Below are 57,671 nucleotides of genomic sequence, written 5' to 3'. Positions count from 1 at the left end.
TTTCTTATAAGCACCAAACTTCATACTTGATATATAGTGTTCTGTCTTTCGGAACATTCTAGCATGATATACACAAAAGAAACCAGATAAAATACCTAGTAAAATATAGTAAGCTGTGTTACCTGCATCAAATACCAACTGATTTTTAAAAGAAAGTAAAATGTCTTCTTTGATAATTAAATTCGTTACAATAGTACCTGTAGCAGCAGAAATCATAATAGGTATAAAAGCAGATACAGAAACATCAACTAAGATAATTTCTATAGCAAAAAGAACACCAGCTATCGGCGCATTAAAAGCAGCTGATACTCCAGCAGCTACACCACAACCTAATAATAGTATTCGATCTTTGTAATTAAGCTTATAGTTCTGAGCATAATTAGAACCAAAAGCAGCCCCTGTAATAGCAATTGGAGATTCAAGACCTAACGAACCTCCCATACCTACAGTCAAAGAACTTGTGATAATCTGTGAGTACATCTGCTTACGTGGCATAATACCAGACTTCTTAGCAACAGCAATCATGATCTGATATGTACCTTTCTCAATAGATCCATTTAGAAATTTTCTAACAACGAATACGGTAAGTAAAATACCTATAATAGGTAGAATACTGTTCATATAAGGCAGATGAGAGATGTTGTCTATATAGGTAGCAAGTTTAAATACATTGTGAGCAAAGTACTTCAAAACTGTAACAGCGATAGCAGACGATGCCCCTACTAAGACACAAGAGAAATATAAAAATTGCCTATTGCTTAAGATAGACTTCAGGAAGAATAGTATTCCTTCAGCATACTTAAACACTTGACCAGCGTAGTATTTTATTTTCTTTGGATTTATAATTTTCATATTGCAAAAATAATGTAAAAGAAAACCCTTTTGGTAATAATTATCTAGTTTTGTTATTCGTAATAATAGAAAGTTATAAGATAAGATATTATTTTAATAAGTAACGCTCTGTTTTTCTAAAATCAATTAAATGTTCTTGTAATTGTTTAAAAAAGGCAGAGAAGTGCTCTTCGAATGTATCATAATGTTCTACTAGTTCTGTTGTAGCAAAAGACATCTTAGAGACTCCTTTCGTTCTACGATCCATTTGTGTCAGTATATATCTTAACCCTTCTATAGAACGATATTTTACAAGCCAATTTTCTTCAAGCATAATATGTAAGAAGTTTTGAACCTTAATAGGTAGGGCAGTAAAGTTCTCTTGTAATTCGGTATAGAAACGTTGAGCATATTCTTCTAATGGGATAGAACTGTATTGATTCCAATTTTTCGCTAGAAAGTGATCATAATACATATCTATTAATACTGCTGCGTAATGGTTGTATTGAGGTACAATAAGCTTTTTACTTTTTCTCCATATTTCATGAGTATCTGTATAAGTATCTATTTCTCGATGTAAGATTACACCTTGTTGAATTTTAGTAGGATAATTGATGTAGTCTTTTCCTCGAATACTATCCGCTACAAAGTTTCCTATTTTAAGTAAAGTGTCATCCCCAGAGAGGTATATATGGGCTAAGAAGTTCATAATCTCATTTTGACTATAAAAATACGGTATTTTACAAAATTGTTCAGGCTGTCCCACCTATAATTCTATATCTTTGTGTTAATAAAAAATATGTAATTATGACATTGATTAAATCTATATCTGGTATACGTGGTACTATAGGAGGAAAAGTAGGGGATAATCTTACTCCAATTGATGCAGTGAAATTTGCATCAGCTTATGGAACATTCCTTAAAAACAACTCAAATAAAGAAAGCTTAAAAGTAGTGATTGGTAGAGATGCTCGTATCTCAGGACCTATGATTCATAATTTGGTAGTAAATACTTTAGTTGGGTTAGGTATTCATGTAATAGACTTAGGTTTATCTACTACGCCTACTGTAGAGATAGCTGTTCCATTAGAGCAAGCAGATGGAGGTATTATCTTAACTGCTTCTCATAACCCAAAACAATGGAATGCTCTAAAATTATTGAACAGTAAAGGAGAGTTTCTAAGTGGTGCTGAAGGGCAAATCATTTTAGAAATTGCTGAGAAAGATGCATTTGATTTTGCAGATGTAGATAGTTTAGGGACTATAGAACATAAAGATAACTATATGGACATCCATATAGAGGAGATATTAAAACTAAAGTTAGTAGATGTTGAAGCTATTAAGAAACGTAAGTTTAAGGTAGTAGTAGATGCTGTTAACTCATCTGGAGGAATTATTATTCCTGCTTTATTGAGAAAGTTAGGGGTAGAGGTAGTAGAGCTTTATTGTGATCCAACAGGACACTTCCCTCATAATCCAGAACCTCTAAAAGAGCACTTAGGTGATATCTGTGCCTTAGTGAAAAAAGAGAATGCAGACTTCGGTGTAGTAGTTGATCCAGATGTTGATCGTTTAGCTTTTATTTCTAATGATGGCGAAATGTTTGGAGAAGAGTACACTTTAGTAGCAGTAGCAGATTATGTATTAAGTAAAACACCTGGTAATACAGTGTCTAACTTATCATCATCACGTGCGTTAAGAGATATTACTCAGAAACATGGAGGTACTTATAATGCATCAGCTGTAGGAGAAGTAAATGTAGTAGAAATGATGAAGGCTACTAATGCAATAATCGGAGGAGAAGGTAATGGAGGTATCATTTATCCAGAGACACATTATGGACGTGATTCTATCGTAGGTGTAGCTTTATTCTTAACACATTTGTCTAACTTAGATATGACTGTGGCAGAGTTAAGAGCTTCTTATCCTCAGTATTATATGAGTAAGAATAAGATAGAACTTACGCCTAAGTTAAATGTAGATATGATCTTAGAACAGATCGCTGAAAATTATAAAAATCAAGAAGTATCTACAGTTGATGGTGTGAAGATAGACTTCCCTTCGTCATGGGTACATCTAAGAAAGTCTAATACAGAGCCTATTATTCGTATATATACGGAAGCAGGAACACAAGAAGATGCAGACAGTTTAGCTTTGCGTATGATAGACGAGTTAAAAGTGATTGCTGGAATATAACTATAGAATTATAGCAAATAACAAAGGGAACCAAATCGGTTCCCTTTATTTGTATAATAAGTATTTATTGAATTCTGTATAGTAGTATACTTAGTACAGAATCACTTACCTAGCGCATGAACAAAGGTACTACACCTTTATAATAAAACTATACGGAAATCCTCATTCCGATATAAAAGATGTTTACAAATTATATTTTCTAAAGATACCTTCTTGGAAGGGAGTCCATAAGCAAGCTTTCATCTTAGCTTTTTTTAGACCAGAATTAGCCCAAGTATTGCATGTATATAAGAAGCTATACTTTCCTTCTCCTTCATAAAAAGAATCGTTTAATCCGTATGCTTTATCAGTTTTGATATTAATTATATTGTTATCTGTATCTCGTTTAAATGAAGATAAGATGTAATCGATGAGTATCTGGTACTGTTGTTTGGATAATTTTACTTCTCTTGTGTTTTCGTCTATTTGTATATTAGATAAGTAAGTTGAGTGTATAGCAGTAGTTCCTAATCCAAAGGCAGCATTTAGAGCTATACCAGGTTTTACACTATCCCAATCCTCTACGTCTAAAAAGAATCCTTTATCTCCCCAACCTAATGCGATATAAGCGAAGTTTCTACGTTGTCCTTTTGTATGTTCGAATTTTAGCTCTTTACTCCAATCAATTAAATCTGATTTAACAGGAAACACGAAGTCTGTATGCATACCATTAGTGGTAAGGTACATGGTGAATTCTTGAGGTTCTTCTTGTACTTCATTTACAGTAATATTAGAAAGCCCTCTTGCCGCTAAAAAGTAAATAATAACACATATCCCTAAAGTAGAGATTGAAATTAAGATTATCTTAATTAATAATTTGATGTATTTCATAAAAAATTAGAATACTTATAATGTGCTAATGTAATAATTTACAATGATATTAGCGATGTGGACTTACTTTTATTGTAAATAAAAAATCCTTTCTGATTAGAAAGGATTTAATGATATTACTATTTGATATTAGCAGGTTTTTTGCCTTGGTGTTTCCATCGCTTATGTGTCCAGAAGTAGTATGAAGGCGCTTCTATAATTTGCTTCTCTAATTCACCTAAGAATCGATGAGTCAATTCATAATTAGGAACATCCTCTAGTGCTTCTCCTTCTTTTAATAAAGGAACAAAAGTTGTCTTATAATGCCCGCGTTTAACATATTCTACTTTAAGATACATAGGTACCATATCGAATTTCTTACACAGTGCTTCTCCTCCTGTAAATACGGGAACTTCTATCCCCATAAAGTCTTGCCAACAATTGGCTTTACTCACCATAGGAGATTGATCACTAATAAAAGCATAGACACCATGGTTTTTATTCACTTCATTTTGTCTGATTACCTTGATGGTTTCCTTCATTTCGACAAGTACGGTGTTAAAGCGAGAACGAATCTTCTTAATTAACTTATCGAAGTAAGGATTTGCAATTCTCTTATAGACAGCATAACCTTGGAATTGAATAAAGCGATCTAAGATGATGATCCACTCCCAGTTAGCATAATGTGCACAGAATAGCATGACACTCTTTCCTTGTTTCTCTACTTCTAAGACAGTATCTAAATTCGTAAAGGTAAATCTCTTTTTAAGTTCTTCTTCAGAGATAGTAAATGTTTTGATCATTTCTAAGAAGATATCACATAAATGTCTAAAGGATTCTTTCTCTACTTTTTGAACCTCCTTTTCAGAGAGGTGAGGCATAGTCATTCTAATATTCTCTCTCACTGTTTTCTTTCTGTATCCGACAACTTTATATAACAATACATAGAAGATATCCGAGATAAAGTAAAATATAGGGAAAGGCATCTTAGAGATTAGCCATATTATAGGGTAAACAATTATATATATAAGGAAATTCATTCTGTTTGATTTTGTGCAAAGATAGTTTAATACCATAATCTAACACAAATTTAATAGGCGAGTAGCGAACAATTCTTTATTTTTAACCAAATATTTTTATATGGATATATCTACGGTTACCCTAATTCTTTTGGGGTTAAATGGACTTGTTACTTACAAAGGGCTAAATGATTTTAGCTTTTTTAATAAGTATTGCTTTGATATTAATCAAATTAATAGAGGAGAGCGCTATCGTTTCATAACATCAGGTTTCTTACACGTTGACTGGATGCACTTCGCATTTAATATGTTGACCCTGTATTTTTTTGCAGATATTATTATCCATGTTTCAGGAGTATTATACTTCTTGATAGTTTATGTTGCAAGTTTATTGGTAGGAAATATATTGACCTATCAGTTTTATAAGAACCAACCTCATTACAGAGCAGTAGGGGCATCAGGAGCTATTATGGGAGTATTATATGCGTCTATTATGCTTAATCCTTCTATGAGTCTGTATATGTTCTTTATACCGATTCCTATTCCTGCTTATATATTTGCAGTAGGGTATTTACTGTATTCACTTTATGGAATGAAGAAGAATAATGATGGTATAGGACATACAGCACATATTGGAGGAGCATTAGCAGGTTTAATATTGATTGTATTAAAATATCCTATCTTGATCCAAACAGAATTTAAATTAATAGCAATACTATTAATCCCCGTACTGATTTTAGTGGGAATGTATAGAAGTAAAAGGATTCAATAGACTTTTTTTGGCAATTATTTATGACCTTGGTACTATTTACAGTATGTTTTTTAGATACATTTGTAATATAACAAAGCAAAAAGAAAGTCACAAATGAAAAAAATGTCAATTATGTTCGCGTCATTATTAATGACAACAACAGCTATCGTAGCTCAAAATAACAACGGTGTAGTTGTTCCACAGATTCAAGTAAATGGAGTAGGGAAGGTAAATGTTACACCAGATAAAGTAGTCATTAGAGTAGGAGTAGAGAATAAAGCTGATTTAGCAGCAGATGCTAAAAAAGCAAATGATAAAGCTATCGCAACTATTATCAAATATATAAAGTCGATGAAAATAGAGGATAAAGACATGCAAACAGAACGCGTGAGCCTTTATAAATCTAGAGACTATGAAGAGAAGAAAGATTACTTCTCAGCATCTCAGACTTTATCTATTACATTGACAGATATCTCTAAGTATGAGAAGTTAATGGTAGGACTTACAGAGTCTGGAGTGAATAGAATCGATGGAGTAGACTTCCAGTCTTCTAAGACAGCAATGTATGAAGCAGAAGCTCGTACACTAGCAGTAAAAGAAGCAAAACAAAAAGCTACTGATTATGCAAATGCATTAGGGCAAAAAGTAGGTAAAGCTATTTTAGTATCTGACAGTAGTGCATCTACACCTATTATCGTTAGACCGATGGCAATGATGAAAGCATCAGCAGACTTCGGAGAACAAACTATCGCTTTAGGAGAATTAGAAGTAGTGTCTAATGTGTCTATTAGTTTTACGTTAGAATAGTAAGTTTTTTATTTATAATTAGAGAGGGCTGTCAGATATCTGGCAGCCCTTTTCTCTTTTCTTATTTTACGTAGTCAAACTCTAGTTCAACTTCTTGTTTTTTGGCAATTCTTTCAGCTTGTAATGCTCTTAGTTCTACACGTTTTATTTTACCACTAATAGTCTTTGGTAGCTCTGTCACAAACTCTATCTTACGTGGCATCTTATAAGGTGCTAGATGTTCACGAGAGTATTTAAATAACTCTTGTGCTAAAGTTGCAGATGCTTTAGTATGGTCATTTAAGATAATAAACGCTTTTACTTCAAACCCTTTTACTGGATGAGGACTCGCTACTACAGCAGATTCTACTACATCATGATGTTCTAGTAATACACTTTCTACTTCGAATGGGCCGATGCGGTAATCAGAAGCCTTGATCACATCGTCATCTCTACCGATAAACCAGATATAACCATCTTCATCTTTATATGCCTTATCACCAGTGTAGTATAATCCGTGTTTAAATACCTCACTCTGTTTTACTTTGTCGTATAAGTATTCTTTGAATATCCCGTTTAGCTGTCCTGTACCTGTTCTTACACAGATATTTCCTTCCTCATTGATCGCTACTTCTTTTCCATCATCATCCGCAATGACAATGTCGTATAAGAAAGTAGGTTTACCCATAGAACCATATTTTAGCTTAGCATTAGGATAGTTAGCGATCATACATGTACTTTCTGTTTGACCAAAACCATCTCTAACAACTAATCCAGTTCCTTCTTTCCATTCCTCAATGATCTCAGGGTTTAGAGGTTCACCAGCTGCTACACATTTCTTTAGGCTAAAGTTGTATTTCTTTAGATCCTCTTGTATGAAGAAACGAAGTACAGTAGGAGGAGCACATAGAGATGTTACCTCGTGTTTCTCTATCATCTCTAGAGTTTTTGCCGCATTGAAGCGTTCTTTCGTAGCAAAAGCAAATATAGTAGCTCCCACATTCCAAGGTGCGAACAGACTACTCCAAGCAAATTTAGCCCACCCAGGTTGTGAGATATTATAGTGAATATCATTGCGCGTAAGTCCTATCCAAGAGGTAGTAGTAAGGTGTCCTAGAGGTTGACTTAACTGAGTATGACAGACTATCTTAGGCATTCCTGTAGTACCAGAGGTAAAGAACATAAATAGGGTATCATCAGGTTTAGTCATTTCACCTTTTGCCTCTTTGCTCTGTTCATCTAGTACAGTCAGTGGGTACCAACCTTCTCTTTGTCCATCTACGATAATCTTTACAGGGATCATTATACCAGATTCTTTCTCTGCTTGATCTATCTTTTCTACATTGTCACTATCAGCTAATATTACTTTAGGAGCTATCTTTTGGAATCTGTATACTAGATCTTTTACACCTAATATACTTGCAGCAGGAGATAATCTATACCCCGCTTTTATTGTAGCTAAATGCGTTACCCAGTTAATGCGTTGTAGCATCATTTGTGTTAGAATCACATCATCTTTTTGAATCCCTTTAGAACGCAAGAAGTTAATCAATTGGTTATACCTGTCATGTAAGGTCTGAAAGGTGTAGTGATGAGTCACTTCTCCATCTGTCCATAATAGGGCAGTCTTCTCAGGTGTCTCTTTTACGTGTATATCTTCATACACTTCTTGTACCCAGTTAAAGTACTCTGGCTTTTCGATTTTTAGATCATGTAAGGCATCGTAATTCTGATCGATGAGTAATTCACCGATTTGTTTATACAAATCTTTCATTCTTTATTAAATTAGTTTTTGGTAGGGGTAATTTACAGAATTAAGATGTATATAAAAATAAAATAATCAATTATGAATAGATAAAGTGCTTGTTTTTAGTGATTTTAATTAACTAAAATGCAATAAAAAGTAGTGCAATATGATAATTGAATAATTTAAATTCGCTCAGTAGAGTTGTTTTTTAACTATTATTAATAAGAGTTGTTTATCACTTTAAAAATGATAAAAATGAATTTATACTAGTTGATTTGTATTTTAATTGAAATTAATCAACTAGGTATGTATATTTTTTGAAGTAACTCTTCGTATTCTTTTTCTACTTCACTAGACGAGGTTATTCCTCCACCACTTTTATACACCAGTTGATTAGATTGTTGTTCTATAAAGCGAATCATCACAGCACTATCAACGCTTTCACCATCATAGATACCACATACTCCAGTATAGTAATTGCGGTCGTATTGTTCTGCTTTGGCTATTATATTTACCGTACTTTCTTTAGGAGATCCAGTGATAGAGCCAGCAGGTAGTAGTTTGCTAAATATAGTTCCTATCTCCTTGTGCCAATTAGGAGATAGCTCTCCTGCTATCTCAGAACTCATTTGTAAGATAGGTCCTTTAGAAGTCTCTAATCGATCTAGATATCTAAATCGGTTCACTCTTACTTTTTTAGAAACAATGTTTAAATCATTTCGGATCAAATCAACAATCGTATAATGCTCTGCCGTCTCTTTTTTATCCTTTAAGAGCAATTCACTAGCATTAGGAATATCTGCTTTAATAGTTCCTTTCATAGGATAGGAGTATATCGCATTATCCTTGATCTGAACGAATATCTCAGGAGAAAAACAAGTGAACTGATTTTTTACCAGTAGTTTATACTTTGCCTTAGTAGTATGATAGATATCTTCTAGGGTATACGCAGAAGTTAGAGGAGTAGCCACAGTGAGGTTAATAAGGTATGTGTTTCCTAGCTGTAACTCTTGTTTGACGATATCAAACTTCTCTTGATATTGTTCAAAGCTAAGGGGAGTAGCTTCTATTTTTAGATCAGAGATACGCTCTTTTGGTTGTGTATTGCTTATTCCGTTGAAGTTATATTTTATTTCTTCTTGATCAATATCTTTTAACGGTTGGATGATACAATCATTTCCATCATAGCTAATGATAAAAAGGAAAGGAATTCTCTGTGATCCCAATGAGTTCATTAGAGAGATAGTTGTATCTTTGAGCACCATATTTAATCAAGTTTAAAGGTTCAAAAGTACAAAATAGTTTATGAGTGAAATCAAACAAATTGTTATAATAGATAATCATGACTCGTTTACTTATAATTTGGTTCAACTCTTTGATGAGAACGAACATTGTAATATTACAGTAATTCCTCATGATGAGGTTGTTTTAGAATCTTTGGATAAGTTTGATATGCTTGTTTTATCTCCAGGACCAGATGTCCCTCGTAGTTACCCTATCTTGTTTCGAATATTAGATAGATATAAAGCAGACAAACCGATCTTAGGTGTTTGTCTAGGGCATCAGACTATCGGAGAGTACTTCGGAGCTAGATTAGAGAATCTGTCTTATGTCTATCACGGACAGTCTACTACCTTACATTATAGAACAGAAGACACTTTATTTACTACTATAGATACCCCTGTTTCAGTAGGGTTATATCATTCGTGGGCTTTATCGACTAATGATTTTCCAGAAGAATTAGAGGTAGTAGCGCTTAGTGATGAAGGAGTTATCATGTCTATTCGCCATAGAACATATAATATTAAGGGAGTACAGTTTCATCCCGAATCATATATTACTTCTCATGGTAGAGAAATCATAAATAATTGGGTGTTATCCCTATAATGGTTAAATTATTTATTGTGTTTTGCTTGTAATAGCATTTTTTTATCAATCATTATAGAGTTTATCTATCATATTTTGCAGTATAAATAATATAAAAATTATCTATCTAGTAATAGTATAGCTATAAAAATTCTATATTAACAAAGAAAGATATAGGGAATTATATAATTGATATAACTACTGTTTTTTCATCATTTTAAAGCCTATTTAGGATAAAAAATATCTATCTAATTCATTAAATAAATGAGAATAGATACTCTAATTTTGCACTGTGAAAAAGAAATTATTAATTACTAAATGATTTAGAATACAATGCAAGCAGGAGTAATAAAAGATGAAAGAACACGCAAATATTTGCCATGGCTAGGAGCTCTAGCTATCTTTATGCAAGCACTAGATGCTACAATTTTAAACACAGGATTACCCTCTATCGCTAAGAGCTTAGGAGAGTCGCCCTTAGGGATGCAGAGTATCATCGTGTCCTATACATTGACAGTCGCTTTATTGATTCCGTTGAGTGGGTGGTTAGCCGACCGATTTGGTACGAAGAGAATCTTTATCCTAGCAGTGGGGCTATTTACGTTAGGTTCTGTATTCTGTTCTATGTCAGCTACCTTAGATCAGTTAGTTCTAGCACGTATATTTCAGGCTGTTGGAGGAGCGATGATGGTGCCTGTAGCCCGACTAACTCTTATCTATGCTTATCCTAAAAACCAGTTGTTAAAGGTGATTAACTTTATCACCATACCAGGATTGATAGGACCTATGCTAGGACCTGCAGTAGGAGGTTTTTTAGTAGAGAAGTTGTCTTGGCATTGGATATTCTTAATCAATGTACCAGTAGGTGTGATAGCAGTACTTTTTGCTAGAAAGATTATCCCTAATTTTACCAATACGGTAGGGCGTTTTGACCTTCTAGGATGGGTGTTGTTTAGTGGAGGACTGACTACCTTAACTTTAGTAATAGAGAAATGGAATAGCCCGACAATATCATCAGTACAATTAATTACACTATTTATTGTAGCGATGCTGATGGGAGTAGCTTATGTATTCTATGCTAGAATGACAAAAGAACCTTTGATTAAATTGAGCTTATTTAAGATTACCACGCTTCGTTTAGGGTTGATTGGTAACTTAATTACACGTTTCGGAATTGGGGGAATGCCATTGATGATCCCTTTATTATTACAAGTAGGATATGGATATTCAGCGATGTACGCAGGGATGATGATGATACCACAAGCCTTGTCTAATTTGGTCTCTCGTAACTTCGTAGTACCTATTGTGAGACGTTTTGGATACAGAAGTACGTTGATTACCAATACAGTACTGACAGGGTTGTTAATCAGCTGTTTCTTCTTTATAACGCCTACTACGCCTTATTGGGTAATTATCTTACTGATGATCGGTAACGGTGCTTTTAACGCGATACAGTTTACCTCTATGAATACTATTTCTCTAGCCGATTTAGATCAGGATACCTCTAGTGAAGGAAACAGTCTGCTATCTGTGACACAGCAGTTAGCAGTAAGTCTAGGGATATCTTTATCAGCGATGGTATTGATGTTGTTTCAGAACAGTCAGATTGCAGAATCAGGTGATAAGATAGGCGTGTTTAGATATACTTTCTTAGTTATGGGATTGATTACGATACTGTCTAGTTTAGTATTTACTAATCTGAGTAAAGACGCAGGATCAAGTATGTCTGGAGCGCGCTCGTATAAAAAAGAATAAAAACATTGTCTCTGTTTTTTTAAATAGTTACTTTTCTTTAAAAATAAGTAGAGATGGAGATAAGAAAGATGGAAGTAAACGATGCTGATGTAGTTGCTAATCTTTTAGAACAAATGGGATATCCTAATACCTTAGGTTTTTTACCTCATAGAATAGCAGAAATGAATAACTGTGAGAGAGAGTCACTCTTAGTAGTAGAAGATGAGGGACAAGTCATCGCCTTTATCTCAGTACACTTTATTCCTCAGATAGCTTTAGAAGGTGATTTTGCAAGGATAAGTTATTTTGCTGTAGATCAGGATATCAGGAGTAAAGGAGTGGGGAGGTTAGTAGAAGAACACGTCACAGCCCTAGCGAGAAGAAGGGGGTGTGATAGAATAGAACTACACAGTCATAGTAGAAGGACAGATGCACATCGCTTTTATTTCAGACAGGGGTATGAGGATGTACCTAAGTACTTAGTCAAGCATTTAAAGTAGAATTTCAGTCTTAGAGGAATAGGTCAGAAAACATATATTATGAAGCAGTAGTAGACTTTGGTTTACTACTGCTTTTTTTATGCGCTTTAGTTTTGTATTCTTTTAAAATTGTTCCTCATTTTTTTCTTTTTGAGTAGAAAATAGCCTCTTAAAACATCGTTTTTATAGTTTTCAGACTTCTTTTTTTCATTTTAAAGGCGAAATAATGGATATATCGCTGTTTTTATAAAAAATAAGGAGTGTTTTTTTTGGCGTGAAATTATGTTAATTAACTGATAGTAAGGTTGTTATTTGGTTTTGTGTTCTTTTTAGCACTTATCTACCATAGCTCTTAAGCCTAGCGTTTATGGGGATTATAAGGAAATCCTTCGACAATACATGGACAATAGTCCGATAATGGTGGAGTAGAGCGTATGTTAGTCCAATAAATGTCCTTTTATATTCCACTTATTGTTCTTGTATTCTATGTTGTGATAATATTTAAAATAGATGGGAATAGAAGTTCTATTAATACACTTACATTATCCTATTCTGATTTAAACACACTTCTAATGACAGCTTTTAAAAGAAAGAGAAAAATAGAAGTGTAAAATTGAGGATTCTGCAATCGCTCTTTTTAGGGTTTGATAGGTAGAAAAAGTAATCTTCGGGAGAGGATTTACTTCTTTTTAGACTAAATTCTCAATATGAACTATTAATAGAAAAATACAGTTTAGTGCATAAAAGAAGAAGAAAAGATACTTATTTAGGTTTATTACAACTTTTATAGAAAGCTTTTTATTCCATTTACGAGACTTTTTTGAATATATATAATATATACTTAAATGTAGTAAATAAGAGGGTTTCATGGTTTTATCTGTTTATAAATTATGAATAATATAATAGATTTTCTTTTTAGGGATCTGAAATGAATATAATGATTTTTACTACTGTTTAGTTGTGTTTATTTGAAAGAATACATATAGAATATGGTGTATTGCTATTTGTTATGCTAATTAAATTTGTTAAAAAGAGTATTGTGGTATGGAATTTGTCTTTTTGTTAAAAGAGCAGCGTATTCTTTAGAAGTATTAATACTATTTATAATGATTATATACTTTATTATAACTAATTATTTTTTTAAGGAACGTTATTTATGTTAAAAATATTTGATAATTTTAAATACAAGTTCACATTGATTGTAATATTATATTGATGTACGTTAATGTGTATAGGTAGTGAGTAAAACCAAATGAGGGCTGATATATGTCATCTTTGAAATAACACTAAAATTATACTTTTAACATATAAATAGAGAAAACGATTAGAGTCTATTTGAAATTAGAATATAAAATTGTTTATAGGATGTTTTTGAGTGTATCAAGACACTTTACTCTTGTAGAATGTATGTATCTAAAAGAAGTAAAAACGAAAAAATACTCCATAATAAATAGAAGTAAAATATAGTACTGATTTTCTAAATAGGCTTTTAGTAACAATAATAAGGATTCATTAATTATTAAAAACAAAGTACAAAGATGAACACACTCTCACGCAAGATTGTAATGGCCGCGACAGGATTATTTCTTTGCTTTTTCCTATTAATTCACTTTTTAGGAAATACACAGTTATTTTTAGAGCCAGAACACGCAAGACTTAGCTTTAATGCGTACTCGCATTTTCTAACCGGAAATCCATTGGTAAAAATGGTTTCTTATGTTTTATATGCTTCTATTATAGGACATGCCATCTATGCTTTAATTATTACTTCTAAGAACAAGGCTTCTGGAGGTACTTATAAAAAAGATAATAGAGGTAGAGCTAGTAAATGGTACAGCAGAAATATGGGAGTATTAGGGACAATAGTTTTAATCTTTATTGTTCTGCATTTTCAAAACTTTTGGTATGTGTATAAGTTTGGAGAAATAGGCATCGATGCTAATGGAAACAAAGATTTATACGCAGTAGTAGTTACAGCATTCCAAGAGCTGTGGTTAGTAGTGGTATATGTTATCGCGATGGTAGCATTGTGTTATCACTTGATCCACGGAATTACGAGTGGAGTAAGAACGTTAGGTTTATTTCACCCAAAGTTTGTACGTTGGGTTAATATCTTCGGAGTTACTTATTCAGTAATTATCTGTGTAGGATTTGCTGCAATGCCAATTTTTATTTACATCACTAATCTTAAAAACTAGCTATGAAATTAGATGCAAAAATACCTCAGGGGCCATTAGAAGAAAAATGGTTTAACTATAAAAAAACTGCTCGTCTGGTAAACCCTGCGAATAGAAAAAAACTTGATGTAATCGTTATCGGAACAGGATTAGCAGGAAGTTCATTAGCCGCTTCTCTAGGGGAGATGGGTTATAATGTAAAAGCTTTTTGTTTTCAAGATACACCTCGTCGTGCGCACTCTGTAGCTGCACAAGGAGGGGTGAACGCTGCAAAAAATTATAAAAACGACGGTGACAGTGTGTACCGTATGTTCGTAGATACATTAAAAGGAGGAGACTTTAGAGCGCGTGAAGCGAACGTGTATCGTCTAGCAGAATGTTCTCTTAACTTGATCGACCAAGCGGTAGCTCAGGGGGTTCCTTTCGGTAGAGAATACGGAGGATACTTAAACAATAGATCATTCGGAGGAGTACAGGTAAGTAGAACCTTCTACGCAAGAGGTCAAACGGGACAACAGTTATTATTAGGTACTTACCAAGCGTTAATGCGCCAAGTGGATAAGAAAACAGTACAACTATACTCTTCTCATGAGATGCTAGATATCGTGGTGATCGATGGTAAAGCAAGAGGTGTAGTAGTGCGTAACTTAGAGACTGGTGAGATAGAGAAACACTCAGCACATGCTGTAGTATTAGCAACAGGAGGTTTCGGTAAAATTTATTACCTATCTACTTTAGCGATGGGATGTAATGGATCTGCTATTTGGAGAGCACATAAAAAAGGAGCTTATTTCGCGTCTCCTAGCTGGACTCAGATTCACCCAACTTCATTACCTCAGTCTGGAGATTACCAATCTAAACTAACATTAATGTCAGAATCACTGCGTAATGATGGACGTATATGGGTACCTAAAAAAGCAGATGATACAAGAGAGGCAAATGATATTCCAGAGGATGAAAGAGATTACTACTTAGAGCGTCGTTATCCTGCATTCGGAAACTTAGCACCTCGTGATATCTCATCTCGTGCAGCTAAGGAGCGTATCGATGCTGGACATGGTGTAGGGCCATTAAAGAATGCGGTATACTTAGATTTCTCTAAAGCAATCAAAGAACAAGGACAACCAAAAATCGCTGAGAAGTACGGAAACTTATTCCGTATGTATGAGAAGATCACGGGTATCAATGCGTATAAAGAACCAATGAAGATATCTCCTGCTGCTCACTTCTCTATGGGAGGACTATGGGTAGATTATGAGTTAATGACTACTATTCCTGGATTATTTGCATTAGGAGAAGCGAACTTCGCTGATCACGGAGCGAATAGATTAGGAGCGAACTCATTGCTTCAGGCTTCTGTAGATGGATACTTTATCGCACCTTATACGATTGCTAACTATCTAGCAGATCAGATTAGAGTAGGTAAGATCTCTACAGATCATCCAGAGTTCGACAAAGTGGTGACTGAGAATAAAGAAAAAATAGACCAATTATTAAATATAAAAGGGGATAAGTCAGTGGACTACTACCACAAAAAATTAGGTAAGTTATTATATGATTATTGTGGTCTAGCTAGAACAGCTGAAGGGTTAACTTATGCAATCGAAGAGATTAAAAAGTTAAGAGATGAATTTTATAAAAACGTTCATGTTCCAGGAGAGAATGATACCATGAATGCTGAATTAGAAAAAGCAGGACGTGTAGCAGATTATCTAGAGATCGGTGTGTTAATGTGTTATGATGCATTGACTAGAAACGAGTCTTGTGGAGCACACTTTAGAGAAGAGTACCAGACAGAGGAAGGGGAAGCTGAGCGTAATGACGCTGAGTTCCAATACATCTCTGCATGGGAGTGGCCAGGGTCATTAGATAAAGAGCCTATCTTGAATAAAGAGGAGTTAAAATTCGAATTCGTACAACCAACTATCCGTAGTTATAAATAATTAAAAAAGTCTATGAAACTGCATTTAAAAATTTGGAGACAAAAAAATCGTAAAACACAAGGAAAACTTGTTGATTATACGTTAGAAAATGTAAATCCGCATATGTCTTTCTTGGAGATGTTGGATACATTAAACGAACAATTAATTGTAAATAAAGAAGAACCAGTAGAGTTCGACCATGACTGTAGAGAAGGTATCTGTGGACAATGTGGTGTAGTAATCAATGGAAACCCTCATGGACCATTAGAGAATACAACGACATGCCAGTTACACATGCGTGAGTTCAGAGATGGTGAGACGGTATTAATAGAACCTTTTAGAGCAAAGGGATTCCCAGTGAAGAAGGACCTAAAAGTGGACAGAAGTGCTTTTGACCGTATTATCTCTGCTGGAGGATATGTATCTGTAAATACAGGACAGGCTCCGGAGGCTAATACAATCCCTGTGTCACATGAGACAGCAGAATCAGCTTTTGACTCTGCGGCGTGTATCGGATGTGGAGCATGTGTGGCTACTTGTAAGAATGGTAGTGCTGCTCTATTCACATCAGCTAAGATTACTCAATTAGCGTTGTTACCTCAATCTCAAGAGGAGCGTAAAGAAAGAGCGTTGAGAATGATCTCGCAGATGGATGCAGAAGATTTCGGACACTGTTCTAACACAGAAGCGTGTGAAGTAGAATGCCCACAAGGTATTTCTGTACTAAACATTGCACGTATGAACTATGAGTACAATCGTGCTAGCTTTTTAAAGTTTAAGAAATAACAAATAAAAAATAAGCCTATGAGCACTCTCACACTCTATAATAGCTTAAAATTTAAAATAATAGTAGGAGCAGGATTATGCTGCTCCGCTATTTCATTCGCTCAAGAAGTCAAGACAGATACAATCCAAGTCTTCGAAGAAAAGGTTATTATCAATCCTGAACCGCAGAAATATCCTAAGTTTAAAGTAGGAGGAGTATTCCAGACTCGATACTTAGATAACTTTAAAAAAGGTGTGGATATAGATGGACTACATCACTCAGAAACGCCAGAAAAGACAAGTTATGCTAACAATTCTTTTGATATCAAGAGAATGCGTGTTTCTATGAATGCGAAGATTACTGAAAACTTAGAAGTAACAGCTCTTGTTAATTTTGCGGACTTTAAGAATAAAGACGTAAGTACACGTGTTTTAGAAAATGCGTATGCTAAGTATACGGTTAACCGTTACTTTCAGATTACAGTAGGACAGTTTAGACCTCTATTCGGATTAGAAGAGACGTATGCAGTAGATATCGTTAAGTCCATAGATTATTCTAACTCTTATTATCTATTCGGTAATAACGGATGGATGAGCTTCCAAGTAGGTGCTGCTATTACAGGTAGTGTAGACTTGGGTAAAGTGCCAATGAGTTACGGGTTCTCTGTGACCAATGGTAATGGAAAGAATAAGACGGATAGTGATGATGGTAAGCATTACTCAAGTAGACTTTTATTTAACCTGAATAAGAAGCATGATTTTAATGTAGGTATTAGTGGAGGTATAGGTGAGGTGCAAAAAGAAAATGTATATGCAGTAGGAGTAGAGGCAGCAGCTAAGTTTCCTATTGGAGATCGTTGGTGTTTTGATTTTCAAACAGAGGCTAAGCAAGGGACTAATCACGATGCGTTCTTTAAGCTGGCAGCTGATAAGCGCTTAGGTAAGTTAGATGATTATGTGATGAAGAGTTTCTATGTGCTACCTAATATTCGATATGAAGTAGGTAGAAAGCACTTCCAGGCTATCGAGTTCGCATGTCGATATGAGTATCTAGATGCGGAGTCACAGTTAAACTCTAATGCACGTCAGACATTGACACCTATGTTTAGTTTAGAGTTCCTTAAAAATTATGGAGCAAGAATCCAACTGGGGATGCAAATAGACAACTTTAAAGAAAATATAAAAGATTCGAAAACTTATAATTCTAATCTAGCATTTATCCAATTGCAATGTAGATTCTAATTGTACCACAAAGACGTATAAGTGATGAAAGAAGTAAATCTTAAGAATCTTGCGATTACAGCTGTGATCGGGATTGCACTATGGTTTTGCCCAATTCCAGAAGGAGTAACTCCAGATGCCTGGCATTTATTTGCCATATTCGTAAGTACCATTTTAGGTATTATCCTAAAAGCCGCACCGATGGGAACAATGTGTATGTTAGCAGTAGGTCTAACAGCATTCTTTCAATTGTTAGCACCTGGAGATCCAGGTAAGTCAATAGCACTGAGTTTAAGTGGTTTTGGAGATAAAGTAATTTGGTTAATCGGTATCTCTTTCTTTATTGCAAGAGGTTTTATCAAAACAGGATTAGGAAATAGAATAGCGTTTTTATTTATTCGCGCCTTTGGAAAAAGTACATTGGGGTTAGCGTATGGATTAGGATTAGCAGACTTAGTATTAGCACCTGCTATTCCTAGTAATACTGCTCGTGGAGGAGGAATCATCTACCCTATTATGAAGTCTATGGCTATGAACTTCGGTTCTGATGCGACTAAACCAGAAACACATAAGAAGTTAGGTTCTTTCTTGACACTGAACTGTTATTATATGAACTTGATCGCGTCATCTATGTTCTTAACAGGTACAGCGAGTAACCCGATGTGTCAGAAGTTCGCTGCTGATATGGGAATTAATATTTCATGGATGTCATGGGCGGCTGCAGGTTTTGTACCTGGGTTAGTTGCTTTTATTTTGACTCCGATAGTATTATATAAAATCTTCCCACCAGAACTTAAGAAAACAGGGGATGCACCTAAGGTGGCTGCTGAAAAATTAAGAGAAATGGGGAAGCTATCTATATCAGAGATCTTGATGTTAATGACTTTCGTTATTCTGTTAGCACTTTGGATTACTGGAGATTTATTTAGTATCGATGCGACTACTACTGCGTTTATTGGTTTAGCAATCTTACTGTTGACATCTGTGTTGACATGGGATGATGTAAAGGCAGAAAAAGGAGCTTGGGATACTATTGTATGGTTCGCGGTATTAGTGATGATGGCGAGTTCATTGAATAAATTAGGTTTCATCGGATGGTTCAGTGATTTAGTAAAAGGTAAAATGGGTGATATGGATTGGCATTATGCTTTCCCTATTATTGTGATTGTTTACTTCTTTAGTCACTACATCTTCGCGAGTGCGACTGCTCATGTAGCTGCTATGTATGCTGCTTTATTAGGAGTAGGAGTCTCGTTAGGAGTTCCACCTGTATTATTAGCGATGATGTTAGGTTTTATGGGATCTATCTACGGGACATTAACACATTATGGACATGGTCCTGCACCAGTATTCTTCGGAAGTGGGTATGTAGAGCTAAAGTCGTGGTGGACTTATGGTCTAATCATCGGAGTTATGCTACTCGCTATTTATTTAGTGGTAGGTACGAGTTGGATGAGTTTAATAGGAGCTTTTTAATAAGTAGTTTATAATTTGATTTAGTAGGGCTAAGTATTCTTTTATATCTTTCGGGAATAAAAGAATGCTTAGCCCTTTTTTGATAATACGAAGGTAATCTAGGGATAAATAAGAAAACGATGAGAAAAGCAGAAGTAGTAGTAGTTTGGTTTAGACGTGATTTAAGATTAGAAGACAATGTCGCCTTTTATCATGCAGCAGAGAGTGGATACCCTATTCTACCTCTATTTATCTTTGATAAAGATATTTTAGAGCAGTTTAGCAATGTAGAGGATAGGCGTGTGCAGTATATTCACGAGCAGGTCGGGAAGATAAATGACGAGCTGAAGAAGTATAATTCAAGCGTTCAATGTTATCACAGTACAGTATCTGAGGCATTCGAACAATTAGCAGATAACTATTTAATAAAGGCTGTTTATAGCAATGAAGATTATGAGCCTCAGGCTATTCAAAGAGATCAAGAGGTAGCTTCTTTTCTTCAACAAAAGAATATCCTTTTTTATCAATATAAAGATCACGTTATTTTTAGAGGAGGTGAAATCTTAAAACAAGATGGCACAGCGTATCAAGTATATACTCCTTATGCTAAAAGATGGAGATCATTATTGACAGAAAATCATTTGTTTGATTATACCGTAGCCTTAGAAAAGGTATTGTTTCATCGTTTTCAAAGTGATATTCTATCTTTAGAACAGCTAGGGTATCGTCCTTCTGAAAACAGGAAGATAACCAATGAAGTAGATCTAGCTATCGTCTCGAGGTATGATCAGTATAGAGACTATCCAAGTATAAAAGGGACTAGTCTATTGGGTACAGCATTGCGCTTCGGTACAGTATCTATTAGGAAATGTGTACGTATTGCTTTAAAAGAAAACGATGTATGGCTATCAGAGTTGATTTGGAGAGAGTTCTTTAGTCAGATCATGTATTTATACCCTGCAGTAGAAAAGCATTGTTTTAAGTCTAAATATGAGGGTATAAAATATCGCAATAATGAGGCAGACTTCTTGGCATGGTGTGAAGGTAATACGGGATATCCGTTAGTAGATGCTGGAATGAGAGAGTTAAATGCTACAGGGTTTATGCATAATAGAGTGCGTATGGTAGTTGCTAGCTTTTTAGTAAAACATTTATTGATCGACTGGCGTTGGGGAGAGGCATATTTCGCTCAACAGTTACTAGATTACGACTTAGCTTCTAATAATGGGAATTGGCAATGGGTAGCTGGCTGTGGCTGTGATGCGGCACCCTACTTTAGAATATTTAACCCTACAGAGCAAGCAAAAAAGTTCGATAAAGACGGAAGCTATATGGATAAATGGGTTCCTGAGTGGCGAGAACTCTATTATAGACAACCAATAGTTGAACATAAGTTTGCTAGAGAAAGAGCTTTAGAAGTGTTTAAGGAAGGATTGCAAGAGTATTAATTTATTTTAGTAGTATTGTGTAAAATATTAATAAAAAGGTTGGTGATATAGGTGAGATAGCGTAATTTTTCATACATTTAACTTTTCTTAGAATCAAGAAGTGTAATGTTTAAAAAATACATTTTATATTGCTTATTAATCCCCTTTTTTCTTAGTTGTACTAAAAGTAAGGAGAGGCAAGTAGGTGTACAAAAACAGACACAAGGACTAGATTTAATAGATAAAAAAGAGGTTGTTGATTCTGTTAATTATTTGGAAACCAGTCGCTTGGCTAAACGTTTGCTTTTATTAGGTAACGCGTATTATTATAAGCAAAATGCTTTAGCGAATAAAGAAGATGTTTATAATGAAAAAAATAAGTTAACCTATGAGTATCTTAATGCATTAAAGAATAAGGATAGTGCATCACTAGCGAGTGCCTATTTTGATTTAGGCGAGCATTATCAATATACTGCTATTTCAGATAGTAGTTATTATTATTACAATAAATCAGCTCAATATTATAAGGGGATAAAGAATATTGAAGATCTTCAAAAAACGTATTTGTATTTCAGTATATTGCTAGCTAGCAGAGGTGTGTTTTTAGAAGCTCATATACAACTGTTACAAGCTATATCATTAAATGGGTATAATGTATCAAAGCATACTCTGTATAGTCAAGCATTTGTACTAGCCGTGATAGAGTTGGGTTTAGATAAAAACGATGAGGCTATCACTATGCTAAAAAAAGCTGAAGCATATTTAGACTCAGAAGAACTTAAAAACTTCTATTTAAGGGAACAGATATTGATGAATAAGATTTCTATTAAAAATAATCTGTCTCGAGCCTATATAGAGAAAGGCGAATACAATGATGCAGAAGAAGCGATTCAAGAAGCTTTTAGGTATTTAGAACAATTGGAGAATGAGGATAAAGAATCTTTTTATTCTATGCTCCTGCATACGAATGCATCACTTCAATTAAAGTATAAAAACTATGATACTGTAATAAGTTATATAGTTGAAGCTATGGATCATAGTCTAACTATAGGTAACTATCATGCTTATAATCTGAATAAAATACTATATGCTGAATATCAATTAGAAAGAGGGGAGTTTGTAAATGGGATTAAATTATTAGAAGAGGTATTCTCTTCTGCTGCTCAATATGATGATCTAAGAATACAGAAAAAGGCAATCGAATTACTTATGATGTATGATAAGATTGACTCTAAATCTAACTTTTATCATTATAAGCAGATTAACGAATTGATAAATAAGGATATCAATGCTGTAAGAAGTAAGTTCGCTAGACTAAAATATGAATCAGATTCGCTTATTCGATCTAATCAGATTTTAAAAGATCAGAATAATCTCATTACTTATGCGAGTATAGCACTTATTTTTAGTTTTATTGGAATACTATGTGTTATTTTCTATAGAAATAAGGCAAGGGAAATAGCTCTGGTGCAAATGTACCAAAAGGATACAGAAAAATATTATGATTCTATTATTCATATTCAGAATAGTATAACAAGAGCTCAAGATATTGAACGTAAGAAGTTTGCGAAAGAATTACACGATGGAGTATTGAACAAGCTATTTGTTACTCGGTTTTCTCTTTTACAATTAGAAAATGATAACCTTGAGTTAGTTAAAGAATCTTTAGTCAAAGAAGTACAAGAAGTAGAGTTATTTATTAGAAATAGTTCTCATGCGCTATACAATGAAGAGAAGTTTTTAGTTAGTAATTTTGGACAGCTTTTAGAGGAGTTAGTTTATTTGCAAAATAGAAATGTCAGTACAGTTTTTAGTATTGAAATTGACTCTAGAATAGAACTAGAGAGACTAAGTCATAAGATAAAAGTGAATATCTATAGAGTTCTTCAAGAAGCATTTCAAAATGTACAGAAGTATGCTGAAGCGAAAGAATGTAAATTAGTAATAGAATATCTATCAGATCAATATTTTCGTATGGAAGTTATAGATAATGGTAAAGGATTTAGCTTTAAATCTGTTAAGCGTGGATTAGGAATTAAAAATATGGAAGAACGACTTCGAGGGTTGAATTCAAAACTTATTGTAAAGAGTAAAAGAGGAATAGGTACTTCTATTTCTTTTTCTATTCAAAATAGCTAGATCTACAGTTTATATATCATCCAGATATTAGGCTCTGTATAATATCCTTTGTTAAGCTCAACGTTTACTCTAAGCGTAGTTAATCCCATAGGTAAAATGTATTCTCCAGAAGACTGAAAAGTATACCCAGTCCATTTTTCCCATTGAAGAATAGTACCTTCGACGTAGAATGAGGTAGTGCAGACACCTTGAATAATAGCTCCATTGATTACGTGTTTTCTAATTTCAATATCGTATGGTAATCCCGAATTATTAATCCATTGAGAATAATTCATTATATCTTGTAAGGGATAATGTTGTTTCATCTTAGGTCTTATGGGACAAATAATGTTTTGATATTCTTCTTGAGTAGCATAAAGCTTTAGGTTGTTTATTACATATTGGTGTACTTCATTTTCAGAATAAGACTTATTCGTAAAAATAGATAAGCAACACAGAGTATTTGGTTTTAGGATACGTTCATGGTCGGCAAATGATTTCTCTAATGCCCATCTCCACCCTCCATCTGAGAGTTTAGCGAACTCTGTTTTAGTTAAATGTAAAGGCACACAATGTATAGTTGCAACAAGGTTATTATTCTCTAGTACTATAAATTGCTGACTAGAAAATACTTTAAAAATAGAATTCCAATATTTTACTTTGCCACTGTCTGCCTGTAAGTATTGTGGTAAGTTACTTAGTTCTTTAATTTTTTGTACTAAGTTATCTTTCTGAACTGAATTTAATTGATCAAAACATATAAAGCTAAATTCTGCAGTATTCATTGTGTGTTGAAAATTACCATTTGCTAAGAGTTAGAAAGATACTGCATTTACAGAGATAAATATATTTTAATTGAAATTATTATTAACTATTTTATAATCAGAGAATAAAGTTAATAAGCTGAAAAAAACGTATTTTTAGATATAGAAATGGCTTAAAATTTGAGTGCACTAAATAATTATAGGTATTGAAAATAGTTATGTGTTTTTTAATAGTGATAGATTTTACCAATACATGTATTGATTCAAAGTATGCTAAAATCTAGTTATCAGTGGATTATAGCTGTAAGTTTGTAAAAGAAAAAGAGAGATAAACGACAAAAATAATAATTATGAAAGAACAGAAATTGACAACAGCTTCAGGTAGACCTTATGTAGATCATGAGGATTCATTAACAGCAGGTGCTAGAGGTCCTGTATTACTAGAAGATTATATTTTACATGAGAAGTTAGCTCACTTTAATAGAGAGCGTATTCCAGAGCGTATTGTACATGCAAAAGGTTCAGGAGCTTATGGAACATTTACAGTAACAAATGATATCACGAAATATACTAAAGCTAAATTATTTAGTGAAGTAGGAAAACAAACAGACGTTTTTGTTAGATTCTCTACTGTAGGGGGAGAGAAAGGGTCTGCTGATTCAGAGCGTGATCCACGTGGTTTTGCAGTGAAGTTCTATACAGAAGATGGTAACTGGGATTTAGTAGGTAATAATACACCAGTATTCTTTATTAAAGATGCTAAGAAATTCCCTGACTTTATCCATACTCAAAAAAGACACCCAGGTACTAACCTAAAATCACCTACTATGGTATGGGATTTCTGGTCATTAAACCCTGAGAGTTTACACCAAGTATTGATCTTGATGTCTGATAGAGGTACTCCATTTGGATTTAGACATATGAATGGATATGGTAGCCATACCTTCTCTATGATTAATAGCGAGAATGAAAGAGTATTCGTGAAGTTCCACTTTAAAACAGCTCAAGGAATTAAAAACCTTACAGGGCCAGAAGCAGACCAAATGAGAGCGACTGATATGGACTATGCACAACGAGATCTATATGAAAATATCTCTAATGGTAATTTCCCTAAATGGAATCTAAAAATTCAAGTGATGACTGAACAACAAGCCAAAGAAGCAGTTGTTAATCCATTTGATGTAACAAAAGTATGGCCACATGGTGATTATCCACTAATCGATGTAGGGGTACTTGAATTAAACAGAATGCCTAAAAACTACTTCCAAGATGTAGAGCAAGCAGCTTTTGCGCCAACACATATTGTAGATGGTATTGGATTCTCTCCAGATAAGATGTTACAAGGTCGTATTTTATCTTATCCAGATGCACAACGTTATAGATTGGGTACTAACTATCAGCAAATCCCAGTGAACCGTTGTCCATTTATGACTAATAACTATCAGAGAGATGGCTATATGAGAGTAGATGGTAATGGTGATGACGCACCTAACTACTTCCCAAATAGCTTTGATAATATTACAGTAGATCAAAGTTATAAAGAACCAGCTCAAGAGTTGCATAGTGTTGTGGCTGATAGATATGATAGAAATGGAGAAGGAGAGAATGACCACTTCAGTCAACCAGGAAAACTATACGAGATTATGACTGCTGAAGAGAAAACAAATACTGTAGCTAATATCGTTGCGGCAATGAGTGGTGTAGAAGGGCCTAAGCGTGATGAGATTATCGGAAGACAGCTGTGCCACTGGTTTAGAGCTAATGTTGAACTAGGTACTAGAGTTGCACAAGGACTTAACTTCGACATCAGTAAATACATGAATTCATAATAGTTATCTATATATTTTAAAAGATCCCATTTTGCTTCTTGCATTTGGGATCTTTTTTTTCATAACTATGTCAGAAGTTGTATTCTAGATTATTATACTTATTTTTGTTAGTAACAGTAATATCAATATTTATGCGCTACTATACTTTATTCAAGATAATATTTATATCAACTTTTTTTGTAGGATGTTCTTATCAAACTTATCAACCTATTTCTTTTTCTGATTTAGATAAAAATGATAATGTAACAGAAAGCAAAAAAGGGTATATGGTGCAATTGGCTACTGATGAAAAACTTGTCTTAGATCAAAGTACGCATGTAGAGACAGAGGTAGGTCAATATTTTGTAAAAACTAATGAAAGACAAGTATTTCCCGTTATTTCTAATCATGATACTGTGTATCGATCAAATAGGCATATTGAGTTTAAGAAGGTTCACAACTTTCGTGATATGGGAGGGATTAGAAATAAAGACGGAAAACAGGTCATATGGGGGCATTTCTTTAGAAGTGGACACCTCTCTAAGCTAAAGGAGAAAGAATATGCTAAACTTGAAAATCTAAATGTCAAAACAGTTATAGACTTGCGTACGGATAAAGAAATAACGAAGAAACCAGATAGAATACCTGAGGGCGTAACGTATAAGAATGTACAAGTGTATGACGATTCTGAGGATATGTTCTCTAAGACTAAAAAGGATGTACTTAAGGGAAGAGTGACTCCTGTACAATCTGATAGTCTAGTGATGGAGTTTTATAAACTGTATATGACAGAGAACCCACAGTTAGTTAGAGAGATAATGGATGACGTTTTTGAATCAAAAGAAGCAGTGTTGTTCCATTGTTCTGCAGGTAAAGATAGAACAGGTATGATAGGAGCTATGATACTTAGCATCTTAGAGGTAGATAGAGAGACTATCATTTCTGAATATATGTTATCTAATAATTATAGAGTAAGTGAAGTAGAGGGAAGAATGAAGCTTGCTAAAGTAGGCAAAGTAATCTTTCCGAAGATTAACTATCAGGTTATAGAGAACTTTTCGTGGATTAAGCCTATTTATATTCAAGCAATGTTTGAAGGAATAGAGAAGGAGTACGGTTCTGTTGATAATTATATTGAGCAAGGACTCAAAATAAGTAAAGAGAAACGAGCAGAATATATTCAGAAATTTACGTACTAGTTATTTTGTGTTCACTTTCAATTGTTTTAATTTAGAGAAATTAAAAGGAGAATTATGTATAGAATAGTATTTACTATGGTAGCCTTTCTTAGTGTAACAATTATGTGTGCACAGAAGCAATCTTTTAGTCAGAAGATAGGTCAATTAATGGAGTTAGTTACAGAGGAGAACGTTGATAATAATCAAGTAAGAGAAATATTAAAGACCTTAGCTATTGCCCCTAAAGAGATGAAAGAAGGAGCTATGGATTACAGTATATATGATAATTTTGAAGGAGATACTTTGTATTATATCCCGTATAAAACTGCAGAAGAATCTCGTTTTTCTGTTGAGAAACTAAAACAGGGAGAGAAGTTGTTCTATACTCTTCAGTTTTTAATGCAAAGCACATATACCAAAGATGCCAAAGGTAAAGTAGAATTTGCAGACCCTACATATCTATATAATACAACGATAGAAGAATTAGAACCTTACTGTACTACACCTATGAAGTATAAGAATGGTAGAGGTAACAGTCCTGATTCTCCCTTGCTTAGCTGTGTTTATACTAACCCAAAGAGTAAGAGAAAACTAATGTATTGGGTAGTATGTGAGAATAAAATAGGAGACACAAAGGGAAATACAGTAAAAGAAATAAAGATTCAGAGTCAAGAACTTTGGAGATAAACTATAAATACAAATTAGAAATATGTTATTGTCTAATGTAAGTCGAGGTGATGCTTTAATTGTTGCAATTAAGCTATTGATAATATCTTCAGTAGCTAGTTTGAACTGTTTGTTAATCCAGCACAATATATATACTAAAGCGAATCTAGGTGTGCAATATGTAAATAAAGATTTAGTAAGGTTCGAAACGATAAACTTTATCGTGACAATATTAAATATCGTAGCAGCTGCCTTTTTCTTTATAGTATTCATTGTATGGTTTTATAGAGCTTATGTGAATATGCAGTCTTTAGATACTCGATTAAATGATTCTAAGTATTGGATAATATTCGGATGGTTTTTACCTGTTTTTAATCTAGTGATGCCTTATCGATTATTGAATAAGATGACTATCAGTGCGGTATCGTATATACATAAGAATACGACTACGAGATTACAGAAGTTTAGGTCTTATTGGATTTTATTGATTTGGATTAGTTTCTTATTGATCTATTTGTTGCGTATCTATCAGTATAGTATGGCTACGAGAATAGATGTTATGTATATTATCGAACTAGGGATAATCATTAATGCACTATCGTTACTTACTTTATTTGTGTTCGCTTCATATTTTAATTTCTATAGAAAGATGGAAGCCCTAATCTATAAGTTAGAGCATGAAAACAAAGAGGAGAATGCAAACTGTATTGAACTAGTAAGAGAATAAAATACAACTCTTAAACTGTTTTTATGTCAGGGAAACAAGTTTTTTTACAGTTTATTCAGAATATCAGTATACCTTATCTACATGAAGGCTTTGTAGCTACTCAGAAAGGTCTGATATTAAAACAACGAATAGAATCATCAGATTTTGAGTTAGTATTGAAGTTTCATGCTATTCAGAGTGAAGTGAAAACTAGTGTACAGTTATCATGCCTTGTCATGGTGTTGTCAGAACAGTTAAAAGCATGGAGGTTGCAGAAGTACAGAAGTAAGGATTTAGCAGTAGATACTGTTTTTATAGCTAATCTTAATGATGTTATTCCTGTTCTCCCGAAGAAGTTTAGTTGGGAAATTAACTCCAAGAACCTTGATGATCAAACAGCTGTTTTTAGTGAGCTTCTTTCTACTTATGTGAATCCTATATTTGAGCAGTTTAGAAATAGAGAGGCACTGATAGCTTATACTATTGAACAAGGGTGGAGATTTAATGTAAATATGTCTCCTAAGCAATTTGTTTATCCATTAGATTTTATGGCATGTTTTGCTTCTTATGAAGAGAATTGCTTAGGCTTTAATAATTTTATCAAGCAAGAAGGTCTAGTAGGACAAGCTAGACGTATTTATAAAGAAATGAGTTCACCTAAGTATAAAGGATATATTAGAAGTGATGCTATAGAGGACAAATTATTCCAGCTAGCTTATCTGCATAAAATACCGATTTGGTGATATATGACAATATAAAAAAAGAGAGGGAAGTATACGTTATGATACTTCCCTCTCTTTTTTATGTTTGAAGGTATAAATTAATTTGTACCTACTCTTTTATAGGTAAACTCTTGATTGTTTTTTTCTAAAACAAGGATATTCTCACTACTTGCTTTGATTGTAAAATGTAAGGTATCTCTATTAGATAACACTAGAAGTTCGTGATTCTGTATCCACCAATTCTCATATTCACTAGTCATCATATTTACTGATGTAGCGTCTCCATTCTCTTTTAAAGAAAAACTCTTAGGCTTATTCTCATTAAAGGGAGTGAATTCTGTCCAATCACCAATCACATGTATGCTTAATGACTTTTCATGTTCTGACATTTCAGGAAGTTTAAAGCTCTCTTCCTTTTTACAGCTATAAAAGGCTACTCCACATAATATTATAAAAATACTAGTCTTAAATGTTTTCATATTAATTGTTAAAATTAGGAAATACTAAACAAATATAGTGATAAAAATTAAATATGGGTATTTAAAATAATGTGAATTGGTTTCTATTTAGAAGGTTTTAGCGCATGTATAGTACGATAAAGAATATCTAGGTTAACTTCCATTTCATCTTTTGTTAAATGACCAAATCCTAATCTCATTCCTGTTAATTTTCTGTCTTGATAGAGTAGGGTTTTAGGTAGATATAAGTTATTTTTAGCACATTGTTTATGTAGTTGCATCAGGTTAATAGGAATGTTCCATTCTGTCCAAATAGCTAATCCACCAGCAGGTACTGTAAAATGAATATCATTATTAAAGAACTGTTGTAATAACTCAGCGAAAGAGTCCCGTCTTTCTTTGTATATTTTAGAAGCTTTTTTTAGATATCTAAAGATTTCGCCTTCTTCTATTAATTCATTTAGTACCTGTTCCATGATAATGTCTCCTCTAGGATCTAGTAATCTCAGGTATTTCTGCATTTCTATTAATACACTTTCTGGTGCTACAATAAACCCATGCTCAAAAGTTGGCGCTAATGATTTGCCAAATGATCCTATATATATTACCATACCATCTGAGTCTACACTTGCTAGTGGTAATACAGGGCTTTTGTCATAATGGAAGTCATAATCATAATCATCCTCTAGAATAATAAAACCATACTTACGTGCTAAGTTGAGAAGTTTTACTCTGCGCTGTGCACTTAGTGTTACAGTAGTAGGGTAGTGATGATGAGGTGTTAAATACAGCATACGAATAGTATGAGATTTACACAGTTCTTCTATAGCTTGTACATCTATACCATGCTCATCTACAGGTACTGTTAGTACATGAGCTCCAGTTTCTTGAAATGTCATATTACTAGAGTAGTAGCTCAGCTTAGCTACGATCACTTTATCACCAGGAGATAGTAGTACTCTACAAGCGATGTAGATACTCATTTCGGTATTACGTGTGATCAGTATATTATTCTTACTGATATGTAGTCCTCTAGATAGGTTTAGATAATTCGCCATATTACTTTTGAATGGGTAGTTATCCTCACTTTTTATATTGTATAGTTTTTTTCGATTGCTTTTTCTTTTGAGGTTAGCACTATAGAAAGAAGATAGTTGACTCAGTTGGCTTATTCTTGTATCTGTCGTACCATCATTAAACATATAGTCACAATGATTTGTCTCATAAGGAGAATCTAGCACATTATTGACTTGAAAGGAATATCCTGGTTTACTTGGATATTGTTGAATATTCTGATAATCTATATCAGTACTTGTTTTAGGGCGAATAGACTTTTTGCTCAATACAAAACACCCTTTATTAGGGATCATTTCTATCCATCCTTGTGTTGCTATTTCTTCAAATGCCGCGATTACTGTATTTCTATTTACCGAAAGCAATGTTGCGATTGTTCTAGTGCCAGGTAGTTTAGTCCCTTCAGGGATAAAGTTGCGTTGTATAGCATTGCTAAACTGATTAGCGATTTGCATATATACTGCAGTAGTAGAGTTTCTATCTATTTTTATAAAACTCTGATAAGGGATTTTAACCGGACTAGCCATGATTAGAAATATTAAGTATTATCTATTCCAGCAATATACAGTTTTTAGCATATAGATATACTTTTTTATGCTCAATATTTTTGTGAATATTGGCTTTTAGTTTTTGTGTCCTATCGTATATTTATATAATTTAGGGTTTTATTTTATAGCTATGAATGTATCGATCCTTCAGATGGTTAGTGTAGTTAGTTATTCTAACGCATACTTAAATAATCATTTACCAGAGATTTCTAATCAAGGAGAGAAAATCTCTATGTATTGTAATAAAGTGTTATTTCATATTCCTGTAGTAGGAGATAAGAATCAATATACAACTCAAGCACCTATAGACTGGTTTATTTCTTTGAAATTCAGAGGAGTAAAGCAAGTAAAGTTATTCTATCAATCTTTTGCAAAACCGAATACACCAGAGTATATGACAGCAGGATTTGTAGGAGGTGGGGGAGTATGGATGGTAGAGACTGTGTTAGAAGATCGATCAGAGTTTTGGTATAGCAAGTGGGAGGTCAATGAGGATAAACGTCAGTTAGGTGCAGATAGAATATGGGATGTAACCTATAGACTTGCTCCTATTGACGAATTGCCAAGCACTAAGTATGAGATAAAAGAACAGAGCTTAGCCCTTGCATCAGTATTAGAAGAGCTAGTAGCTTTCTGTAAAATAGAAGAACTGTCTAATTGGGAAACTATATTTGCAGGAGCTAAGAGTGTATTAGAGAATAAGAAACCGTCTACAACTACCTATCTAAAAGATATGATCGTAGAAGGGGGATACACAGAAGAGGCTTTAGCCTTAATGGAAGCTACTGATAGAGCCTATGTATTCGGGGGGATGGGCTCGTGGAATGATGTAGGACAGCTCAGTAATGATAATCAAGAGAAGAGGTATAAGGAACTGTCAGCAGAACTATATGCTGTCTTAAACCGAAGTATTCTAGCATTTGCTAATTCTTGTTTATAGGTCAAGAATAATTAGGCTTAGTAGGTAATCTTCTATATTAAAAATAAATGACAATTTTATTTTCATTTGATAAAAAATAATAAAATTATATTCTCCACCTTTGCACGCTTAAATTTTTAGAACAAATGAACTGGATAATTTTAATTATTGGTGGATTATTTGAAGTAGGTTTTACTTTTTGCTTAGGTAAAGCTAAGGAGGCTACAGGAACAGAAGCAGTAGGATGGTATGCCGCTTTTTTGATAGCCTTAGTTTGTAGTATGGCAGCCCTTGTAAAGGCAACTCAATCCTTACCACTAGGAACAGCTTATGCAGTATGGACTGGTATAGGTGCTGTAGGAACAGTATTAGTAGGAATATTTGTGTTTAAAGATCCTGCTACTTTTTGGAGGATGTTTTTTATCGCTACTTTGATCGGGTCTATTATTGGGCTTAAAGTAGTAGCTGCATCATAAGTAGTAATAAAGAGTGTTTTTTAGAATCTATTATAGATAAATTAAAAAAGGGACTATCAAGCGATAGTCCCTTTTTCATTGATAAAAAGTAGTTGATTGTGTTGTTAATAGTAGTAATTATAGATTAAGACCTTCTAACCTTTGATTGTCTTACCCTAAAAGTAATAAAGCTTTTTAGAATACAAAACAGGAGTGTTTGTTAAGCTTCATTATAAAATGATATTGTTTGATATGTGATATGTTTTGTTGATAATAAAGCTTTTTTTATCGTTTTTATATTGCTGTAAAAAGTGTTTCTTTGTTTTTTATTTTTGAGCAATGAATATGCAGGAGCAATATTTTGATGTCTTTATAGCACATTTAAGACAAACTATTACACTGGATGAACACACTGTACATAAAGTATTAGACAGCGTAGAAATAGTGAAATTAAAAAGGAAAGAGTTTCTTCTCACTCCAGGGCAACCTTCTAATTCTATGCGCTTTATTGTAGAGGGGAGCGCTAGATGTTATTATCTAGATGAGAATAGTCAAGAGCATACCCTACAGATTGGTATTGAGAATTGGTGGATAAATGATTTGTATAGTTTTTTGACACAGAAAGATTCTCAGATGTATATTCAAGCTATCGAACCTGCTGTAATTTTGCAAATTAGTCAATCTAATCTAGAGCAACTCTATCAAGAAGTTCCGGAGATATCTACATTTTTTAGAATTAAGATTCAGAGTGCTTATGTAGCACTACAGGAGCGTATGCTAGAGAATTTAAGCACAGAGGTCTATGCTAGGTACCAGAAGTTTATTAAGGATTACAGAGATATAGAACAACGCGTGCCTCAGTATATCATAGCCTCTTATCTAGGTGTGACTCCTGAGTTTCTAAGCTATTTAAAGAAAAAGAACTTATAATAAATAAGTTTTTTTACCTAATAAGTGTTTCTTAAGTTATCTTAAGAAGCACGTTCTCTCGAGCTAATACATTTGTCTTATACAAATAAGAATAGAAGACAAATGAGATTAGCTTTTTTTTATGTAGTAATTTTAATGGTTTTTGGGCAAGGTGTTTTCGCTCAGAAATTTTCATATAATCCAGAAGGAATGGTAGGTCACCGTTCTTACTTTTACACCCATACATTTAATTATCAGATTAGCGATAAGGTCAAACTTCAGAACCTTATTCTATTTGATACAGAGTATGATGATGATAAGCACAATATTCTATTTATGCGTAATACGCTAGCTTATCAATTTTCAAAACACTTTACTTTAAACACCTCTATAGGAATTAAGAATCCAGGCAAGTTTGCCAGTATGTTGCTTCAATATCAGGTATCAGGTAAGGAGGTATTGTTCTCTTATGCTGTAGGGACAACATACCAAGCAGGTTTTACACTAGAACAATCATTATTATTTGAATATACCCCTCAGCTGACAGATAAAGTGAAAGGATTATTCAGAGTATCTGCAGTCGGTAATGTGAACGCAGAGGAGTACACTAGAGGATTCCAACATATCAGATTAGGGGTGAAGTATGAGGAATATAGTTTTGGGATAGCAGCCAACTTAGAACAGTTTAATAATTCATGGAAACACCTAGAAAACATTGGTGTTTTTGCAAAAGTAAATCTTTAAAATACAATAGAAATGAACAAGAATCAAGACATCGGTTTATTAATTACACGTATTAGTATTGGCTTTCCAATGTTGTTATACGGAATAGGAAAATTATTTAATGGTATTTCGTTTATCCAAAGTGTATTAATGGATAAAGGACTTCCTGCTTTTTTCGGATACGGAGTCTATGTAGGAGAAGTGATAGCCCCTCTTCTGATCTTAATAGGTTATAGAACACGATTAGCCAGTTTAGTATTTGCAATTAATTGTCTTACAGCTATGTTATTAGTACAGAGCGCAGACATCTTTAGTCTAAATGATAATGGTGGATGGAAGGTAGAGTTATTAGGTATCTATGCCTTAGTTGCTGTTGGGTTATTCTTTACAGGAGGAGGTAAGCTAGCTTTGTCATCTGAGCATAAATGGGATTAAATAGAAAAGGTAGAGTAGGTATCAATTTTATCCTAAAAAGAACATTCTAACTATAGAGGTAATAAAATACTCTAGAATACGATCTGTGATAAAAATAGCCTTACCCCTTGTCAATACTCAAGTTTAGTGAACTAATTGATGAGGTATGGTGTAGAGTTATGAATAAAAAATCATTCTAATCGTTCAAAATGCTTTTTTGGCACAGCATTTGTTATTGTATAGATGTAGTATACAATTTCATAGTTATTTTTTTTTGAGCGATGTTAACGTAGTTAATTAACATCAGATAAGTAATAAAGATTTTATTATTTAGGTTTTGTTTATAAAGCATAAGTTTATTGAGTTGACTTATGCTTTATTTTTTTTATACACCATTAACAAGGGGAGTGCCTTAGTCATGATGTAGGATGCTAGGAGATTCCTTGAGGGTTTCTAGAGGTATTCTTGCTGAAAAACGTGCTTTGGGCTAGTAAACTCGAAGAAAACCCCTAGCAAACCTCAAGAAACCCGAAGAGAATAAGGGATTAGAGAATGCTTAATTAACGCTGAGTACTTAGAAACGTTAAAAAAGTGTTTTCAACTTTACTGTTTTCTATAGAATCAGTATCTTTAAAGAGAAGAGTTTTAGGGATAAATTAAGGTGGTTCTTAATCTATATTAACTAGTAATGAAGAGAACTTCTTTAATTTTACACTAGAACAATAAAGTATTCATCAATTAAATATTCATATTATGTCAAACGTAGATTTAGTTATAGAGGAACGTGCAGCTAGTATTGGTAACTTTTTAGTAGGAAGACTATTGCCTTTTAGACAGAAGCGCACAGTAGGGCCATTTTCTTTTATAGATCACATGGGACCTATATCCGTAGCAGAACACGATAATTTAGATGTAGATCCACATCCTCACATAGGTCTATCTACATTGACTTATCTATTTGAAGGACAGATCATGCATAGAGATAGTGTGGGAAGCGTAGAGCGTATCACTCCAGGTGCGGTAAACTGGATGACAGCTGGTAGAGGGGTAGTGCATTCTGAGCGTATGCCAGAGGATATACGTACGACTATGCCTGATGCTATTCTACACGGGTTACAGATTTGGATTGCATTGCCTAAAGAATTAGAGGATATGGAGCCTTCTTTTGTTCATATTGAAGCAAAAGATTTACCAAGCTGGGAAGAAGATGGTGTATCGTATAAACTAATAGCAGGAGAAGCTTTAGGTAGAAAATCACCAGTGCCTGTATACAGTCCATTGTACTATATCGAAATCAAATCTACAGAACATAAGAAGATTAATATCGGAAGTGGACTATTCGGAGAGGCAGCGATGTATATCTTAGAAGGTGGAGTGAAGAGTGGTGAGCATGAGTACGAACCTAAGAATATCTTGATCTCTAATGATAGTACGCTATGTGAGTTTGAAATGAAGCCTAATACTACAGTCTATATCTTCGGAGGAGAACCTCTACCAGAAGAGCGCTATATACTGTGGAACTTCGTATCTCATGATACAGACAAATTAGAGAAAGCAAAACAAGATTGGATCGATCAGAACTATGAGGTATTCCCTTTAATAGAAGGTGATAGTGATAGTTATGTACCGTTTCCTGAAGGAATGAAATCATTTAAAAATAAGAAGTAATATGGACGTAACAGTAAAAGCCGTTTTAGGTACAGAGTTATATTATACAGAGGTTACGGCAGGTAGTAATGTATTGATTACTGACGAGCCTGCTGATTTGGGTGGACAGAATAAAGGGTTTAACCCATTCGAAGTATTAGCTACTTCACTAGCTAGCTGTACAGCAGCTACACTGAGAATGTATATGGATAGAAAGAAGTGGGAAGCTGAGAAGATCGTGGTGGAAATAGAAATGACTAGAGACACTACAGGGACAAAGACTACTTTTAATAGAAAGGTGTCTTTCGAAGGTGCATCATTAGATGCTGATATGCAGAAGAGATTGGCTATTATAGCTGATAAGTGTCCTGTACATAAAGTATTGACAGGAGAGGTAACCATTAATACAGAATTAGCTGTTTAGACAACGGGAAACAGGGAACAGAAAACCGATAAGGAGTATTAAGAAAAAAGAAAAGTATTAACCAATAAAAGAAATATACTATGGAAATAAAACATGAAGCCCAAGAAACAAAAGGCGCATTCGTCGCTTATATAGACGGGCAACGCGCTGGAGATATGACTTATTCTGTAGCAGGTACAGATAAGATTATTATAGATCATACGGGAGTAGAAGAGGCATTTAATGGTAAAGGAGTAGGAAAGGCTATATTGCTTGAAGGAGTAATCCCTTACGTAAGAGAAAAGAATTTAAAGGTATTGCCGTTATGTCCTTTTGCATCAGCTATGTTTAAAAAGATGCATGCTGAGATAGGAGACGTATTAGTATAATTAAGAATTAAGAATTAAGAATTAAGAATTTTCTTATAGACAAGATGTACTTCGTGGTTATTGTGCGGTGTGATTGTCACGGATTATAAATCTGCACCATCAGTATTACAGTACTAGGCTGTAGACAATTCTGTTAACAGTAAACTGTCTACTGTCCACTAAATAAGTTTTGTGTTCTAACGAGTATGTCTATATTGTTTTTGTTACCTTTGTACCAAATTAAATATATAGAATCTTATGAACGAAAAAACACCTTTTGGATTAATATCTACAATAGAAGTTCCTTATGCTTTAAGTGTAAAGGGAAACTGTTGGAGTAAAGAAGGATTGTTAGTCGCGAATTATATTTATTCGAATGAAGGAGATACTAATACGTACGAATTAGTATATACTATCATTGATAGTGAGGGAAATACAAAAGAGGAGAAAGAGACTAGAGGAGTATTACCTACTTTATTTTTAAGCCCTACTAAGGAGAACTTTGTTTCTCTAGTAAGTGGAGAGGAAGAAGAGATGACTTCTTATTCTATATTTGATAAGAGTATAAAAGGATTTAAAAGTAGCAAGTCATTTGATGGGCGTTTTGTAGGATGTACAACTGATCATTCTATTTTTTATAATGTAGATATCTGGAGCGAAAAGGCGGCAGATGTGATGAATGTTATAGTGTTTAAAGATGGTGTGCTAGTAGATGAAAAGAAAGTAGCTATTCCTTTTCCTAAAGATAATAAGATCTGTGTACGAAATGGAGAGATTCATATCATCACAGAAGTAGAGGACGGATGGCTTCATCGTCAGATAGATGAAAATGGAGAGGAAGTGAGAAGAAGATTATTAGAGTTTGATTTTCCTTTTGTACACGAAGCGCTGACCTTGTCATTTGATGAGAAATCATATTTATTATGTGAGGAGAATGGTGAGATAGGTATCGTAGAGATAGATGCAGATGGAGAAGGGATGTATGGTGACTTATTTAATATCGGTGATGAGTTCTTCGGTACTTGGCATCCACAACGCGTAAGTGATGATACTAATGCAGTACAATTCACGACTGAGTTTGGAAATGGATGGTTAGTGATTAAGAATGATGAGCTAGTAGAACTGTTCTATAACAAGAATAAAAAAGGATATCAAAACTTATTGACTAAGGAAGTGTTGTCTATTGATAATAACGATTTAGTATTATCAGGGATAAGTCCTATCACTGATGGTAAGATAGGATTAGTATTCTATCCTCGTAAACAACGCAAAGAGACTTATAATAAAGCTTTCGTATTACAACACGAGATATAGTTTAATTAAGAATTAAGAATTAAGAATTAAGAATTAAGAATTAAGAATTAAGAATTTTCTGACTTAATGTACTTAATTTAAAGATATAATAAAGGTCACTAACACTATGCTAGTGACCTTTTTGTTTGATGTTTATCTATTATTGAACAGGCATGTATTTATTGATAAACTTCACTGTTCCTAATCCGCAAAGTCTCCTGACTTTGAGGAATTAATTGTTTGTTTTCATTGAGAGATGATGTATCTTGAGTTGATAAGATGAAGTTAGAAAGTGATATATGAAATGGGATTGATAACCATATATAGTATTACGAAGTCCTTTCGGCCTAAGCTAGTCAACGGGTGTCTTCTCATTGAAGATTTGCTAACGGTCATTCCGCCGTAGGCGTGGGAATGTTAGTGCAAATCAAAATGTAAGAAGACCGTTAACTAGGTTGAGTCTTGACCTTTTTTGTTACTTTTTAGGGTCAAGCCAAAAAAGTAAATAAACTACTGCGTAGCGTAAGAATTCTCTGACTTAATGTGCTGATTTAAAGATATAATAAAGGTCACTAACACTATGCTAGTGACCTTTTTGTTTGATGTTTATCTATTATTGAACAGGCATGTATTTATTGATAAACTTCACTAGCTCATCATTCTTCCATACGATAGCTTGAGTGTGTCCAGCACCTTCTACTAAGATGAGCTCTACATTAGGAGAACCTAAATCTTGTAGTCCTTTTACCATTCCTTGAGTTACGATAGCAGGTACATTAGTATCCGCTTGTCCTTGGATGACTAAGATAGGTTTGTCTATTTTTTGAGTACCAGGTTGACTATCTAGTAAGAACTTTTGGATGACAAGATCATTCTTAAATTTCTCATTGTTAAGGCCTGGGTAAGTCATTACTTTATTGTTAGGATCTTCATTCATATACTTGATGATATCAGCCATAAACGCTTGACGTACTCCGTCTAGACAGTCTCCATTATCTCCATTGCTTCCCTCAGCTAGTTTAGCAAAGTTCTTTGCTCTATCTTCGAATATAGCAGTATAGTCATAAGAAGGAGTTTCTGCTTTGATACCTACTCCTGCTAAGGTAGCATAAGCTAATAGCGTAGCATAAGATGTAACAGAACTTCTTTTTTCTAAAGGTATAGGAGTAGGACTAGCGTTTTCCATAGCTTCTATTTTAGCAAGAGCTACTGGAGCTACTTCTAGAATGATCTTTCCTAAACTAGAGGCAGGAGCACCAGCTACAGCTCCTTTATAAGTGGTATCATTATTCGCTAACTCCGCTATACCTAGGGAAGCTTGACCACCTTGAGATTGTCCAGCAGACATCCAGTCTCCATTAAATTCGCTAGTGTATTTTTCTTTTACAGCTTTGATAGCATAAGTAGCAGATAGTGCTTCACTCTTTAGGTGTAAGTAAGGGTGTATACCTGGAGTACCTAGTCCTTCATAATCAGGAGCCACGATTACATATCCCTGTGCTAATAAGGCTTTGGCTGTTACTTTAAAGTTTTCTCCTAACGGATTACTACTAGGGGCACATGCGTCTGCTACTCCTACTGTACCATGAGCCCATACCACGATACGGTAACCGTCTTTTGGCTTAGGTGTTTTAGGGTACATAATAAGCGCAGTAGCATGCTGGTTCTTACCATTTAAATAAGGCATATTATAGGTCATTATCTTTATAGAGCTCGCCTCATCTAGTTTGTCTAGAGTATAATCCTTTTCAGATACATATTCTTTCTCGTTTTCGACTTTATTTTTATTATCATCACTATCACAAGATGTAAGCATTGTAAAGGTGAATGTAGTAGCTAGTATAGCTCCTATTAAGAACGATTTTCTCTTCATAGTTAAACGGTTTTTGTAATTATTCTGATTATTTGGTTAGCCTAAATATAGCAATATCTTTGAATAATGACATGATGTGGCGCTATATGTTTGTTTATTTTATATTATTTACAACTTATAATTTGTACTTATGTAAGGCCATTATGTTGAAGATATAAGTTTAATTCAAATTTATTTGGGATTTAATAGTTAAACTTTAATAGTTAAAGCTTGAACGACTTACAATAAATTTATTGAGGAATAGTTATTTATATAAATGAATAAGATGAAAAGAAATACATGGATATTAGTTGTATTAGCAATAGTATTGACAAGTTGTAATATTGGAAATACTAATAAAATAGCGATAGAAGAAGTAAAAGAAATGGAGAAAGTAATGACTAAAGATGTGCCTTACATAGAGGCTAAAAACTACTTTGTGCTTAATACTATAGAGAATGCTAAAGTAGAAAGTCTACGTATTACTTCACAAGATCACTTTGAGTCTTATTTTGGTACTGCAACTACAATGGGAGAACAGGGGACACCTACACCTATAGATTTTAAAAAGTCATTCGTTTTAGCATTAGTAGGACAACGTACTGAACGAGATACCTCTTTTGAGATAAATAGATTAGTAGAGAAAGGTGATATATTGGAGTTGTCTTATACAATTAAACAAAGTGGTGAAAATAGGAGTTTTACTATACATCCATGTCTTATATTAGTGGTGGATAAAACGAATGAGAAAGATGTTCGTTTTATAGCTGAATAAATAGTGAACTGTAGCTAGTATGATAATAGAAGTAATAAAAAAAGAAGAGATCAAAACAAGTGTTTGGTCTGGAGGTAAGACGAATGAATATGTGATATATCCATACAATGCTCAATATGCAGATAAGGATTTTATATTTAGAATAAGCAGCGCTACTATAGAAGTAGTTCCTTCTGAGTTTACCCGTTTTAATGGATATAGGAGATATCTATCTATGCTAGAAGGAGATTTAAAGCTATATAGGCAAGGGAAAGAGGAATATTATACTACTCATACTCTTTTCTCTTTTGGTTCTGAAGAAGATATTACTTCTTATTCCTTAGGTAAAGATTTTAATCTAATGTTGCATCAATCTATAAAGGATGAAGTAGTACAGATTAGCTCTGATGCGTTAGATACTAAAGCAGTATACCTATTTATATTCGCATTAGTAGATAGTATCGCAGTGGTTAATGATGTGTGTTATTCAATGCAACAATATGATTGTTTATTAATCATTAATGAAGAGTCTGATGATATATCTCTTACTTTAGATCAGAAAGCTATTATAGGATATTGGTAAATATAGAGTACTAAAATAATAGATTAATATTTGTCTAATATTAATATTATATAGAATAAAGGTTAAAAAGTTTGATTTGTTTCTTTATTAGTGTGATTTTAATAATTTAGTTATAATTACTTAAGATTTGGATTACAATACAGTGTATTATATATAGTAACTTGGATTAAGATAACATTAAACTGAGTTGTATATGGAAATGTCTTATATCGTAGTGCCTTTAGTGGATTGTAATGAGAATGCTTTTAATCAAGAATTGAGTAAGTTATTTCCTTTTAGTAATATTGTTAGTGTGGTATGCCATCAGAAACAATTCCTGGTTGTATATAGAGATATCGATACTCTAGTCAATGGGGCAAAGGAAGTAAAAGAGGTATTCGCGTATGACAATGGGATAGAATCCTTCAGTAGAAGACATCCTTATTTAGATATAGCTGTTTTGCAAGTATTAGGAGAAGAAAAGAATTGTTTCTACGATGGTTTTATCATGAAAAACAAGAAAAAAATAAAAGAACACAGTGGGATGCACAATGCTTATATCCCAATACTTCAATATTTTATGCCAGATTATGATGGGAGTGATTTAAGTATCTTTTCAAGTAATTTTTAAAATTGTTATTACCAATAGTATTATCGTTTAAGATACCTTTTTATGGCGATATAATTATGTGGTTAAATTCACTTTCTTTGTAGTAGGAAAAAGAAAATTATGAATGTACAGATAGAGAGAATAAAAGATAAGCTTAGTACGATTAAGGATTTTGATAAGGAATATCAAGTTTTTGGAGCAAGTTCACATCAATACGGAATAGGAGAAGTAGTACGTCATACAGATATTAAACACTTTGAACAAGAGTACAATGTAGAGTTGCCTGAGGCTTATGTCGCTTTTCTTACTCAGGTAGGAAATGGAACTAATCAAGAAGATGCTTATGGGGGTAGTGCTGCAGGACCTTATTATGGTATATATCCTTTAGGAACCAATTTAATCGATGTATTTGTAGAGGATATAAAGAGATCTATAGCACAAGCGTGTATTTTAGATCCCAAAATGACTAAGGAGGAATGGGAAGCATTAACTCTTACTTTACAAGAAGACGATTTGTCTGATGAAGATTACTACGAGATTCAAAACAAACTATTTAGTGGTTTATTAGCTATCGGTACACAAGGATGTGCTATTACGACTTGCCTTGTGATGAATGGGGAGCATCGAGGAAGAATTGTATATATAAATGAAGATTTTCAACCAAGCTTTGCTTATGAAGAACATTTCTTAGACTGGTATGAGCGATGGTTAGATGAGATTATATCAGGAGAGTTAGTAAGTAAAGATGCTGGATGGTTTGGATATGCTAGAGGAGGAAGTAGTGAATCACTATGGGAATCATTTAAAACCATTGAAGATAAAGAGGAGAAATTAGAGTATCTAGTCGGTCTAAGTCAAAAGAAAGAGATTAGTGAAGCTATTCTTCAAGAGATAGAATATGTTCTTTCTGAGGAGAGAGACGATGACATAAGGAGTTCTCTTACGATGATTTTGGCAAAAGTAGCATTTAAAAGAGCTATTCCTTTTGTCAAAGAATTAATAGGGCAAAACCTTCTTGTCTCTTTAAAAATAATACATTGGTATGCAGAGGACAAGGCGTATTGGTTGCCGTTCATTACTCCATTAAGTAATACTATCAATGATGAGGAGACCTTTCGTTTTTATACTTACGTTGTGTCAAAAGCAACAGATGATTACGGTGATTTAATGTTAACAGGTCTTCAATCTGCTAATCAGGCCATACGTGCAACGGCTATCTATACGCTAGGAGAAGCTAAGAACAAGAAGAAATATCTAAGTCAATTCATTCAATGTTTACATGACGATGATGAGAGAGTGGTTTTATATGCTCTACAAGGTTTAAAAGAAGTAAACGATGAAAGATTACTACCGTGTTATAACGCAGTGTATAAAAAATACAAGGCAAGTGAAGAGGAGAATTATATTATAGTAAATTTAGAGCATAGACTTAAAGAGTTAGGCCTAAGTTTAGAAGGATTAGAAAGATAATGGACGAAAGTAGAAAGAAAAGTATAGGAAAGTTTTTAAGTCTAGTACTTAGACATGAACCAAGTAAAATAGGAATACAATTAGACGATAATGGGTGGGCTGATGTAGAGGAATTAATCAGTAAATGTGGTAAACACAGAGTCTCATTTACCAAGAAAGAGCTTGACGAGATCGTAGAGACTAACAATAAGAAGAGATATGCCTATAGTACTGATGGTACTAAGATAAGAGCTAATCAAGGACATTCTATCGCTGTTGACTTAGAGTTTACACCTGTAGAGCCACCACAGTTTTTATATCATGGTACAGCCGATCGTTTCTTGAGCGGTATTGGGAAAGAGGGGATTAAGAAGATGAGTAGACAGCATGTACATCTAAGCCAGGATAAAGAGACTGCTATCAGTGTGGGGTCTCGTCATGGTAGAGTGGTAGTGTTAACTATCTTAGCGAGTAAGATGCATGAAGAGGGAATAGAGTTCTATCAATCTGCTAATGGGGTGTGGCTAACAGATTATATCGATCCGAAGTATATCTCTAAATAAAGAGCATTAAAATTGTGTTAATGCAGGACTATACTTGTTTTGATTACTTGAATATGTAAAAGAGATAAGTATTTTTGCACGGTAGGTTATAGAGTTCTAGTAGCCTATTTTATTAAATAGATAAAACACTTATTATGGAAAAAGAGAACCCGATTTTTTATGCAAAAGGAGATGACCCTATCTTAATAGAGGCATATAAAAAAGCTCAAGATACCTTCAAATACTTTTGGAGAGAGTTGTCTTGGGAATATAGAAGAATAGTACCTGCTTTCGATATGGCTAGTGTTAAAGTGGCTTTCACACAAGAGGTAGAAGGAGAAGAAGAGCCTGTAGTAGAGCATATGTGGATCGGTGATGTAGACTTCGATGGAGATATTATCTATGGAGAGCTATTAAATCAGCCTAATATACTAACGAATATAGAAGAAGGAGAGCAAATAGGAGTAACTCTTGATCAGATTAGTGACTGGATGTTTATTAGTCAAGGTAAATCTTTTGGAGGTTTTACTGTGCAGGCTATGCGTTCTGTGATGACTGAAGAAGAGAGAAAAGAACATGATGAAGCTTGGGGACTTGAGTTCGGAGATTTTAATGATGTTGTCTATGTATATGAACAAAAGGAGCATCCTGAGAATCTTATAGAGCACCCTATGAGTAAGAATATGAAAGAGAGTTTAGAGAAATTCTTAGATGAGAATCCTGATGAGGTAACGAATAAGGATGAGGCTGGATATACGTTCTTACACAAAGAAGTTATCGCGGGTAATCTTACAAGTGTTGAGGTATTATTGGTAAAAGGAGCTAATAAGAATGAACCAAATAATGAAGGTAAAACTCCAGTAGACTACGCAAAGCAGTTAAACTGGGAGCATATCATCCCTGTATTAGGATAATCAGTTTTTAAATAAAAGTAGGAAAGCTCTAGTAAATAATACTAGGGCTTTTTTTGGTTAACGGCTTTCGGTTAACAGTTAACAGTGTATTGTGGTTACTTTGTAGAGTTTTATGAGAGATGTTTTTCACATACTCTGCTTGCATAGACTTTGTCAGCACGACATGGATGGTGGATATATATTGCGGTTGACGGTTTACGGTTTGTGGTTGACAGTGTATTGTACGGTTTTTAGTTGCGGTATTTGGTATGTTTAGAGGATTAGTATATTTCCATTTATGATTATATTTGAACATCAGTAATAATTAAAATGACACATAAAGAACTATATCAAATCGTATTAGAAACAGATATACACGTTAAGAGTCGTATGGACACTTTAGCAGTTATTGGTAGTGATGAAGAAGTGTTACAGTTTTTGCTGAAATATAGCTTCGAATACGATGATGCTATTCATGTGATGTCTACTGTATTGTTGCAAGATATTCTAGATAGGGATATCCTACGTTTAGAGCCTTATTTAGACACTTTTATAAATAATGCAGAGTTCATTACTAATGAATCAAGTAAACGTCTGATAAGTCGTATATGTTGGTTGGTAGCCAAAAGTAAAAAGTTAGTGCGTACCCCTGCACAAGAAAAAAAACTAGTAGATGTCTCTCTGCTGTGGCTGTCTACTGATTCTAAAGTAGCTTCAGAAGCTTTTGCGATGGATATTTTGATGTTATTAGGGCATCAATATCAAGAGGATATGAAGCTAATCAGCGAGGTGATAGAGCTGAATTACGCTAAGCGAACAGTCGCTTATCAGAATAAGGCGAAGAAGTTTATGGCTTATAGTTTACGGTTGACAGTTGACAGTTGACGGCTTTGCTCTACACGGGGGAATTAGGAATTAAGAGTTGACGGTATTTAATTCAAAATAATATCAAGTAACTTATTTAATACCGTTTTTCTTCAGGAACTTTAATGCCCAGTCATAATGGCTAGAAGTAGCGGATATGAGATAAGCTCCTAATGAGGTGCTTCCTGTCCAATGATATCTCTTCTTTTCGAATAGTTCTTCGTTACTGTGCTGTTGAATGATTTGAAGTACAGCGTTATGAGATTCTTTAATCTTTTGAATACTGTCAAGTACAGCTGTATTTTGATACTTCTGATTAATGGCAATATTTAATTCAGGAGTCGTCTTCCACGTATAGCCCTCAGCAGGCATAATAGGTTTGCTTCCTGCCATACCTATTTGATACCAAGACATAAACATGCTGTGCCATTCTTGCAGGTGCATAAGTACATCTCTCACATTTTTGTTGAGACTCTTTTCTGTAAAATCGTTGTTTAAACGCTCGTTATCTAAGGGTTCAACTACTGATATCAACTTGTCAAACAAATCGTTAGATAGGGCTATTAGTTTCGTTTTATTAGTTGGTCTTGCCATGGTAGTTTATTTAAGTGTATTCTTATCTAGTTGTTGTTGAATAGCAATTGCCAATTCTACATCTGATACGTTAAGCATATTGGTATTGATAAATATAGAAGTACCATGTGTCTTTAAGTTAGCCTGCATTGATTTCTTCTTGATCATATTCTTTTGTCTGGCGATATATTCTTCAGGATTCTTCACATAGATCAATACAAACTTCTGACTCTGCATTTTATAGAGTTCAACAGAAGTAATATCTTGCCAAGGGATTAATCCATTCACTACTGCAGTGGCATTCTCAAGTATCCCTTGTTCATTAATGACAATACCTGGTTTATTACTAAATAATTTACTAATAAACATTATGGAAGCATATCCAAAGAATACTATAGCCAATACAGCTATAGCATAGGTCAGTTCTATAGAACCTAAGAAATACCTTCCCTTGTGATACAGACAGTTATAGAATACAAGTATTCCTGCTGCTACAAGTAATAAAGATCCCATAAGGTACAAGAAAACTTTGCCTTTGCTAATCGAATAAGTAATTGGTAGTGAGGTATCCATGAGGTTATAACGTTAAAATGAATTGTTGCATCTCTCTCATTCTGTTTTTTAAAGGACTAGGTTCTATGATAAAGTCATACGCATGGATAAAACCGAACTTATTAGGAATGCTTACACTTGCTTCATTACCTTTCTCTACTGCATAAAGTATAGATGAGGTATTGATCTCTGCCTTGGTTATCTCTATCAGCTTTTTAGTAACCTCTGTGCCATATCCTTTGCCCTGTCTAGAGGCTTTAATCCAAAGACCTATTTCAACAGATTCTTCATTGATATCGCTTAATCCACAGCTTCCGATAAACTCATTGGTTTCTTTGTCTAATAGCACTAATACTAAGGCTGTACCATTGGCGATTTCGATGCGTGAACGTCTGATGTACTCTTTTAACAAAGGTTGATTACCATTAGCGTCAAAGCTTAAGAATCTCGTGATTTCAGGTGTTAGATTAGTTAAAAAGTCGTCTAGATAGGTATCTTCTACGATAACGTATTTTAGGTGTTCACTAGTCCAAGTCTTATCAAGAGAAATGATATTTCTCTGTTGATCTTTTACCATCTTAACTACAGTGAGTATGTCGTATATAAGCCCTTGTTCTATATCATCACGGGCGACTAATTGCTCTAAGACAGGTTGGTAAGCACATAGGACTTCTTTCGTATAGTACCATGCATAGTCAAAAACTTTTTGCATATCTGTAGCAGCCCATATCATTGCATCTTGTTCTCTTGTTTCGAATTCAGGCCATAAGAACGAAGATTGGGTACTGTATAGTTCTTGGATAGAAGGGATGTTATCAAATTCATTGCTATCTCTAAAAAGCTCCCATTGAAAGCCTATTGCCTTAGCGACTTTTAGGATAACACGCAATAACATATCTTGATTATAAGGCGTTTCTTTAAGTAACTGAAATAAGCGTATCAATACAATAGGAGTAGTGGTAATCACTCCACCTTTATGTTCTATATTATTCGCTAAAGAAAAAAGAGCATATCTACTGTCTCTAATATCACTGCTTATAGCCTGATCTAGCAATGGTGGCAAATCATCTGCACGTCCATTATAGTGTACTAAAAATTCCCAAGGAATGGTATTAAAGTCGATCTGTTCTAATTCTGTTATTTTATAACGCATAATCTATATTGTATTCAATTATTGAAAAAAAGTTCAAAAAACACTGTGCTCTTTGAACTTTTAAATTTCTTATTTATTACTTCTTTTTATTGTCCTTGCGGTATTGAAGCATATTAAGTATCTTCTCTTCACTGATATTTCTCACGAAATCACTATGGTAAACATAACCTAATTTCTCTGCTATCTTAATACTTCCATGGTTATTCTTCTCTACATTGTAGATTAGATAGTCCACTGTAAGGTTTTCGTTTACATAAGTTTCTAATGCAGTGATAAGTTCTTGTCCGTATCCTTTGCCAAAAGCAGATTCTTTTAACCAGATACCAAGAGAGATAGACTCTTCATTCACATCGTGTATACCACAACATCCGATAAACTCTTTTGTCTCTTTATCTACTGCTACTAAAGTGATATCAGTACCTTGGTCTAATACACCTAAGCTATAATCAATAAAACCCTGTGTGTCTTCGATTTTACCTGTTGGTATAAAAGGTAAAAACTTAGCTACTGTAGGTGTTAACTCACGAAAAATATCTTCTTTAAAGCTGTCGTTTACTACTAGGTAAGACAGTCTATCAGAAGAAAATTGGATATCTCTACTAAATCCCATATTTGTTATTATTTATTCTTTTTAAAATGGCAGTACACAAAGTTCTGCTTGGTGTCAAATGGTGTAATATGATCTTCATAAAAGCTGTCTTTTAGTGTAAAAGACTCTTTAAAAAGTTCGTTCAAATCTTCTGCGTTGTATTGGATAATCTCTAATCCACTACACTTCAGAGGTCCTTGTTTAGAGAACGTAGCGATAATAAGATTTTCTTTTACTGCCTTGGCAACTAACTGTGTATAAGCTTGTGTTTCTTCAACTGTCAAAAAGTGAAATACCGCACGGTCATGCCACACATCGTATTGCTCAGTAGGGGTAAAGGTAGTGATATTACTTTCTATCCACTTTACTTGATGAGCCTTGTTACCTAATCTCTTCTTCGCACGTTCTAGTGCTTCTCCAGAGATGTCTAACACTGTGATATTCGTATATCCTTCTTCTAGTAAGTAATCAACTAAATTACTATCTCCACCACCAATATCGATAATCTTAGCGTCTTTAGAGATATTACTATTCTCTATTAAACGAAGTGAATTAATCGGTTTTACTTGTGTCCAACTTACCTGATCTGGTGTTTTAGTTTTATATACACCTTCCCAATGTTCTTTTATATTCTCCATGGCATCTAAAATAGTAAATAACAAAAGTAGTAATTCCTTAATCAAGAAGGAAAACGTATTTAATAAAAAGTACTTTATAGTCAATCAAAAGTCAATAACTCAAACTAAACTTAATTATGAAGCCTAAGACAAACTAGGTATAGGACAACACAGCTAATAGGGCTCTCCATGTAAGTGGAATGTCGGTATGGTGATGGTAGGTTAATGTATAGCTAGATGAGAGAATTTATATCTGATGTATTAGAGTAAAAACAAAAAAAGTCAGATAAGAGACTTACCTGACTTCAAATGATTAATTGAATTAGTTAGCGTGTATAGTTTTTATATTTATTAAATATGATCTATACTTAGATGTTCAATCGCAACTACTAATATCATAAAGATAGTAGTGGTGAACTGAACACTCTGATAACAAATATACAATTTATTTTCATTATTTATTGCATAGAGGTTATTTAGATTCGTTATTGTTAGACTGATGAAGTACTATGAGATTTATGATAAATGAAGAATATAAGGTGAGAGTTGATGGGAGTAAAGAGAGTTGAACACTAGAAAAGAGTTCTATTTTAAAGAATGATGTAATCTAACTGATTGTTTATTTAAAAATATTTAAAAAATATTTTTAAAGTACTTTGCTCATTTATAATTAAATATGATTTTGGTTGAAGGAAATGATAGAAATACTAACTTTTTTATATTCTCGAAATTTGCAGAACTCAAAAACTCGTAGTATGTTTGCACCGCATTAGAGAAGTAATGATCTAAGCAACGGAGAGGTGCCGGAGTGGTAACGGAGCAGATTGCTAATCTGTCATCGGGTAACCGATGCCAGGGTTCGAGTCCCTGTCTCTCCGCTAAGTTTTTCGGGGTGTAGCGTAGCCCGGTCATCGCGCCTGCTTTGGGAGCAGGAGGTCGCAGGTTCGAATCCTGCCACCCCGACGAAATAACTTAGCTTAAAAATATTAGATGACCCAATCGGGGTGTAGCGTAGCCCGGTCATCGCGCCTGCTTTGGGAGCAGGAGGTCGCAGGTTCGAATCCTGCCACCCCGACTTATAGAGTGTTAAATTACTCGTAAATCCGTAAATATCAATTATTTACGGATTTTTTGTTTTTTATATATATCAAAGTAATCCATAATAAATCAATCTAAATGTGAGCAATTAGGGGATCAGTGACAAAAGTTGGGGACTAGGCAAAAAGTCTAGTTAATCTAAAAAGGAAAAACTTCGGATCAGTGACAAAAGTTGGGGACTAGGCAAAAAGTCTAGTTAATCTAAAAAGGAAAAACTTCTTATCTCTAACACCTCTATACATCATACGGAAGTATTTAATTTTGGCATTAAATGATTCCGCAGAAGCATTTGTACTTCTATTAATAAAGTAATTGATAATTTCGTTATAGTGTACATTGAACGTCTTTAAAACAGTACTAAAGTGTTTGAGTGAAGCTTTTTCAATATCATTAAACCAATGAGCAAGCTTAATCATAGCTATTTCTTTATCTATTTGTAGATTATATATCTGTCTAAGGTTATTAGCTAATAGATAGGCTTGTTTAATCTCTGGGTATAATTCAAATAGTATTTTAGCTCTTTCTTGTTGATCAGATGTCCAATTAATTTGGTTTTTATAAAGTAGAGAACGTGAGCGAACTAAAAGTTGCTTCTTAGTATCTCCATTAGTAAGTATTTCAGGATTATATATAGTGCCTTGTTCCTTAGCCTTTAAAATAGCAGTGTTCTCAGCGTCAAGTTCAGCCCATCTATATTTTATTCTAATATCTTGTACAGCTTCACTTACAAGCTTTTGTACATGAAAACGATCAATTACTTGCACAGCTTTAGGGAAGCACTTCTTAGCAATCTGTTTCATAGCCCCTGCCATATCTAAAGTAATCTCGGTAACCTTATCTCTAAGTTTTTTAGGTAGTTTAGATAGATGCTTTATTACAGTATCTGATTTTGTTCCTTTAACTATCGCTACAATGGTCTTTTTCTGACCTTTACCTGCTTTAGAAGTCAGTATAGTGTACAATTCTCCCATAGATAAACATACTTCGTCTATGGACAACTGATTAGTTATATTTTCTGGGTAGAGTAGCCAGTCTTGTGCATGTTCTTGTTGATCCCATTGTTTGAAACCACTAGTTTTATGTTTGTATTGGCGTTGAAACTTCTCTCCTTTAACCCCAAATAATTCACCAATAGCCTTACAGCTAAGTACTTTAGTATCGGCCAATTTTTTTTAAGAACTCCGAAAACTCTGTAGTCATTCGTGTTCCTTCTGCGATGATATTCCAATCACGTGATATAATTTCTCCTGTTTGTTTATCTGTCCAACGACGACGTTGTACGTGTAGTTTAACTGATTTACCTCGTAACGGGAAGTCTTCAATAGTAATCATACTATGGAAACCTTTAGAAATAAGCTGTCTTTCAGCACATTGATTTCCGTAATCATTCTTCTCTTCAAAGTAGATATGTAGTTTGGTCTCTAATTCTTCTACTTTAGTAATATTGAAGTGTTCTACTAAGTAAGTAGGTAAGATTAGTTTTAGTATTTCTTGGCTATCCATCATAGCACAAAGATATTATTTTACACTTTCCTCCCCAACTTTTAACGTTGATCCCAAAAAGTCTAGTTAATCTAAAAAGAAAAAACTTCTTATCCCTAACACCTCTATAATCACTAGTAAAAATTATCTTTTTTCTAATTTAACAAGGCCTTGGTCAGTAGCTAAATATAGATTATAGTTTTTATCAAAAGCCATATCTGTAATTTTAGAGGTAGGGAGCATTGAGTTTTTGCTGTGATAATTCTCCCAAGTGTCTTTCTTTAAATCATACCTAATAAGCCCTGCATTAAAAGTGGCAATCCATAAGATATCATCTTCTTTATCATAGAGGGTATTTGTCAAATCTTTATTAGTAGTAAGTCCAGAGTTTTCTAAAGTAAACTCAGTATAGCTTCCGTTTGTATGATATATGATGAAATCCATATATATTTCTTCTTCCTTTTTGGCTTCAAAATCATATAAAGATAGAAAGAGATTTCCTTGGTTATCTTCAGTCATATCAGTAATGGTTTTCTTTTTTATGATAGCAGGAAAAGAATCAGAAGGAATTGGTTTATTGTGCTTATCCATTATAATAGTTCCACTAGAGGAACCAATCCAAAGCCTGTTATTTGAATCTCTTTGTGTAAAGTATATATTAGTTGAAGGAAGTTCTTTTACTTTTTTTTGATTTATAAAATTCCATTTTTGATTCTTAGGTGGATTCAAGTATTAAATGCAACAGTAACCATTAGGTTTAATTTTTCTGTAAAAATTTCGTTAGGCGATTTAAAACCAAATCTCTTTCTTGGTCTGTTGTTTAAAATATTTACAGCCTTGTCAATTGCTGCTTGTGTAATTAAATCGAAATTAGTCATTTTAGGGAAATATTGTCTTACTAATCCATTTAAATTTTCATTAGCTCCTCTTTCCCAACTGTGATAAGGCTTTGCGAAGTAGTAATCAAGCTCTAGAGTGTTAGCTATATTTTGATGGTTTGCAAACTCTTTTCCGTTATCAGAAGTCATAGTATGAAGTAACGGTTTGAAGTCTTTTAAGAGTTCTATAATTTTAGCTTCTACAACGTGAGCTTCCTTTGATTCTATCTTTCCCATCCATAAAACCCCTGTAGCTCTATCGTTTATAGTAAGCAGTGCTCCACGATGATTTTTCCCTATTACTAAATCTATTTCAAGATCACCTATTCTATATTTATCATCAACTATACTAGGTCTTTTTTCAATATCTACTCTATTACTTATCAAGCCTCTACTGTCTTTGCATGCACCTCTTTTTCTATATTTTTTACCTTTAGTTCTAAGATGCTTATAAAGCTTTCCTCCTTGTTTTTTGTTCTGCCAAATGAATTGATAAATACATTCAACAGAGACCATTTCTTTTGCTTCAAGTTTACTTCTACCTACTATTTGTTCTGGACTATAATCTTGATTAAGATAGTCTATAATAGTTGTTTTTACGTTTTCAGTTAAGCGTATTCTCTTGCGTTTTTCTTTGTGTCGTTGAGCTGTCTTTCTTTGTCCAAGATTAGCTTTATAAACACCATTTCTTTCGTCTGAATTGCGCTTAAGCTCTCTGCTAACAACAGACTTGTCTTTGCCTATATAACAAGCAATTTCAGTAAGTGATTTACCTGCCTTTTTATATGCTTCTATTTTATATCTTTGTTCTAACGTTAAATGTGACATCTTTTTGGGTGTGTAGGAACCTCAAAAGTAGATGTTTTTTTTCGCCAACGGCGGAGAACATTTGCTCCATGGAGCAAATGTTCTCCGCCGTTTTTTAAATGCTGTTGCATTTATTAGTTGAATCTAAGTTATAAATAGCAACCCCTTCAGGTGAGCTGACAAAAATTTCTTTAGAAACAGGATTATTACTCATTGTTATAACGTATGTTTCTTTGGATAGACCAGTATTGTGCTTTTGCCATTTATGCTCTTGTATAGAATATATTTGTTCATTGCCATATAACCAAACTATATTATCCTCATCAATTAAAATTTGTGAGTACCCAGACTCATTATCATTAAAAGGATCACTATATTGAATTTCTTTAAATTCTTGTCCATTAAAAGTTAATAGCTCAAAATAGGATATTAACCAAACCAATCCAGAATTGTCTACAGCAACTCCCATGATGTCATTATCTAACAGATTAGAGTTTTTAGTATCCCAAACTGATATGGTGTAATTAGATAGATTTTCATTTTTGTATTGGTAGGTTTTGTTTAAGATTTCTGGATCAGTAGGGTAATCAAAAGATTTTTCAAATTCAGTAAAATCTACTCTAACAATCTTACCAGATATAGTATTGTTTTGAATTTCAAAGACAACGTTTATAGAAGTCTTTAGTTCTATTTTACCATCTGTTATAGAAGGAGTCCACTTTTTAAACTTGTTTAGTTTTTTTAATTATTTTTTTTGTCACTGTACTATTTGATTCATCTGTGTGACTTATAACACAACCAGTTTTATTAGGAGCTACTAAAACCTGAAATCCTATTCTTCCAGTAAGCTTATTAAGATCTAACTCTTTGTTTAGCTCTTGTTCAAGTTTCGTAAAAGCTTTTTGATCATACCCCGCTAATGTATCACCACAGTCAAGGCAGAACCTATCTATTTTACAATTTTCTACTTTTACAGGGTACAAATACTGTCCATATGTATTAATCCCAATTAGGAGTAAAGAGAATAATAGTATTTTTTTCATTGTTGATTAGTCGTTTTTTGTGTAAATAAGAATACCTTATATTTACTCGCAAATCTAGTAAATATAAGGTATGAAGAAAATCTTTCTTAAAAGAACCTAATAGTTATTTAAGTAACTTCTAAAGCTTCTTTGAGATGACCTAAGGTTTGTTTACAATAGAATTATGGTAGATGGCATTCGCAAAAGAGATTTTTCTAAGTTATGGGTGGAATGTCGCCAGATGAAGCCAAAATGCAATTGAAAAAACGCCTTATCGATATTGATAAGACGTCTTTTATACACTTGTTTAAGATGAACTAAGTATTGAAAAAAACACTTAGTTATATGCTTGTAATTAGAGAATTTAAATTCTAGAAAGAAATCTTTCTTACATTTCTATAGAAGTACCTAAGTTTTCTCTACAAGCCTTGTCATAGGCATATTTAGCGGTAATTAAATCTTGGATTGCGATACCAACATTTTTAAAGACTGTTATCTCAGAGTCACTTGTTCTTCCTTGAATTTTACCTAGGATTAAATCTCCAATTTCTCCTTTGTAATTCTCCTCTGGTAATAATGCTTTTTCTAGTGGTACAAGGATATCAGCAGTTGAAGAAAAACAAGAATCTTCGTGATCTACAAACAAAGAACTATCCATAAAGATATCTTCAGGTAACTCATGCATAGTTGGGCTATAGGACCCAGCTGCGTTGATATGTACTCCTTTTTTGAGATGAGAAGTTTTAAATAAAGGCGTTGCAGAAGGGGTAACTGTACAAATAATATCTACATTAGCAAGTACCTCTAAATTATCTGTAGCTATAATCTCTACATCAGATTTGTCTTTGTAGTATTCGATGAATGTTTGAACGGACTTACTGTTCTTAGAACTACCAAATAGATATGCTTTTTTAATAGGCCTTTCTGCACATACAGCTTCGAATTGTGTATACGCTTGTGCTCCAGCTCCAAAAAGTGCCATTACAGAAGAGTCTTTTCTAGCTAAGTAACGAGTTGCTACACCAGAGGCGCCTCCAGTTCTTAAGGCAGTAAGATGAGAACCATCCACTATTGCTTGAGTAAGGTTGTTTTCTGAATCAATTAATATAACTAGCCCTTGTATAGCAGGGTGACCATTCACACCACCTTGTTTGCGTATGCTTAAAAGTTTAACACCTGCTGTATTGATATTGGAAATTAACGATGGTTTAAAAAAGATATCTAGATAGTCATTGCCCAGACCTGTTATTACTCGCTCAGGCATTTCAGCTGTATTATTAGATAGTTCAACATAAGCATCCACAACCGTTTCTATTGCTTCTTCTATAGAAACCAATTGTTTTATGTCTTCTGAGTTTAATACTTTTATGGTATTCATACTTTATGTTTTTTGTTTAAAAAAATAGGTTATAAAGATTTCTCTTTTAGTAAAAGTTCTTTATAAATGAGTTTTATTGTTTTATAGAAAACAGAATGCTTTCTATGTATGATTGAGGTTTCAATTTATAAAAACCAGAAAGGATAACCAAATTTTTTTATTTGACAGTTTTCTTTAGAGTTAATTAAAAGGGGAGCTGTCTGAGTTTTACAGAAGCTTATATGTTAACCTAACAAAAAGGAACCACTTTATGGTGATTCCTTTTTTATTCAAAATATTGGTGTTGATAATTAGAAGGTTATATAAAACCTTGTTTTTTGGCTTCTCTCAGTAGACCACTATTTTCTGTTACATTAAAGACCTCTTTTAATAACCCGATATTGCGTTGTACAGAGCTTAGGCTTTTATGTATTAATGCTGGTATTTCTTGAACCTTGTACCCCTTATCTAATAACATTAAGATTTGGATATTGTCTTCTTGTAGTAAGACTGCGCGCTGATTCATAGATATTAGAGCTTGTTGTGCCTTATTAGATCTGTAGATATCTCCTTTTATGGTATTTTCTATAGCTAGAATGAGTTCATCTGTATTTACATCTGATTTTATTAATAAGGCGTGAGGTCTTACTTTTTTATGGATATTATAAACAATCGTAATCTCCTCGTGTGCAGTAATCACTAGTATTTTTATCCCATCATATTTCTCAGCTAAGAACTTAGCTAAGTCTATTCCATTCTCTATATCATTATAGGGCTTACCTATATTGTAATCTAGTAATAAAAAGTCTACTTTTTCTATGCTATCTACCAGCGTTATGGCATCTTCTATATTAGTAGCTTCATAGAAGACAGGAGCCTCATATTTGCTTTGGATAATAGCTTTATAGCCATTGATAATCATCGGGTGATCATCTATGATAAGGAATTTGTAAGATAGCTTCATTTATAAAAATTAACATTTTTGAAGTTTTTCAAGTCATTAGATTGAAAAACTCATTTGTATTTTTGAAAGGATGTAAAAAAGGAGTGTAGTATGGTACACTGCTTGTCATATAAAGTAAAAGTATAGAAGAAGAATAACAAAAGAAAATAATATGAACAAAAAAATTATTTATGCTTGTGCTGCTATCTTGAGTTTAACAGTTTACTCATGTAGTGTAGATCCTCTAGAGAAAGAAAGCAAACCTCTAAATGCTTCAGACTCATTTAAAGGAGGGGAGTTCAGTACAGTAAGAGATTCTATCCAGACAAGATCATTTGGACAAGAAATGGAAAGTGCGGATAATATTGAGAAGTCTGTTGACAAAGGAAAGAAATAGTATATACATCTGAATTAGTTAGTCTAAAAGATTAAAGATGTCATAGATTTATTCCATCTGTATATACGATGTCATCGAATTTATTTCGATTTTTTTTTAAGAGGTTATCGCATAGATAACCTCTTTTTTAATGAGGTATATTGATGATAATTACAGTTCCTTGAGTTGTCGAATTGACCTCTAGGGAAGCGTGGAGTTGTTTGGCTCTATTATTAATATTTTTGAGTCCATTGCTATTTCTAACTTTAGAATAGTTAAATCCTATTCCGTCATCTGTGA

59 protein-coding genes and 3 tRNA genes (2 of these 62 only partly in view) are annotated in these 57,671 nt (G+C 33.7%); 38 read left to right on the top strand and 24 right to left on the bottom strand.

Translation table 11 applies throughout. The features are described from left to right. Window positions 1-852, bottom strand: partial view of a chloride channel protein gene (locus BK054_RS17505; RefSeq protein ID WP_006265777.1) — the 5' portion only. The gene continues 963 nt to the left of window position 1, outside the view; 852 of the gene's 1,815 nt are visible here — the first part of the coding sequence; it begins with the start codon at window positions 850-852; its stop codon lies beyond the left edge, outside the window. Window positions 853-940: 88 nt separating this feature from the next. Further along, window positions 941-1,540: an ACP phosphodiesterase gene (locus tag BK054_RS17500; RefSeq protein WP_006261698.1), complete on the bottom strand. Its 600-nt coding sequence runs from the start codon at window positions 1,538-1,540 to the stop codon at window positions 941-943. A gap of 98 nt (window positions 1,541-1,638) precedes the next feature. Here BK054_RS17500 and glmM point away from each other — a divergent pair, with 98 nt between their 5' ends. Continuing rightward, the gene (glmM, locus tag BK054_RS17495; protein WP_006258457.1) at window positions 1,639-3,027 is read left to right on the top strand and encodes a phosphoglucosamine mutase; all 1,389 of its coding nucleotides are present in this window, start codon (window positions 1,639-1,641) and stop codon (window positions 3,025-3,027) included. A gap of 183 nt (window positions 3,028-3,210) precedes the next feature. Here the strand turns inward: glmM and BK054_RS17490 are convergent, their stop codons facing one another. Both BK054_RS17490 and BK054_RS17485 read right to left on the bottom strand, forming a co-directional pair. Continuing rightward, window positions 3,211-3,897, bottom strand: a complete 687-nt coding sequence (locus tag BK054_RS17490; protein WP_006264168.1) for a TIGR02117 family protein — start codon at window positions 3,895-3,897, stop codon at window positions 3,211-3,213. 119 nt (window positions 3,898-4,016) lie between these two features. Further along, window positions 4,017-4,916 carry a lysophospholipid acyltransferase family protein gene (locus tag BK054_RS17485; RefSeq protein WP_006258455.1) on the bottom strand — a complete coding sequence of 300 codons (900 nt, stop codon included), beginning with the start codon at window positions 4,914-4,916 and terminating at the stop codon, window positions 4,017-4,019. A gap of 100 nt (window positions 4,917-5,016) precedes the next feature. On the opposite strand from BK054_RS17485, the gene BK054_RS17480 reads away from it, so the two are divergent. After that, the gene (locus BK054_RS17480; RefSeq protein ID WP_006265776.1) at window positions 5,017-5,667 is read left to right on the top strand and encodes a rhomboid family intramembrane serine protease; all 651 of its coding nucleotides are present in this window, start codon (window positions 5,017-5,019) and stop codon (window positions 5,665-5,667) included. Window positions 5,668-5,760: 93 nt separating this feature from the next. Further along, window positions 5,761-6,453: an SIMPL domain-containing protein gene (locus BK054_RS17475; RefSeq protein WP_006265775.1), complete on the top strand. Its 693-nt coding sequence runs from the start codon at window positions 5,761-5,763 to the stop codon at window positions 6,451-6,453. 61 nt (window positions 6,454-6,514) lie between these two features. On the opposite strand, the gene BK054_RS17470 is transcribed toward BK054_RS17475, so the two are convergent. Both BK054_RS17470 and BK054_RS17465 read right to left on the bottom strand, forming a co-directional pair. Then, a complete protein-coding gene (locus BK054_RS17470) occupies window positions 6,515-8,206 on the bottom strand; it encodes an acyl-CoA synthetase (protein ID WP_006265774.1) in 1,692 nt (563 codons plus the stop codon). A gap of 269 nt (window positions 8,207-8,475) precedes the next feature. Next, window positions 8,476-9,444: an aminodeoxychorismate synthase component I gene (locus BK054_RS17465; RefSeq protein WP_006261694.1), complete on the bottom strand. Its 969-nt coding sequence runs from the start codon at window positions 9,442-9,444 to the stop codon at window positions 8,476-8,478. A gap of 40 nt (window positions 9,445-9,484) precedes the next feature. Here BK054_RS17465 and BK054_RS17460 point away from each other — a divergent pair, with 40 nt between their 5' ends. The 10 genes from BK054_RS17460 to BK054_RS17415 all read left to right on the top strand — a co-directional run bounded on the left by BK054_RS17460 (window position 9,485) and on the right by BK054_RS17415 (window position 23,364). Then, entirely contained in the window at window positions 9,485-10,066 is a 582-nt protein-coding gene (locus BK054_RS17460) for an anthranilate synthase component II (RefSeq protein ID WP_006261693.1), read from the top strand. Window positions 10,067-10,378: 312 nt separating this feature from the next. Continuing rightward, complete coding sequence (gene mdtD / locus BK054_RS17455; RefSeq protein ID WP_006265773.1) at window positions 10,379-11,800, top strand: multidrug transporter subunit MdtD; 1,422 nt, start codon at window positions 10,379-10,381, stop codon at window positions 11,798-11,800. Window positions 11,801-11,853: 53 nt separating this feature from the next. Beyond that, window positions 11,854-12,279, top strand: coding sequence for a GNAT family N-acetyltransferase (locus tag BK054_RS17450; RefSeq protein ID WP_006265772.1), 426 nt, complete (start codon window positions 11,854-11,856; stop codon window positions 12,277-12,279). A 1,517-nt stretch (window positions 12,280-13,796) separates the two neighbouring features. Then, window positions 13,797-14,456 carry a succinate dehydrogenase cytochrome b subunit gene (locus BK054_RS17445; protein WP_006265770.1) on the top strand — a complete coding sequence of 220 codons (660 nt, stop codon included), beginning with the start codon at window positions 13,797-13,799 and terminating at the stop codon, window positions 14,454-14,456. Window positions 14,457-14,458: 2 nt separating this feature from the next. Beyond that, window positions 14,459-16,378: a fumarate reductase/succinate dehydrogenase flavoprotein subunit gene (locus BK054_RS17440; RefSeq protein ID WP_006258446.1), complete on the top strand. Its 1,920-nt coding sequence runs from the start codon at window positions 14,459-14,461 to the stop codon at window positions 16,376-16,378. Between the two features lie 12 nt (window positions 16,379-16,390). Continuing rightward, a complete protein-coding gene (locus BK054_RS17435; RefSeq protein WP_006258445.1) occupies window positions 16,391-17,143 on the top strand; it encodes a succinate dehydrogenase/fumarate reductase iron-sulfur subunit in 753 nt (250 codons plus the stop codon). Between the two features lie 18 nt (window positions 17,144-17,161). Then, window positions 17,162-18,364 (top strand): porin, encoded by a 1,203-nt coding sequence (locus BK054_RS17430; protein ID WP_006265769.1) that lies wholly within the window; start codon window positions 17,162-17,164, stop codon window positions 18,362-18,364. Window positions 18,365-18,388: 24 nt separating this feature from the next. Next, window positions 18,389-19,819 (top strand): anion permease, encoded by a 1,431-nt coding sequence (locus tag BK054_RS17425; RefSeq protein WP_006258443.1) that lies wholly within the window; start codon window positions 18,389-18,391, stop codon window positions 19,817-19,819. A 119-nt stretch (window positions 19,820-19,938) separates the two neighbouring features. After that, the gene (locus BK054_RS17420; RefSeq protein WP_006265768.1) at window positions 19,939-21,246 is read left to right on the top strand and encodes a cryptochrome/photolyase family protein; all 1,308 of its coding nucleotides are present in this window, start codon (window positions 19,939-19,941) and stop codon (window positions 21,244-21,246) included. Between the two features lie 252 nt (window positions 21,247-21,498). Then, complete coding sequence (locus tag BK054_RS17415) at window positions 21,499-23,364, top strand: sensor histidine kinase (RefSeq protein ID WP_232234311.1); 1,866 nt, start codon at window positions 21,499-21,501, stop codon at window positions 23,362-23,364. A 2-nt stretch (window positions 23,365-23,366) separates the two neighbouring features. Here the strand turns inward: BK054_RS17415 and BK054_RS17410 are convergent, their stop codons facing one another. After that, on the bottom strand, window positions 23,367-24,128 hold the full coding sequence (locus tag BK054_RS17410) for a hypothetical protein (RefSeq protein ID WP_006261688.1): 762 nt from the start codon (window positions 24,126-24,128) through the stop codon (window positions 23,367-23,369). A 329-nt stretch (window positions 24,129-24,457) separates the two neighbouring features. Between BK054_RS17410 and BK054_RS17405 the strand changes: the two genes are divergently transcribed. The 5 genes from BK054_RS17405 to BK054_RS17385 all read left to right on the top strand — a co-directional run bounded on the left by BK054_RS17405 (window position 24,458) and on the right by BK054_RS17385 (window position 29,208). Further along, a complete protein-coding gene (locus BK054_RS17405) occupies window positions 24,458-25,936 on the top strand; it encodes a catalase (RefSeq protein WP_006265766.1) in 1,479 nt (492 codons plus the stop codon). Window positions 25,937-26,067: 131 nt separating this feature from the next. Then, entirely contained in the window at window positions 26,068-27,114 is a 1,047-nt protein-coding gene (locus BK054_RS17400; protein ID WP_071307593.1) for a tyrosine-protein phosphatase, read from the top strand. Window positions 27,115-27,168: 54 nt separating this feature from the next. Further along, the gene (locus BK054_RS17395; protein WP_006258437.1) at window positions 27,169-27,780 is read left to right on the top strand and encodes a hypothetical protein; all 612 of its coding nucleotides are present in this window, start codon (window positions 27,169-27,171) and stop codon (window positions 27,778-27,780) included. Window positions 27,781-27,802: 22 nt separating this feature from the next. After that, complete coding sequence (locus BK054_RS17390) at window positions 27,803-28,486, top strand: DUF4328 domain-containing protein (protein WP_006261684.1); 684 nt, start codon at window positions 27,803-27,805, stop codon at window positions 28,484-28,486. 23 nt (window positions 28,487-28,509) lie between these two features. Further along, complete coding sequence (locus BK054_RS17385) at window positions 28,510-29,208, top strand: hypothetical protein (protein ID WP_071307592.1); 699 nt, start codon at window positions 28,510-28,512, stop codon at window positions 29,206-29,208. A gap of 77 nt (window positions 29,209-29,285) precedes the next feature. On the opposite strand, the gene BK054_RS17380 is transcribed toward BK054_RS17385, so the two are convergent. Then, window positions 29,286-29,666 (bottom strand): lipocalin family protein, encoded by a 381-nt coding sequence (locus BK054_RS17380; RefSeq protein ID WP_006261682.1) that lies wholly within the window; start codon window positions 29,664-29,666, stop codon window positions 29,286-29,288. An 83-nt stretch (window positions 29,667-29,749) separates the two neighbouring features. After that, the gene (locus BK054_RS17375; RefSeq protein WP_006265759.1) at window positions 29,750-31,246 is read right to left on the bottom strand and encodes a PLP-dependent aminotransferase family protein; all 1,497 of its coding nucleotides are present in this window, start codon (window positions 31,244-31,246) and stop codon (window positions 29,750-29,752) included. A 151-nt stretch (window positions 31,247-31,397) separates the two neighbouring features. Between BK054_RS17375 and BK054_RS17370 the strand changes: the two genes are divergently transcribed. The 9 genes from BK054_RS17370 (at window position 31,398) to BK054_RS17330 (ending at window position 38,419) form a co-directional block, all read left to right on the top strand. Next, window positions 31,398-32,207 carry a hypothetical protein gene (locus BK054_RS17370; protein WP_071307591.1) on the top strand — a complete coding sequence of 270 codons (810 nt, stop codon included), beginning with the start codon at window positions 31,398-31,400 and terminating at the stop codon, window positions 32,205-32,207. Between the two features lie 125 nt (window positions 32,208-32,332). Continuing rightward, on the top strand, window positions 32,333-32,662 hold the full coding sequence (locus BK054_RS17365; protein ID WP_006258431.1) for a DMT family transporter: 330 nt from the start codon (window positions 32,333-32,335) through the stop codon (window positions 32,660-32,662). A 318-nt stretch (window positions 32,663-32,980) separates the two neighbouring features. Next, window positions 32,981-33,571: a Crp/Fnr family transcriptional regulator gene (locus BK054_RS17360; protein WP_071307590.1), complete on the top strand. Its 591-nt coding sequence runs from the start codon at window positions 32,981-32,983 to the stop codon at window positions 33,569-33,571. A 102-nt stretch (window positions 33,572-33,673) separates the two neighbouring features. Next, window positions 33,674-34,294, top strand: a complete 621-nt coding sequence (locus tag BK054_RS17355; RefSeq protein ID WP_071307589.1) for a hypothetical protein — start codon at window positions 33,674-33,676, stop codon at window positions 34,292-34,294. 12 nt (window positions 34,295-34,306) lie between these two features. Next, a complete protein-coding gene (locus BK054_RS17350) occupies window positions 34,307-34,708 on the top strand; it encodes a DoxX family protein (RefSeq protein ID WP_006261678.1) in 402 nt (133 codons plus the stop codon). Between the two features lie 732 nt (window positions 34,709-35,440). Continuing rightward, a complete protein-coding gene (locus BK054_RS17345) occupies window positions 35,441-36,355 on the top strand; it encodes a pirin family protein (protein WP_006261677.1) in 915 nt (304 codons plus the stop codon). 1 nt (window position 36,356) lies between these two features. After that, on the top strand, window positions 36,357-36,758 hold the full coding sequence (locus BK054_RS17340; RefSeq protein ID WP_006265755.1) for an OsmC family protein: 402 nt from the start codon (window positions 36,357-36,359) through the stop codon (window positions 36,756-36,758). A gap of 80 nt (window positions 36,759-36,838) precedes the next feature. Continuing rightward, entirely contained in the window at window positions 36,839-37,126 is a 288-nt protein-coding gene (locus tag BK054_RS17335) for a GNAT family N-acetyltransferase (RefSeq protein WP_006264147.1), read from the top strand. Between the two features lie 237 nt (window positions 37,127-37,363). Continuing rightward, window positions 37,364-38,419 (top strand): hypothetical protein, encoded by a 1,056-nt coding sequence (locus BK054_RS17330; protein ID WP_006265754.1) that lies wholly within the window; start codon window positions 37,364-37,366, stop codon window positions 38,417-38,419. Window positions 38,420-39,011: 592 nt separating this feature from the next. On the opposite strand, the gene BK054_RS17325 is transcribed toward BK054_RS17330, so the two are convergent. Then, window positions 39,012-40,271, bottom strand: a complete 1,260-nt coding sequence (locus tag BK054_RS17325; RefSeq protein WP_006265753.1) for an alpha/beta hydrolase family protein — start codon at window positions 40,269-40,271, stop codon at window positions 39,012-39,014. 265 nt (window positions 40,272-40,536) lie between these two features. On the opposite strand from BK054_RS17325, the gene BK054_RS17320 reads away from it, so the two are divergent. The 7 genes from BK054_RS17320 to BK054_RS17290 all read left to right on the top strand — a co-directional run bounded on the left by BK054_RS17320 (window position 40,537) and on the right by BK054_RS17290 (window position 45,945). Then, window positions 40,537-41,025, top strand: a complete 489-nt coding sequence (locus BK054_RS17320; RefSeq protein ID WP_006261672.1) for a hypothetical protein — start codon at window positions 40,537-40,539, stop codon at window positions 41,023-41,025. A 19-nt stretch (window positions 41,026-41,044) separates the two neighbouring features. Continuing rightward, window positions 41,045-41,587: a HutD family protein gene (locus BK054_RS17315; RefSeq protein WP_006261671.1), complete on the top strand. Its 543-nt coding sequence runs from the start codon at window positions 41,045-41,047 to the stop codon at window positions 41,585-41,587. A gap of 193 nt (window positions 41,588-41,780) precedes the next feature. Beyond that, window positions 41,781-42,197 carry a hypothetical protein gene (locus tag BK054_RS17310; RefSeq protein WP_006261670.1) on the top strand — a complete coding sequence of 139 codons (417 nt, stop codon included), beginning with the start codon at window positions 41,781-41,783 and terminating at the stop codon, window positions 42,195-42,197. Window positions 42,198-42,296: 99 nt separating this feature from the next. Then, a complete protein-coding gene (locus BK054_RS17305; RefSeq protein ID WP_006265752.1) occupies window positions 42,297-43,646 on the top strand; it encodes an SMI1/KNR4 family protein in 1,350 nt (449 codons plus the stop codon). Next, entirely contained in the window at window positions 43,646-44,188 is a 543-nt protein-coding gene (locus tag BK054_RS17300) for an RNA 2'-phosphotransferase (RefSeq protein WP_006265751.1), read from the top strand. The genes BK054_RS17305 and BK054_RS17300 overlap by 1 nt, the downstream gene beginning before the upstream one ends. Before the next feature lie 134 nt (window positions 44,189-44,322). Further along, window positions 44,323-45,081, top strand: coding sequence for a DUF2314 domain-containing protein (locus tag BK054_RS17295; protein WP_006265750.1), 759 nt, complete (start codon window positions 44,323-44,325; stop codon window positions 45,079-45,081). A gap of 309 nt (window positions 45,082-45,390) precedes the next feature. Beyond that, entirely contained in the window at window positions 45,391-45,945 is a 555-nt protein-coding gene (locus tag BK054_RS17290; RefSeq protein WP_071307588.1) for a hypothetical protein, read from the top strand. Between the two features lie 72 nt (window positions 45,946-46,017). On the opposite strand, the gene BK054_RS17285 is transcribed toward BK054_RS17290, so the two are convergent. The 5 genes from BK054_RS17285 to BK054_RS17265 form a co-directional block, all read right to left on the bottom strand. After that, window positions 46,018-46,518, bottom strand: coding sequence for a ClbS/DfsB family four-helix bundle protein (locus BK054_RS17285; RefSeq protein WP_071307587.1), 501 nt, complete (start codon window positions 46,516-46,518; stop codon window positions 46,018-46,020). A gap of 6 nt (window positions 46,519-46,524) precedes the next feature. After that, a complete protein-coding gene (locus BK054_RS17280) occupies window positions 46,525-47,070 on the bottom strand; it encodes an STM3941 family protein (RefSeq protein WP_006265746.1) in 546 nt (181 codons plus the stop codon). Window positions 47,071-47,074: 4 nt separating this feature from the next. After that, on the bottom strand, window positions 47,075-48,202 hold the full coding sequence (locus BK054_RS17275) for a GNAT family N-acetyltransferase (RefSeq protein ID WP_006265745.1): 1,128 nt from the start codon (window positions 48,200-48,202) through the stop codon (window positions 47,075-47,077). Between the two features lie 76 nt (window positions 48,203-48,278). Next, window positions 48,279-48,812 (bottom strand): GNAT family N-acetyltransferase, encoded by a 534-nt coding sequence (locus BK054_RS17270; RefSeq protein WP_006258410.1) that lies wholly within the window; start codon window positions 48,810-48,812, stop codon window positions 48,279-48,281. Window positions 48,813-48,820: 8 nt separating this feature from the next. Beyond that, window positions 48,821-49,429, bottom strand: coding sequence for a class I SAM-dependent methyltransferase (locus tag BK054_RS17265; protein WP_036497053.1), 609 nt, complete (start codon window positions 49,427-49,429; stop codon window positions 48,821-48,823). Window positions 49,430-50,202: 773 nt separating this feature from the next. Here BK054_RS17265 and BK054_RS17260 point away from each other — a divergent pair. From BK054_RS17260 to BK054_RS17250, 3 genes are all read left to right on the top strand, one after another. Next, window positions 50,203-50,286 (top strand) — tRNA-Ser (locus tag BK054_RS17260). Window positions 50,287-50,296: 10 nt separating this feature from the next. Continuing rightward, window positions 50,297-50,371 (top strand) — tRNA-Pro (locus BK054_RS17255). 37 nt (window positions 50,372-50,408) lie between these two features. Then, window positions 50,409-50,483 (top strand) — tRNA-Pro (locus BK054_RS17250). 202 nt (window positions 50,484-50,685) lie between these two features. Here BK054_RS17250 and BK054_RS17245 read toward each other — a convergent pair. The 8 genes from BK054_RS17245 to BK054_RS17210 all read right to left on the bottom strand — a co-directional run bounded on the left by BK054_RS17245 (window position 50,686) and on the right by BK054_RS17210 (window position 57,016). After that, window positions 50,686-51,672 carry a transposase gene (locus BK054_RS17245; protein WP_071307586.1) on the bottom strand — a complete coding sequence of 329 codons (987 nt, stop codon included), beginning with the start codon at window positions 51,670-51,672 and terminating at the stop codon, window positions 50,686-50,688. Then, window positions 51,659-52,012, bottom strand: coding sequence for a hypothetical protein (locus tag BK054_RS17240; protein WP_006260368.1), 354 nt, complete (start codon window positions 52,010-52,012; stop codon window positions 51,659-51,661). Before BK054_RS17240 ends, BK054_RS17245 begins: the two co-directional genes overlap by 14 nt. 120 nt (window positions 52,013-52,132) lie before the next feature. After that, window positions 52,133-52,717, bottom strand: a complete 585-nt coding sequence (locus BK054_RS17235; protein ID WP_006265743.1) for a two-component regulator propeller domain-containing protein — start codon at window positions 52,715-52,717, stop codon at window positions 52,133-52,135. Further along, window positions 52,714-53,694, bottom strand: a complete 981-nt coding sequence (locus BK054_RS17230) for an IS30 family transposase (protein WP_006265742.1) — start codon at window positions 53,692-53,694, stop codon at window positions 52,714-52,716. Before BK054_RS17230 ends, BK054_RS17235 begins: the two co-directional genes overlap by 4 nt. Before the next feature lie 94 nt (window positions 53,695-53,788). After that, on the bottom strand, window positions 53,789-54,142 hold the full coding sequence (locus tag BK054_RS18720) for a hypothetical protein (protein ID WP_006265741.1): 354 nt from the start codon (window positions 54,140-54,142) through the stop codon (window positions 53,789-53,791). Window positions 54,143-54,395: 253 nt separating this feature from the next. After that, entirely contained in the window at window positions 54,396-54,716 is a 321-nt protein-coding gene (locus BK054_RS18715; RefSeq protein ID WP_006258405.1) for a hypothetical protein, read from the bottom strand. Window positions 54,717-55,083: 367 nt separating this feature from the next. After that, complete coding sequence (locus BK054_RS17215; RefSeq protein ID WP_006265740.1) at window positions 55,084-56,073, bottom strand: ornithine cyclodeaminase family protein; 990 nt, start codon at window positions 56,071-56,073, stop codon at window positions 55,084-55,086. Between the two features lie 298 nt (window positions 56,074-56,371). Continuing rightward, a complete protein-coding gene (locus tag BK054_RS17210) occupies window positions 56,372-57,016 on the bottom strand; it encodes a response regulator (RefSeq protein WP_006258401.1) in 645 nt (214 codons plus the stop codon). A gap of 151 nt (window positions 57,017-57,167) precedes the next feature. Between BK054_RS17210 and BK054_RS17205 the strand changes: the two genes are divergently transcribed. Continuing rightward, entirely contained in the window at window positions 57,168-57,392 is a 225-nt protein-coding gene (locus BK054_RS17205) for a hypothetical protein (RefSeq protein WP_006258400.1), read from the top strand. 127 nt (window positions 57,393-57,519) lie between these two features. On the opposite strand, the gene BK054_RS17200 is transcribed toward BK054_RS17205, so the two are convergent. Continuing rightward, window positions 57,520-57,671, bottom strand: the end of a protein-coding gene (locus BK054_RS17200) for a tetratricopeptide repeat-containing sensor histidine kinase (protein WP_232234309.1). 1,762 nt of this gene lie beyond the right edge of the window; 152 of the gene's 1,914 nt are visible here — the last part of the coding sequence; its start codon lies off the right edge, out of view; it ends in the stop codon at window positions 57,520-57,522.

It is taken from the genome of Myroides sp. ZB35 (genome assembly GCF_001865835.1).
GTDB lineage: Bacteria > Bacteroidota > Bacteroidia > Flavobacteriales > Flavobacteriaceae > Flavobacterium > Flavobacterium odoratimimum.
This window is presented reverse-complemented; position numbering and strand designations above follow the sequence as displayed.

Bases quoted from the DNA above. Each gene is read 5' to 3' on its own strand.
- BK054_RS17500 (WP_006261698.1), bottom strand. From the start codon at position 1,540: ATGAACTTCTTAGCCCATATATACCTCTCTGGGGATGACACTTTACTT.
- glmM (WP_006258457.1), top strand. From the start codon at position 1,639: ATGACATTGATTAAATCTATATCTGGTATACGTGGTACTATAGGAGGA.
- BK054_RS17490 (WP_006264168.1), bottom strand. From the start codon at position 3,897: ATGAAATACATCAAATTATTAATTAAGATAATCTTAATTTCAATCTCT.
- BK054_RS17485 (WP_006258455.1), bottom strand. From the start codon at position 4,916: ATGAATTTCCTTATATATATAATTGTTTACCCTATAATATGGCTAATC.
- BK054_RS17480 (WP_006265776.1), top strand. From the start codon at position 5,017: ATGGATATATCTACGGTTACCCTAATTCTTTTGGGGTTAAATGGACTT.
- BK054_RS17475 (WP_006265775.1), top strand. From the start codon at position 5,761: ATGAAAAAAATGTCAATTATGTTCGCGTCATTATTAATGACAACAACA.
- BK054_RS17470 (WP_006265774.1), bottom strand. From the start codon at position 8,206: ATGAAAGATTTGTATAAACAAATCGGTGAATTACTCATCGATCAGAAT.
- BK054_RS17465 (WP_006261694.1), bottom strand. From the start codon at position 9,444: ATGGTGCTCAAAGATACAACTATCTCTCTAATGAACTCATTGGGATCA.
- BK054_RS17460 (WP_006261693.1), top strand. From the start codon at position 9,485: ATGAGTGAAATCAAACAAATTGTTATAATAGATAATCATGACTCGTTT.
- mdtD (WP_006265773.1), top strand. From the start codon at position 10,379: ATGCAAGCAGGAGTAATAAAAGATGAAAGAACACGCAAATATTTGCCA.
- BK054_RS17450 (WP_006265772.1), top strand. From the start codon at position 11,854: ATGGAGATAAGAAAGATGGAAGTAAACGATGCTGATGTAGTTGCTAAT.
- BK054_RS17445 (WP_006265770.1), top strand. From the start codon at position 13,797: ATGAACACACTCTCACGCAAGATTGTAATGGCCGCGACAGGATTATTT.
- BK054_RS17440 (WP_006258446.1), top strand. From the start codon at position 14,459: ATGAAATTAGATGCAAAAATACCTCAGGGGCCATTAGAAGAAAAATGG.
- BK054_RS17435 (WP_006258445.1), top strand. From the start codon at position 16,391: ATGAAACTGCATTTAAAAATTTGGAGACAAAAAAATCGTAAAACACAA.
- BK054_RS17430 (WP_006265769.1), top strand. From the start codon at position 17,162: ATGAGCACTCTCACACTCTATAATAGCTTAAAATTTAAAATAATAGTA.
- BK054_RS17425 (WP_006258443.1), top strand. From the start codon at position 18,389: ATGAAAGAAGTAAATCTTAAGAATCTTGCGATTACAGCTGTGATCGGG.
- BK054_RS17420 (WP_006265768.1), top strand. From the start codon at position 19,939: ATGAGAAAAGCAGAAGTAGTAGTAGTTTGGTTTAGACGTGATTTAAGA.
- BK054_RS17410 (WP_006261688.1), bottom strand. From the start codon at position 24,128: ATGAATACTGCAGAATTTAGCTTTATATGTTTTGATCAATTAAATTCA.
- BK054_RS17405 (WP_006265766.1), top strand. From the start codon at position 24,458: ATGAAAGAACAGAAATTGACAACAGCTTCAGGTAGACCTTATGTAGAT.
- BK054_RS17400 (WP_071307593.1), top strand. From the start codon at position 26,068: ATGCGCTACTATACTTTATTCAAGATAATATTTATATCAACTTTTTTT.
- BK054_RS17395 (WP_006258437.1), top strand. From the start codon at position 27,169: ATGTATAGAATAGTATTTACTATGGTAGCCTTTCTTAGTGTAACAATT.
- BK054_RS17390 (WP_006261684.1), top strand. From the start codon at position 27,803: ATGTTATTGTCTAATGTAAGTCGAGGTGATGCTTTAATTGTTGCAATT.
- BK054_RS17385 (WP_071307592.1), top strand. From the start codon at position 28,510: ATGTCAGGGAAACAAGTTTTTTTACAGTTTATTCAGAATATCAGTATA.
- BK054_RS17380 (WP_006261682.1), bottom strand. From the start codon at position 29,666: ATGAAAACATTTAAGACTAGTATTTTTATAATATTATGTGGAGTAGCC.
- BK054_RS17375 (WP_006265759.1), bottom strand. From the start codon at position 31,246: ATGGCTAGTCCGGTTAAAATCCCTTATCAGAGTTTTATAAAAATAGAT.
- BK054_RS17370 (WP_071307591.1), top strand. From the start codon at position 31,398: ATGAATGTATCGATCCTTCAGATGGTTAGTGTAGTTAGTTATTCTAAC.
- BK054_RS17365 (WP_006258431.1), top strand. From the start codon at position 32,333: ATGAACTGGATAATTTTAATTATTGGTGGATTATTTGAAGTAGGTTTT.
- BK054_RS17360 (WP_071307590.1), top strand. From the start codon at position 32,981: ATGAATATGCAGGAGCAATATTTTGATGTCTTTATAGCACATTTAAGA.
- BK054_RS17355 (WP_071307589.1), top strand. From the start codon at position 33,674: ATGAGATTAGCTTTTTTTTATGTAGTAATTTTAATGGTTTTTGGGCAA.
- BK054_RS17350 (WP_006261678.1), top strand. From the start codon at position 34,307: ATGAACAAGAATCAAGACATCGGTTTATTAATTACACGTATTAGTATT.
- BK054_RS17345 (WP_006261677.1), top strand. From the start codon at position 35,441: ATGTCAAACGTAGATTTAGTTATAGAGGAACGTGCAGCTAGTATTGGT.
- BK054_RS17340 (WP_006265755.1), top strand. From the start codon at position 36,357: ATGGACGTAACAGTAAAAGCCGTTTTAGGTACAGAGTTATATTATACA.
- BK054_RS17335 (WP_006264147.1), top strand. From the start codon at position 36,839: ATGGAAATAAAACATGAAGCCCAAGAAACAAAAGGCGCATTCGTCGCT.
- BK054_RS17330 (WP_006265754.1), top strand. From the start codon at position 37,364: ATGAACGAAAAAACACCTTTTGGATTAATATCTACAATAGAAGTTCCT.
- BK054_RS17325 (WP_006265753.1), bottom strand. From the start codon at position 40,271: ATGAAGAGAAAATCGTTCTTAATAGGAGCTATACTAGCTACTACATTC.
- BK054_RS17320 (WP_006261672.1), top strand. From the start codon at position 40,537: ATGAAAAGAAATACATGGATATTAGTTGTATTAGCAATAGTATTGACA.
- BK054_RS17315 (WP_006261671.1), top strand. From the start codon at position 41,045: ATGATAATAGAAGTAATAAAAAAAGAAGAGATCAAAACAAGTGTTTGG.
- BK054_RS17310 (WP_006261670.1), top strand. From the start codon at position 41,781: ATGGAAATGTCTTATATCGTAGTGCCTTTAGTGGATTGTAATGAGAAT.
- BK054_RS17305 (WP_006265752.1), top strand. From the start codon at position 42,297: ATGAATGTACAGATAGAGAGAATAAAAGATAAGCTTAGTACGATTAAG.
- BK054_RS17300 (WP_006265751.1), top strand. From the start codon at position 43,646: ATGGACGAAAGTAGAAAGAAAAGTATAGGAAAGTTTTTAAGTCTAGTA.
- BK054_RS17295 (WP_006265750.1), top strand. From the start codon at position 44,323: ATGGAAAAAGAGAACCCGATTTTTTATGCAAAAGGAGATGACCCTATC.
- BK054_RS17290 (WP_071307588.1), top strand. From the start codon at position 45,391: ATGACACATAAAGAACTATATCAAATCGTATTAGAAACAGATATACAC.
- BK054_RS17285 (WP_071307587.1), bottom strand. From the start codon at position 46,518: ATGGCAAGACCAACTAATAAAACGAAACTAATAGCCCTATCTAACGAT.
- BK054_RS17280 (WP_006265746.1), bottom strand. From the start codon at position 47,070: ATGGATACCTCACTACCAATTACTTATTCGATTAGCAAAGGCAAAGTT.
- BK054_RS17275 (WP_006265745.1), bottom strand. From the start codon at position 48,202: ATGCGTTATAAAATAACAGAATTAGAACAGATCGACTTTAATACCATT.
- BK054_RS17270 (WP_006258410.1), bottom strand. From the start codon at position 48,812: ATGGGATTTAGTAGAGATATCCAATTTTCTTCTGATAGACTGTCTTAC.
- BK054_RS17265 (WP_036497053.1), bottom strand. From the start codon at position 49,429: ATGGAGAATATAAAAGAACATTGGGAAGGTGTATATAAAACTAAAACA.
- BK054_RS17240 (WP_006260368.1), bottom strand. From the start codon at position 52,012: ATGATGGATAGCCAAGAAATACTAAAACTAATCTTACCTACTTACTTA.
- BK054_RS17230 (WP_006265742.1), bottom strand. From the start codon at position 53,694: ATGTCACATTTAACGTTAGAACAAAGATATAAAATAGAAGCATATAAA.
- BK054_RS18720 (WP_006265741.1), bottom strand. From the start codon at position 54,142: ATGGGAGTTGCTGTAGACAATTCTGGATTGGTTTGGTTAATATCCTAT.
- BK054_RS18715 (WP_006258405.1), bottom strand. From the start codon at position 54,716: ATGAAAAAAATACTATTATTCTCTTTACTCCTAATTGGGATTAATACA.
- BK054_RS17215 (WP_006265740.1), bottom strand. From the start codon at position 56,073: ATGAATACCATAAAAGTATTAAACTCAGAAGACATAAAACAATTGGTT.
- BK054_RS17210 (WP_006258401.1), bottom strand. From the start codon at position 57,016: ATGAAGCTATCTTACAAATTCCTTATCATAGATGATCACCCGATGATT.
- BK054_RS17205 (WP_006258400.1), top strand. From the start codon at position 57,168: ATGAACAAAAAAATTATTTATGCTTGTGCTGCTATCTTGAGTTTAACA.